Origin of the sequence: Stutzerimonas stutzeri (assembly GCF_000935215.1) — a bacterium.
Taxonomy (GTDB): domain Bacteria; phylum Pseudomonadota; class Gammaproteobacteria; order Pseudomonadales; family Pseudomonadaceae; genus Stutzerimonas.
This window is the reverse complement of the sequence record NZ_JXXD01000052.1, coordinates 1-55,466: the sequence shown is the minus strand read 5'-3', so window position 1 is coordinate 55,466 and position 55,466 is coordinate 1. Positions and strand designations below refer to the sequence as shown.

58 protein-coding genes, 4 tRNA genes and 1 pseudogene (1 of these 63 running past the window's edge) are annotated in these 55,466 nt (G+C 60.4%); 23 read left to right on the top strand and 40 right to left on the bottom strand.

Translation table 11 applies throughout. The features are described 5' to 3' along the window. A protein-coding gene (locus LO50_RS07435; protein ID WP_044314584.1) for a M18 family aminopeptidase crosses the window boundary here: on the top strand, window positions 1-451 show its 3' end. The gene continues 839 nt to the left of window position 1, outside the view; 451 of the gene's 1,290 nt are visible here — the last part of the coding sequence; the start codon falls outside the window, past its left edge; the stop codon is at window positions 449-451. A 91-nt stretch (window positions 452-542) separates the two neighbouring features. Here the strand turns inward: LO50_RS07435 and LO50_RS07430 are convergent, their stop codons facing one another. Continuing rightward, the gene (locus LO50_RS07430) at window positions 543-1,505 is read right to left on the bottom strand and encodes an NAD(P)H-quinone oxidoreductase (protein ID WP_044314583.1); all 963 of its coding nucleotides are present in this window, start codon (window positions 1,503-1,505) and stop codon (window positions 543-545) included. A 174-nt stretch (window positions 1,506-1,679) separates the two neighbouring features. Between LO50_RS07430 and LO50_RS07425 the strand changes: the two genes are divergently transcribed. Beyond that, the gene (locus LO50_RS07425) at window positions 1,680-3,764 is read left to right on the top strand and encodes a carboxy terminal-processing peptidase (protein WP_044314582.1); all 2,085 of its coding nucleotides are present in this window, start codon (window positions 1,680-1,682) and stop codon (window positions 3,762-3,764) included. A 99-nt stretch (window positions 3,765-3,863) separates the two neighbouring features. Further along, window positions 3,864-5,660 (top strand): bifunctional diguanylate cyclase/phosphodiesterase, encoded by a 1,797-nt coding sequence (locus tag LO50_RS07420; RefSeq protein ID WP_044314581.1) that lies wholly within the window; start codon window positions 3,864-3,866, stop codon window positions 5,658-5,660. Here LO50_RS07420 and LO50_RS07415 read toward each other — a convergent pair. From LO50_RS07415 to LO50_RS07330, 18 genes are all read right to left on the bottom strand, one after another. Beyond that, window positions 5,627-6,094: an SEL1-like repeat protein gene (locus tag LO50_RS07415; RefSeq protein ID WP_003301275.1), complete on the bottom strand. Its 468-nt coding sequence runs from the start codon at window positions 6,092-6,094 to the stop codon at window positions 5,627-5,629. The genes LO50_RS07420 and LO50_RS07415 overlap by 34 nt on opposite strands. Continuing rightward, window positions 6,094-6,462 (bottom strand): hypothetical protein, encoded by a 369-nt coding sequence (locus tag LO50_RS07410; RefSeq protein ID WP_003301276.1) that lies wholly within the window; start codon window positions 6,460-6,462, stop codon window positions 6,094-6,096. Before LO50_RS07410 ends, LO50_RS07415 begins: the two co-directional genes overlap by 1 nt. After that, window positions 6,459-6,788, bottom strand: coding sequence for a helix-turn-helix domain-containing protein (locus LO50_RS07405; RefSeq protein ID WP_044314580.1), 330 nt, complete (start codon window positions 6,786-6,788; stop codon window positions 6,459-6,461). Before LO50_RS07405 ends, LO50_RS07410 begins: the two co-directional genes overlap by 4 nt. Before the next feature lie 158 nt (window positions 6,789-6,946). Then, window positions 6,947-7,396 (bottom strand): YkvA family protein, encoded by a 450-nt coding sequence (locus tag LO50_RS07400; protein ID WP_044314579.1) that lies wholly within the window; start codon window positions 7,394-7,396, stop codon window positions 6,947-6,949. A 388-nt stretch (window positions 7,397-7,784) separates the two neighbouring features. Beyond that, on the bottom strand, window positions 7,785-8,096 hold the full coding sequence (locus tag LO50_RS07395) for a ComEA family DNA-binding protein (protein WP_044314591.1): 312 nt from the start codon (window positions 8,094-8,096) through the stop codon (window positions 7,785-7,787). Between the two features lie 122 nt (window positions 8,097-8,218). Next, entirely contained in the window at window positions 8,219-9,526 is a 1,308-nt protein-coding gene (gene flgL / locus LO50_RS07390; protein WP_044314578.1) for a flagellar hook-associated protein FlgL, read from the bottom strand. Between the two features lie 11 nt (window positions 9,527-9,537). Beyond that, window positions 9,538-11,580 carry a flagellar hook-associated protein FlgK gene (flgK, locus tag LO50_RS07385; protein WP_003301285.1) on the bottom strand — a complete coding sequence of 681 codons (2,043 nt, stop codon included), beginning with the start codon at window positions 11,578-11,580 and terminating at the stop codon, window positions 9,538-9,540. 3 nt (window positions 11,581-11,583) lie between these two features. Beyond that, a complete protein-coding gene (gene flgJ / locus LO50_RS07380) occupies window positions 11,584-12,756 on the bottom strand; it encodes a flagellar assembly peptidoglycan hydrolase FlgJ (RefSeq protein WP_044314577.1) in 1,173 nt (390 codons plus the stop codon). 10 nt (window positions 12,757-12,766) lie between these two features. Then, complete coding sequence (locus LO50_RS07375) at window positions 12,767-13,867, bottom strand: flagellar basal body P-ring protein FlgI (RefSeq protein WP_003301287.1); 1,101 nt, start codon at window positions 13,865-13,867, stop codon at window positions 12,767-12,769. 14 nt (window positions 13,868-13,881) lie between these two features. After that, on the bottom strand, window positions 13,882-14,577 hold the full coding sequence (gene flgH, locus LO50_RS07370; protein ID WP_044314576.1) for a flagellar basal body L-ring protein FlgH: 696 nt from the start codon (window positions 14,575-14,577) through the stop codon (window positions 13,882-13,884). A gap of 81 nt (window positions 14,578-14,658) precedes the next feature. Continuing rightward, on the bottom strand, window positions 14,659-15,444 hold the full coding sequence (gene flgG / locus LO50_RS07365) for a flagellar basal-body rod protein FlgG (protein ID WP_044314575.1): 786 nt from the start codon (window positions 15,442-15,444) through the stop codon (window positions 14,659-14,661). A gap of 42 nt (window positions 15,445-15,486) precedes the next feature. Further along, entirely contained in the window at window positions 15,487-16,227 is a 741-nt protein-coding gene (gene flgF, locus LO50_RS07360) for a flagellar basal-body rod protein FlgF (protein ID WP_044314574.1), read from the bottom strand. 197 nt (window positions 16,228-16,424) lie between these two features. After that, a complete protein-coding gene (locus LO50_RS07355) occupies window positions 16,425-18,029 on the bottom strand; it encodes a flagellar hook protein FlgE (RefSeq protein ID WP_044314573.1) in 1,605 nt (534 codons plus the stop codon). A gap of 42 nt (window positions 18,030-18,071) precedes the next feature. Then, window positions 18,072-18,749, bottom strand: a complete 678-nt coding sequence (gene flgD, locus LO50_RS07350) for a flagellar hook assembly protein FlgD (RefSeq protein WP_044314572.1) — start codon at window positions 18,747-18,749, stop codon at window positions 18,072-18,074. 19 nt (window positions 18,750-18,768) lie between these two features. Next, a complete protein-coding gene (gene flgC, locus LO50_RS07345) occupies window positions 18,769-19,212 on the bottom strand; it encodes a flagellar basal body rod protein FlgC (RefSeq protein WP_044314571.1) in 444 nt (147 codons plus the stop codon). Between the two features lie 11 nt (window positions 19,213-19,223). Continuing rightward, complete coding sequence (gene flgB, locus LO50_RS07340) at window positions 19,224-19,628, bottom strand: flagellar basal body rod protein FlgB (RefSeq protein WP_014819770.1); 405 nt, start codon at window positions 19,626-19,628, stop codon at window positions 19,224-19,226. A gap of 197 nt (window positions 19,629-19,825) precedes the next feature. Beyond that, on the bottom strand, window positions 19,826-20,653 hold the full coding sequence (gene cheR, locus LO50_RS07335; protein ID WP_014819769.1) for a protein-glutamate O-methyltransferase CheR: 828 nt from the start codon (window positions 20,651-20,653) through the stop codon (window positions 19,826-19,828). Between the two features lie 34 nt (window positions 20,654-20,687). After that, on the bottom strand, window positions 20,688-21,620 hold the full coding sequence (locus LO50_RS07330) for a chemotaxis protein CheV (protein WP_014819768.1): 933 nt from the start codon (window positions 21,618-21,620) through the stop codon (window positions 20,688-20,690). Between the two features lie 82 nt (window positions 21,621-21,702). Between LO50_RS07330 and flgA the strand changes: the two genes are divergently transcribed. From flgA to LO50_RS07290, 7 genes are all read left to right on the top strand, one after another. Continuing rightward, the gene (gene flgA, locus LO50_RS07325) at window positions 21,703-22,440 is read left to right on the top strand and encodes a flagellar basal body P-ring formation chaperone FlgA (RefSeq protein WP_044314570.1); all 738 of its coding nucleotides are present in this window, start codon (window positions 21,703-21,705) and stop codon (window positions 22,438-22,440) included. A 111-nt stretch (window positions 22,441-22,551) separates the two neighbouring features. Next, window positions 22,552-22,881 carry a flagellar biosynthesis anti-sigma factor FlgM gene (flgM, locus tag LO50_RS07320; protein WP_014819766.1) on the top strand — a complete coding sequence of 110 codons (330 nt, stop codon included), beginning with the start codon at window positions 22,552-22,554 and terminating at the stop codon, window positions 22,879-22,881. A 42-nt stretch (window positions 22,882-22,923) separates the two neighbouring features. Continuing rightward, window positions 22,924-23,394, top strand: coding sequence for a flagella synthesis protein FlgN (locus LO50_RS07315; protein WP_044314569.1), 471 nt, complete (start codon window positions 22,924-22,926; stop codon window positions 23,392-23,394). A 63-nt stretch (window positions 23,395-23,457) separates the two neighbouring features. Next, complete coding sequence (locus tag LO50_RS07310; protein WP_044314568.1) at window positions 23,458-24,204, top strand: flagellar brake protein; 747 nt, start codon at window positions 23,458-23,460, stop codon at window positions 24,202-24,204. A 314-nt stretch (window positions 24,205-24,518) separates the two neighbouring features. After that, complete coding sequence (locus LO50_RS07305) at window positions 24,519-25,928, top strand: tyrosine-type recombinase/integrase (RefSeq protein ID WP_044314567.1); 1,410 nt, start codon at window positions 24,519-24,521, stop codon at window positions 25,926-25,928. Between the two features lie 313 nt (window positions 25,929-26,241). After that, window positions 26,242-26,430, top strand: a complete 189-nt coding sequence (locus LO50_RS07300) for a helix-turn-helix transcriptional regulator (protein ID WP_044314566.1) — start codon at window positions 26,242-26,244, stop codon at window positions 26,428-26,430. Window positions 26,431-26,768: 338 nt separating this feature from the next. Then, window positions 26,769-29,072, top strand: coding sequence for a VapE domain-containing protein (locus LO50_RS07290; RefSeq protein ID WP_044314590.1), 2,304 nt, complete (start codon window positions 26,769-26,771; stop codon window positions 29,070-29,072). Window positions 29,073-29,403: 331 nt separating this feature from the next. Here LO50_RS07290 and LO50_RS07285 read toward each other — a convergent pair whose 3' ends face one another. After that, the gene (locus tag LO50_RS07285) at window positions 29,404-29,754 is read right to left on the bottom strand and encodes a DUF2513 domain-containing protein (protein WP_044314564.1); all 351 of its coding nucleotides are present in this window, start codon (window positions 29,752-29,754) and stop codon (window positions 29,404-29,406) included. A 351-nt stretch (window positions 29,755-30,105) separates the two neighbouring features. On the opposite strand from LO50_RS07285, the gene LO50_RS07280 reads away from it, so the two are divergent. The 7 genes from LO50_RS07280 (at window position 30,106) to LO50_RS07250 (ending at window position 33,124) form a co-directional block, all read left to right on the top strand. Continuing rightward, entirely contained in the window at window positions 30,106-31,041 is a 936-nt protein-coding gene (locus tag LO50_RS07280; protein ID WP_052816808.1) for a hypothetical protein, read from the top strand. 1 nt (window position 31,042) lies between these two features. Beyond that, entirely contained in the window at window positions 31,043-31,369 is a 327-nt protein-coding gene (locus LO50_RS07275) for a hypothetical protein (RefSeq protein WP_052816807.1), read from the top strand. Between the two features lie 6 nt (window positions 31,370-31,375). Beyond that, window positions 31,376-31,552: a hypothetical protein gene (locus LO50_RS24895; protein ID WP_161794480.1), complete on the top strand. Its 177-nt coding sequence runs from the start codon at window positions 31,376-31,378 to the stop codon at window positions 31,550-31,552. 147 nt (window positions 31,553-31,699) lie between these two features. Then, on the top strand, window positions 31,700-32,053 hold the full coding sequence (locus LO50_RS07270) for a hypothetical protein (protein ID WP_044314563.1): 354 nt from the start codon (window positions 31,700-31,702) through the stop codon (window positions 32,051-32,053). Window positions 32,054-32,243: 190 nt separating this feature from the next. Further along, on the top strand, window positions 32,244-32,726 hold the full coding sequence (locus LO50_RS07260) for a terminase small subunit (protein ID WP_052816806.1): 483 nt from the start codon (window positions 32,244-32,246) through the stop codon (window positions 32,724-32,726). Then, on the top strand, window positions 32,716-32,928 hold the full coding sequence (locus tag LO50_RS07255) for a hypothetical protein (RefSeq protein ID WP_044314561.1): 213 nt from the start codon (window positions 32,716-32,718) through the stop codon (window positions 32,926-32,928). The genes LO50_RS07260 and LO50_RS07255 overlap by 11 nt, the downstream gene beginning before the upstream one ends. After that, window positions 32,918-33,124: a hypothetical protein gene (locus tag LO50_RS07250; RefSeq protein ID WP_044314560.1), complete on the top strand. Its 207-nt coding sequence runs from the start codon at window positions 32,918-32,920 to the stop codon at window positions 33,122-33,124. Before LO50_RS07255 ends, LO50_RS07250 begins: the two co-directional genes overlap by 11 nt. 85 nt (window positions 33,125-33,209) lie before the next feature. Here the strand turns inward: LO50_RS07250 and LO50_RS07245 are convergent. Then, window positions 33,210-33,286, bottom strand: a tRNA-Arg gene (locus LO50_RS07245). Between the two features lie 269 nt (window positions 33,287-33,555). Between LO50_RS07245 and LO50_RS07240 the strand changes: the two genes are divergently transcribed. From LO50_RS07240 to LO50_RS07230, 3 genes are all read left to right on the top strand, one after another. Then, on the top strand, window positions 33,556-33,768 hold the full coding sequence (locus LO50_RS07240; RefSeq protein WP_044314559.1) for a hypothetical protein: 213 nt from the start codon (window positions 33,556-33,558) through the stop codon (window positions 33,766-33,768). Window positions 33,769-33,811: 43 nt separating this feature from the next. Continuing rightward, on the top strand, window positions 33,812-33,997 hold the full coding sequence (locus LO50_RS25640; protein WP_014819749.1) for a PA3371 family protein: 186 nt from the start codon (window positions 33,812-33,814) through the stop codon (window positions 33,995-33,997). A 214-nt stretch (window positions 33,998-34,211) separates the two neighbouring features. Continuing rightward, the gene (locus LO50_RS07230) at window positions 34,212-34,535 is read left to right on the top strand and encodes an Arc family DNA-binding protein (protein ID WP_003301308.1); all 324 of its coding nucleotides are present in this window, start codon (window positions 34,212-34,214) and stop codon (window positions 34,533-34,535) included. 274 nt (window positions 34,536-34,809) lie between these two features. Here LO50_RS07230 and LO50_RS07225 read toward each other — a convergent pair whose 3' ends face one another. From LO50_RS07225 to mgtE, 4 genes are all read right to left on the bottom strand, one after another. After that, window positions 34,810-35,946, bottom strand: a complete 1,137-nt coding sequence (locus LO50_RS07225) for a sodium ion-translocating decarboxylase subunit beta (RefSeq protein WP_014819748.1) — start codon at window positions 35,944-35,946, stop codon at window positions 34,810-34,812. A gap of 10 nt (window positions 35,947-35,956) precedes the next feature. Further along, window positions 35,957-37,741 carry a sodium-extruding oxaloacetate decarboxylase subunit alpha gene (oadA, locus tag LO50_RS07220; RefSeq protein WP_044314558.1) on the bottom strand — a complete coding sequence of 595 codons (1,785 nt, stop codon included), beginning with the start codon at window positions 37,739-37,741 and terminating at the stop codon, window positions 35,957-35,959. Between the two features lie 22 nt (window positions 37,742-37,763). Continuing rightward, entirely contained in the window at window positions 37,764-38,006 is a 243-nt protein-coding gene (locus LO50_RS07215; RefSeq protein ID WP_041013465.1) for an OadG family protein, read from the bottom strand. Between the two features lie 140 nt (window positions 38,007-38,146). After that, window positions 38,147-39,580, bottom strand: coding sequence for a magnesium transporter (mgtE, locus tag LO50_RS07210; protein WP_014819745.1), 1,434 nt, complete (start codon window positions 39,578-39,580; stop codon window positions 38,147-38,149). 334 nt (window positions 39,581-39,914) lie between these two features. On the opposite strand from mgtE, the gene LO50_RS07205 reads away from it, so the two are divergent. After that, on the top strand, window positions 39,915-40,397 hold the full coding sequence (locus LO50_RS07205; RefSeq protein WP_041013463.1) for a DUF4124 domain-containing protein: 483 nt from the start codon (window positions 39,915-39,917) through the stop codon (window positions 40,395-40,397). Window positions 40,398-40,446: 49 nt separating this feature from the next. Here LO50_RS07205 and LO50_RS07200 read toward each other — a convergent pair. The 12 genes and pseudogenes from LO50_RS07200 to rnd all read right to left on the bottom strand — a co-directional run bounded on the left by LO50_RS07200 (window position 40,447) and on the right by rnd (window position 50,301). Beyond that, a tRNA-Arg gene (locus LO50_RS07200) sits at window positions 40,447-40,523 on the bottom strand. A 71-nt stretch (window positions 40,524-40,594) separates the two neighbouring features. Then, window positions 40,595-40,671, bottom strand: a tRNA-Arg gene (locus tag LO50_RS07195). 111 nt (window positions 40,672-40,782) lie between these two features. Continuing rightward, a tRNA-Ser gene (locus LO50_RS07190) sits at window positions 40,783-40,873 on the bottom strand. Window positions 40,874-40,935: 62 nt separating this feature from the next. Then, on the bottom strand, window positions 40,936-41,121 hold the full coding sequence (csrA, locus tag LO50_RS07185; RefSeq protein ID WP_003283978.1) for a carbon storage regulator CsrA: 186 nt from the start codon (window positions 41,119-41,121) through the stop codon (window positions 40,936-40,938). A gap of 179 nt (window positions 41,122-41,300) precedes the next feature. Next, window positions 41,301-42,539 carry an aspartate kinase gene (locus LO50_RS07180; protein WP_044314557.1) on the bottom strand — a complete coding sequence of 413 codons (1,239 nt, stop codon included), beginning with the start codon at window positions 42,537-42,539 and terminating at the stop codon, window positions 41,301-41,303. Window positions 42,540-42,660: 121 nt separating this feature from the next. After that, window positions 42,661-45,286, bottom strand: a pseudogene (alaS, locus tag LO50_RS07175) (alanine--tRNA ligase). A gap of 161 nt (window positions 45,287-45,447) precedes the next feature. Beyond that, on the bottom strand, window positions 45,448-46,473 hold the full coding sequence (ltaE, locus tag LO50_RS07170) for a low-specificity L-threonine aldolase (protein ID WP_044314556.1): 1,026 nt from the start codon (window positions 46,471-46,473) through the stop codon (window positions 45,448-45,450). A gap of 81 nt (window positions 46,474-46,554) precedes the next feature. Beyond that, the gene (locus tag LO50_RS07165; protein WP_044314555.1) at window positions 46,555-47,775 is read right to left on the bottom strand and encodes a hypothetical protein; all 1,221 of its coding nucleotides are present in this window, start codon (window positions 47,773-47,775) and stop codon (window positions 46,555-46,557) included. 67 nt (window positions 47,776-47,842) lie between these two features. Next, a complete protein-coding gene (locus LO50_RS07160; RefSeq protein WP_044314554.1) occupies window positions 47,843-48,292 on the bottom strand; it encodes a YcgN family cysteine cluster protein in 450 nt (149 codons plus the stop codon). A 105-nt stretch (window positions 48,293-48,397) separates the two neighbouring features. Beyond that, a complete protein-coding gene (locus LO50_RS07155) occupies window positions 48,398-48,799 on the bottom strand; it encodes a hypothetical protein (protein WP_014819738.1) in 402 nt (133 codons plus the stop codon). 87 nt (window positions 48,800-48,886) lie between these two features. After that, window positions 48,887-49,180 (bottom strand): YcgL domain-containing protein, encoded by a 294-nt coding sequence (locus LO50_RS07150; RefSeq protein ID WP_014819737.1) that lies wholly within the window; start codon window positions 49,178-49,180, stop codon window positions 48,887-48,889. Beyond that, window positions 49,177-50,301, bottom strand: a complete 1,125-nt coding sequence (gene rnd, locus LO50_RS07145; protein ID WP_044314553.1) for a ribonuclease D — start codon at window positions 50,299-50,301, stop codon at window positions 49,177-49,179. Before rnd ends, LO50_RS07150 begins: the two co-directional genes overlap by 4 nt. A gap of 141 nt (window positions 50,302-50,442) precedes the next feature. On the opposite strand from rnd, the gene LO50_RS07140 reads away from it, so the two are divergent. Both LO50_RS07140 and LO50_RS07135 read left to right on the top strand, forming a co-directional pair. Next, window positions 50,443-51,288 (top strand): sulfurtransferase, encoded by an 846-nt coding sequence (locus tag LO50_RS07140; RefSeq protein WP_044314552.1) that lies wholly within the window; start codon window positions 50,443-50,445, stop codon window positions 51,286-51,288. A gap of 197 nt (window positions 51,289-51,485) precedes the next feature. Continuing rightward, window positions 51,486-52,808 (top strand): OmpP1/FadL family transporter, encoded by a 1,323-nt coding sequence (locus tag LO50_RS07135; RefSeq protein WP_044314551.1) that lies wholly within the window; start codon window positions 51,486-51,488, stop codon window positions 52,806-52,808. 225 nt (window positions 52,809-53,033) lie between these two features. Here LO50_RS07135 and LO50_RS07130 read toward each other — a convergent pair whose 3' ends face one another. From LO50_RS07130 to LO50_RS07120, 3 genes are all read right to left on the bottom strand, one after another. Further along, window positions 53,034-53,576, bottom strand: coding sequence for a flavodoxin (locus LO50_RS07130; RefSeq protein ID WP_037041220.1), 543 nt, complete (start codon window positions 53,574-53,576; stop codon window positions 53,034-53,036). Window positions 53,577-53,776: 200 nt separating this feature from the next. Then, the gene (gene clpX, locus LO50_RS07125) at window positions 53,777-55,093 is read right to left on the bottom strand and encodes an ATP-dependent Clp protease ATP-binding subunit ClpX (RefSeq protein ID WP_042921146.1); all 1,317 of its coding nucleotides are present in this window, start codon (window positions 55,091-55,093) and stop codon (window positions 53,777-53,779) included. Next, window positions 55,090-55,466, bottom strand: a 377-nt coding sequence (locus LO50_RS07120; RefSeq protein WP_044314550.1) for a peptidylprolyl isomerase, incomplete at its 5' end; no start/stop codon positions are given. The genes LO50_RS07120 and clpX, both read right to left, overlap by 4 nt.

Below are 55,466 nucleotides of genomic sequence, written 5' to 3'. Positions count from 1 at the left end.
GGAGCAGGTCTTGCGTCGCGTGCTGCCGGATGAGGACGACTTCCAGCGCGCCATCAGCCATTCCCTGCTGATTTCCGCCGACAATGCCCACGCGGTGCACCCGAACTATGCCGACAAGCACGACGGCAATCACGGGCCGAAGCTCAACGCCGGCCCGGTGATCAAGGTGAACAACAACCAGCGCTACGCCACCAGCAGCGAAACTGCCGGCTTTTTCCGCCATCTCTGCCTGGAAAACGAAGTGCCGGTGCAGAGTTTCGTCACCCGCAGCGACATGGGTTGCGGCTCCACGATCGGCCCGATCACGGCCAGTCAGCTAGGTGTGCGTACCGTCGACATCGGCCTGCCGACCTTCGCCATGCACTCGATCCGCGAGCTTGCGGGTAGCCAGGACCTGGCGCATCTGGTCAAGGTACTGACCGCGTTCTACGCCAGCAGCCAGTTGCCTTGAACCGCACCGGGCAGGTCTGCAGCACTGCAAACCTGCTCGATCCATCAAGGCAAAGCGAAATCTGGCTCCGTCCACATCAGGCCGATGCGGATCAGGAAAGCGCGCTATCGATCACCAGGGCCACCTTGCCGGACACGGTGTTGCTGGCCAGCGTTTCGAATGCAGCCTCCACATCACCGATGGCAAAGGTTCGCTCCAGACGCGGCGAAAGCTTGCCCTGGGCGAACAGCGGCCAGACCTTCTCTTCCATTTCCGCCAGCAGCCCGGCCTTGTAATCGGCGTCGCGGCTGCGCAGGGTCGAGCCGATCAACTGGATGCGCTTGGCCAGCAAACCAGCCAGATCCATCTCGGCCTTGCGTCCCCCCATCAAGCCGATCATCACCCAACGCCCATCCATCGCCAGCAGCTGCATATTCAATGCGGCGTACTTGGCACCGACCGGGTCGAGGATCATGTCGAACGGACCAAAATCGCGTAGCGCTTCGAGCGAGTCACCACGCAGCACACCCCCCTGAGCACCGAGCGACTCACAGTAGGCCAGCCGCTCGGCCGAGCCGACACTGACCCAGCAGGGATTGCCGAAAGCCTTGCACAACTGGATCGCCGCCGAGCCGACACCACTGGCGCCAGCGTGCAGCAGCACCTTGTCGCCGGCCAGCAAAGCGCCCAGGCGATAGAGATTGAGCCAGGCCGTGGCATATACCTCCGGGATCACCGCAGCTTCATGCAGCGACATGCCCTCGGGAACCGGCAGCGCATGACGGGCATCGACCACCACCTCCTCGGCCATGCCACCACCAGCCAGCAGCGTGCACACGCGATCACCCACCTTCCAGCGGCTACGCCCACTGACCTCGGCGACCACCCCTGCGCATTCCAGCCCCAGGATGTCGGTGACACCTGCCGGCGGCGGATAGTGTCCGCCTCGCTGCAGCAGGTCCGCACGGTTCAGCCCGGCAGCAGCCACACGGATACGGATTTCGCCATCGCCGCACGCCGGAGCCGGTCGCTCGGCCCACTCCAGATGCCCCTCGATACCTTGCAATGCCTTCATGCTGCCTCCATAGTGGTTCCTATCTATGCCCACCCAACTGATCGCTCGCTGGCCTTCTTTGACCACCTCAACCATCGGGCTTGTGCTTTCCACCGCCGGACGGAAAACCGAACCGGCGCCTACTTTAGATGGCCTAATATGCGTTATTCCCTAGCCTTACGTCGCCCCCAAGCCATGAAACGTACGCTGACCTGCACCGTTCTCGCCGTTCTGTTCGGCCTTCACGCTTCCCTGGCGATGGCCAAAGCCGTCAGCACGCCTGAGAACTGGGACTACCTGCAACCCGATCGTGAACAGGTCATCGCCAGCCTGAACGTCGTCGAACTGCTCAAGCGCCATCACTACAACAAGCCGCCGCTGAACGACGCGCGTTCGGCAAAGATTTTCGACAGCTACATCCAGATGCTCGATCCCTCGCGCAGCTATTTCCTGGCATCTGATCTCGAAGAGTTCGGCAAGTGGCGCAACCAGTTCGATGACTTCCTCAAGGGCGGCAATCTCGAGCCCGGCTTCATCATCTACACCCGTCATCTCGAGCGCCTGCAGAACCGGTTGAACTACGCCTTGAGCCTGCTCGACAAGGGCGTCGACAGCTTCGACTTCAGCGTCGACGAGGAGCTGCTGGTCGACCGTGAGAAGGCCGCCTGGGCCAAGGACACCGCAGAGCTGGATGACCTGTGGCGCAAACGGGTAAAGGACGAGGTATTGCGTCTGAAGATCGCCGGCAAGGAGCCGAAGGCCATTGAGGAACTGCTGACCAAACGCTACAAGAACCAGCTATCGCGCCTGAACCAGACCCGTGGCGAGGACGTTTTCCAGACCTACATCAACGCCTTCGCGCAGACCTACGATCCGCACACCCAATACCTGTCGCCGGACAGCGCGGAGAATTTCGACATCAACATGAGCCTGTCGCTCGAGGGCATCGGCGCGGTGCTGCAGAGTGACAACGAGCACGTGAAGATCGTACGCCTGGTGCCGGCCGGCCCGGCGGAGAAGAGCAAGCAGCTGGCGCCAGCGGACAAGATTGTCGGCGTCGGCCAGGCCAACGATGAGATGGTCGACGTCATCGGCTGGCGTCTGGATGAGGTGGTCAAGCTCATCCGCGGCCCGAAGGGTTCCGTCGTGCGTCTGGAAGTCATCCCGGCGAGCAACGCGCCGAATGACCAGAGCAGCAAGGTCGTCGCCATTACCCGCGAAGCAGTGAAGCTCGAGGAGCAGGCAGCGAAGAAGTCGGTGCTGAACCTGGAACACCAGGGGCAGAACTTCAAGCTCGGCGTGATCGAAATTCCGGCGTTCTACCTCGACTTCAAGGCACTGCGCGCCGGGGACCAGAACTACAAGAGCACCACGCGTGACGTTAAAAAGCTGCTCTCCGAACTGGAAGCAGAGAAAGTGGACGGCGTGGTCATCGACCTGCGCAACAACGGCGGCGGCTCACTGCAAGAGGCCACCGAGCTCACCGGCCTATTCATCGATCAGGGTCCGACTGTGCTGGTACGCAACAGCGATGGCCGCGTAGACGTGCTTGCCGATGAACAGACCGGCGCGCTGTACAAGGGGCCGCTGGCCGTCCTCGTCAACCGTCTTTCGGCATCGGCCTCGGAGATCTTCGCCGGCGCGATGCAGGACTACCACCGGGCCTTAATCCTCGGTGGCCAGACCTTCGGCAAGGGCACCGTGCAGACGATCCAGCCTCTCAACCATGGTGAGCTGAAACTGACCCTGGCCAAGTTTTACCGCGTATCCGGGCAGAGCACTCAGCATCAGGGTGTGATTCCCGACATCAGCTACCCTGCCGATGTCGACACCAAGGAAATCGGTGAGAGTGCGCTGCCGGAAGCGCTGCCTTGGGACAGCATCCGCGCGGCGATCAATCCGCACATGAACCCGTTCAAGCCGTTCCTCGCCGAGCTGAAGGCACGCCATGAAGCACGCACCGGCGAAAACCCGGACTTCGTCTTCACCCGCGATCGCCTGGCGCTTGCCCAGGAGCTGATGCACGAAACCACCGTCAGCCTCAATGAAGAAAAGCGGCGTGCACAGCAGGCCGATATCGAGAAGCGTCAGCTGGCCTTGGAGAATGCATTGCGCCTGGCCAAAGGTGAGGAACCACTGGCAAAGCTGGAGAAGGAAGACGAAAACACGCCTCACGCGGAAGCGGACAAACCAAAGCCGGAGGATGATGCCTACCTCTCCGAGAGCGGACGCATTCTGCTCGATTACCTCGGTCTCAGCTCGGCGATGGCCAAGCACTGAATCGAGTGGAGCGCTGCGATGTCATCAAATTGACATCACGATATCGTGAAATGAAAGGGCCGCGCTGCGGCCCTTTTCTTTTCACGCCCAGAGACCTCCATGACAGTCACCGAGCAGTTGAGCACGCTGGGACATATCCTTGCTCACGGCGACATCACCACCCTGTTCCAACCCATCGTCTCGCTTTCGGAGCGACGCATTCTCGGTTATGAAGCACTCAGCCGTGGACCATCCAACGGCCCGCTGCACTCCCCGATCAATTTGCTCGCCACAGCACGCCACGCCGGCCGGCTCAACGAACTGGAGATGACCTGCCGCGAAACAGCGTGCCGGCGTTACAGCCAGGGGGCGCTAAGCGGCAAGCTCTTTCTCAACGCCTCACCGGAAACGCTACTTGACGCGACCCACAAGCCCGGGCGCACGCTCGAGCTGCTGCACACCTATGGCATTTCCGCGGACAACGTGGTCATCGAGCTGACCGAGCAGGCACCGGCCGACGATCTCGAGCTGCTGGACAAGGCGCTTCATCACTATCGCTCGATGGGCTTCAGCATAGCGCTCGACGACCTTGGTGCCGGATATTCGAGTTTGCGCCTGTGGTCCGAGCTGCGACCGGACTATGTGAAGATCGACCGCTATTTCATCGACGGCATCCATCTCGACCCCGTGAAGCGCGAGTTCGTCGAATCCATCCTGAAGATCGCCCGCGCATCGCGTGCCCACGTCATCGCCGAAGGTATCGAACTGCGCGAGGAACTGGCGGTGCTGGCCGGCATGGGTATCGATCTGGTGCAGGGCTATCTGCTCGGACGTCCGCTGGAGTTGCCTGCCCAGGACATCGACGAGGTCCTGCCACCCCCGGAGGCCCAGCAGGCGGTCCTGGGCGAGGAGTCCGGCAACCTGTCCGGACTGCTTATCCGACAACCCGCCATGGCCGCAGAACGTCCGGTCGCTGAAATGCTCGAGGCGTTTCGACTACAGCCGGCCCTGAACTCGATCGCAGTTTTGGACGTTGACGCCAGGCCGGTCGGCATACTTCACCGCAATCTCATTTCCGACGCGCTGCTCAAGCCCTACGCCACCGATCTGCTGGCACGCAAACCGCTTAGCCGCCTGATGAGCACGGATTTCCTCGCCGTCGAGCTCGACCAGTCGTTGCAACAGGTCAGCCGCTTGCTCACCAGCCGGGCGCGCCAAAGAATCGAGGAAGACTTCGTCATCACACAGGCAGGTCGATACCTCGGTCTGGGCCGCGTCATCGATGTTCTGAGGTTGATAACCGAACTGAAGATTCAGCAGGCGCGCCACGCCAATCCCCTGACACTGTTGCCGGGCAATGTACCTATCCAGCAGTGCCTGACCCGCATGCTGCTACAGCGACGTAGGGCGATGGTCTGCTACGTCGACATCGACAACTTCAAACCTTTCAACGATCTGTATGGCTACGCCAAAGGCGATGAAGTGCTGCTGTGCCTGGCCCAATGTCTGAACGACCGGGTCGACCCACAGATGGATTTCGTCGGCCATATTGGCGGGGATGATTTCATGCTGGTGCTAAGCGGTCACGACTGGGAGCAGCGCATTGCCGACTTGCACAGCGCCTTCGCGCTTCGCAGCAGCGCCTTCTACCAGCCAGAACACCTCGCAGCCGGCTGCTTTATTTCCACCAGCCGTGACGGGCGTAAACAGCGCTATGCCCTGCTGTCACTCTCGATCGGGATCGTCAGCGTGCACCCGGAGCACACTGACCGCCTGGATGCAGGCAGGCTCGCCGCCCTTGCTTCGGAGGCCAAGCGCTTTGCCAAACAGGTGAACGGCCCGAGCTTCCACCTGATCGATGCAGGGCAGCCAACGCAGGATGCCTACAACCCCAGCTGCTCCGCCTTCGCCTTGTAACGATCTGCCTGCTGGGGGTCTGCGGCCAGGCCGTGGCCGCCGGCACGATACAGTTGCTCGAGGCGAACCGCCGCCAGTGGATGCCCTGCCTCGGCCGCTTGGGACCACCAGCGCGCCGCCTCACTGCCATCCGGGCCGTGGGAGGCATCTTCGCTGAGGCTGATGACGCCCATCTGATATGCCGCTTTCACATCTCCCGCCTTGGCCGCCAGCCTTAGAAGGCGAACGCCTTCCAGCTTGGCACCATAGCCGCGGCCGCGGAAATACAGGATATGACCGTAGAAACTCTGCGCCGACACGTCGCCCAGTGCCGCCATCCGCGCGAATTGCCCTTCCATCCAACGCCAGATCTTCGGTTGCTGAACCGCGTAGTGCGACGTCATCAATTTGCGGGCAGTTAAATAACCGAGCCTTGCACGCAGCCTGCCCAGCATCAGAGCTCCTCCGAATAAACGAACTCGAAAACGCGCGCCACCTCTCCCGCATGCCAGGATGCAGCGGCGGCACCGTCCGCCGGCCCCGAGAAGCGTCCCAACCGCGCAGCACACTCGAAAAAGCCCGTGCGGGGCAAACGACTAGCACCCTGACTGATGACCAGTGCGCTGCGCAACGGGCGCTCCGAGCGGGCATCCAGCGCAGCGAGGTGCTCCAGCGCGGCGGTAAGGGTTCGCATGGCGGGTGTGGGCAACTGGAGCCGCTCGACCAGCGCACGGTAGGTCACCAGATGTCTCTGCCTGCGAGCGGCATCCAGTTCGGCAAGCAGCGCCTGCCAGTGGTGCCGGCTGATGGATACTGACGTCAAGCGTCGCCCTCCCAGCCGGCAATTTCCAACGCACGTGCCAGTGCTCGACGAATCGCAGCATCGGGTTCGCGCTCTCCCGCCTCGATCAGCCCCAGGTAGGCTGGACTGATCCCCACAGCGCGCGCCAACGCTTCTTGAGAAAGCCCCTTGGCCTCACGCAGAGCACTCAGCTCGACCAGGGACGGGGGTGATTGAGTGCCATTGGATGGGACGTCAATGGTAACGGACGATTTGACACCGACCGCATTCAGAAGCGCCTGGTACTCGTCCCACGGCAGTACGGCGTATTCCGGCGAGCCGTCACGCATGATGACCTGTACATTCATCCGTATTTCCCCAGGCTTCTTCGATCAGAAGCGGGATCTTAACAGCCCTTGCCGTTCCTTGAAGCTACCAACCTGCCGCATGCGTTAGTGAATCGGGACCGAGACCGCAATTGCTCATCAGGCACCGACAAACGGCGACGCCGCGTGCCGCTGTACTATCAGCTCTGCTGGCCGCCGGCTTTCGGTTCGTCCAGCGCAGGCAAGCGTTGCAGTGATGCCTGCCGATCCGCAGTCTGGGCCTGCTTCCAGATCTTGAACGCCTCCAACTCACCAGACCACTTGCGCATTACCCAGCCGAGCACAGCCAGATCGTCAACGAATCCGAGACCGGGCAGCCAATCCGGGATGGCGTCGATAGGCGACAGAAAGTAGAGCAAGCCTGCCACTACGGCTATCAATGCGTTAGGGCTGATAGCCCGATACTCGCCGCGCCACCAGGCTACGCAAAGCGCCTGTAAAAGCGCCAGGTCTTCTCGCAATCCCTTGAGCAACCCTCTTTTCGATGAGGACTTGCGAGCAACAGCAAGGAGCAACGCAGGGATCTTTCCGCGTTTGATCAGACGCTGAGCGAGCGGAAAATATCGGATGAAATTCCAGGGAGCCTTCATCTAGATTGCCTCCAGCCTGCGTCATCCCTGACCTTGAGAAGGTTATCCACCGAAGCTGTGGATAACCTTGTGAACAGTTTATGGATGGTTGCCGCTAAAGCCCTGTTTACGGGGCTGCCGAACAGATCGGTGCTTTTTTATCCAGCCGATCTATCCCTTAATAATCAATAGGTTACAGTGACACTGAAATTGTACTGAAACATGCTCGACGAGCACGCCGCAATCTATTCCGAATGTGCATAACCGGTGAATGTCAATGCCTTTGCAAGCACTTTGACTGACGAAGACACCGGACGTTCGGACTATAGGGGGCTAGTCGTGGCAGGGAGGAAGGCGTTGATGAAGAGCTGAAAAAAGAGGTCGATCATTGCAATCGACCTCCCTTCACTTACTGAACGCTGAGCTGCCCGCGAATCTTGTCGAGGGTCGCCGAGCCGATGCCTTTTACCTCGAGCAGCTCATCTACCGAGCTGAACGGACCATGCTCCTCCCGATAATCGATGATTGCTTTTGCCTTGGTTTCACCAATGCCTCTCAGCTCACGGGTAAGCGTCTCAGCATCCGCAGAATTGAGGTTCACTGGGGCCGGGGCGACAGCCACAGCTGTTGGGGCAGGTTGTGCCTGAGTGGCCGCATAGCCACCGAAAGAAAAGCCGGAAAGTACGGCGAACGCCGCAGCGGCAAGAATAGCTTTACGCATGATCATGTCCTTATGAAAACCAGAGTATTCGTTCGCGGGACTTCCTGCTCCGCGTCAGCCAATCTAGTCGCCTGCCAGCTGATGTCAAAAACGAGGTTGCATATTTGCGAACCTCGTCAAGCTCAGCGCATGGCGTTGAACAGATTCAGGCCGCTGATCTTTACGTAGCTCTGCTGCGCAGCCTCGAGGATGACTGTCTGGAATGACAGCCGGGACAGCGCCTCGGCATAATCCAGTTCGCGCAAGTCGGCCTGCACCGATTTGTTCACCAGCGCCACGTCTTCGTTGTCGGTCAGGGTGGTTTCGATCACGTTCCGCCGTGCGCCGATATTGCCCCGGGCGGCATCGACGCTGACCATGCCGTGGTCGAGGTTGGTCAGGCTCACCGCCACCGAGTCGCGAATATCGGCGTTGCTGGAGGACGGGTCTTCCAGGGTCTTGCGCAGGTTGGCGATGGTATCCAGAATCCCTTGTTTGTTCTGCACAGGCTCAGCCGACGCATCCCCAGTCACCGGATCTATGGTGATTCCTGCGCCGGGCATGACAACGATTCGTTCGCCGCCCACAGGCGTACCATCGAACTGCAAAGTGACCCCCCGAAACACCAGAGAGTCGCTACGCTCTGCATCGTCGTCCATCTTGAAGTTTTGTCCATCGGGAAGAGCAGTATCCCCAGCGGTACGTGGCAGGCCATAGATGGAATAACTCCCATCGTCCTCGAATAAGATTTCCACTCCCTCTGCAGGGAAGGCTGGCGAGCCGGAGAAGGCAACTTCATCACCAACCAGCGGCTTAGATACGGCTAGAGTGGAAACGTCGCCAGGCGTTATGCCAGAGGTGTCCAGAGCGCTCGCTAGCCGCCCAGCATTAGTAACGTTCTCGAAGATCGACTTGCCGCTGTCACTGATTGGGATATTCAGCGAACTGGCGATCTGCAGTTTGCGTTGCCCTTCGTCGCCCTGATAGCTGTAGCTGCCATCGGCAGCACGCACGAAGGGCTGGGTCTTGCCCTGAAAACCCGAGAAGAGATATTCGCCTCGCGCGTTGCGAGTATTCATTAGAGACAGCAATTCATCCTCACGCTCACGCAGTTCGGCAGCGATGGATTTGCGATCTTCCGCGTCGAGAGAGCCGTTGCCGGCGCGCAAGGCCAACTCGCGCACGCGCAGCAGCACGGTGTTCACCGAGTTGAGCGTCGACTCTTCCTGGACCAGGCTGCTGTCCGCCGCGGTCAGGTTGGCGTTGTACTGACTCAACACGTTCTGCTGCTGGTCCAGTTGGAGCAGACGCACCGACGCAACAGGGTCGTCGGCTGGCGTGAGAATGCGATTGCCGGTACTGATCTGCTCCTGAGTGCGGGTCGCATTGGCGTAGTTGCGCTGCAGTCCGGCGACGCCGTTATTGAATGCTTGCAGGGTGGAAATGCGCATAAGGCGACCTATTACCTGAAGGAGCTGATCAATGTATCGAACAAGGAGCGGGCAACTTGAATGATCTGGGCCGAAGCGTTGTAGTACTGCTCGAACTTGATCAGGTTGGCGGCTTCCTCGTCCAGGTTCACAGCCGAGAGTGAATCGCGGTTGTCCGTGGCCTGTTTGAGAATCGAGCCTGTCGCTTCGCTATCCATCCGTGCCTGTGCCGTCAACGTGCCGACTCGCTCGACCAGTTCGCCGTAGCCATCGGTGAAGCTGAAGCCAGAACCAGCGACATTGGCGCTCACACCAACAGTTTGCTTGGTTTGCAGGTCGACTAGTTTCAAGGCATTGCGGTTGTCAGAAACGCCGCTCTGGTTGAACGCCATCGCGAACCTGTCGTTATCCTTCGGCGTACCGCTCAGAGAAAACTCGAACTGGTAATTGGCATCCCCCACCACCAGTGAATTGCTTTGCCCTGGCTGGATGGTTGCGGTCGACGAGTAACTGACCGTCGGCGGCGTAGTACTGTCGTCCACAGTCCGAAATTGCGCAGTACCACCCGTAATCGTTACTGTGCCCGGCTCGGTAAAAGTAAGCGTCGCTCCATTGCTGCCGAACAACCCCTGCAGCGCCGAAATGCTGATCGGCGAAGGCCCGGAAGTCATGTCGGGCTGGCCAATCGCACCGGTGCCAGCGTTCTGCAAATTGCTTTCCGCGCGCACCGGGGCAGCAAAGGCCAGTTGATCGGCCTGATCCAGAGTCGCCTTGATATCAGCCGCGCCTCGACGAGTCGGCTGCAGACTGAACTTGTCGCCTACAGCGGGGGCTGGGTTACCGAGAACGACCTGGAAGCCCTGATCGACTCCGTTCTTGTCGGTGATCGTGAGCACACCGGTCGGCGGCGTGGTGTCCGTTACGGTCATCAGCTGGTTGTCGCTCAGGCGACGAACTTTGGGGCCGCTCGCGTCATACTCCATCAGGTAATCGCTGGTGGTGAGCACGCTGGTGTCGGTGATGTTCAGCACTGGTTGCGCGTTGCTGTTCCCGGCAAACGCATTGACGCGCAACTTGGCTAGCGCCGGATCGTTGTAGTTACCGAAAAGTGCCGAACCGACCTGTCCTTTCAGATCCAGCCCCTGTCCCAGCTGAGTATTGACCTGATCACTGACCGCCAGCGAAAGGCGCCCCAGCGAATTCATGGTCGAATCCAGCACTTCCTCGCGATAGCGAATCAGCCCGCCGAGTTCGCCACCGGTAATCTGCGAGGTGATGCCCTGCCGCGAGCCACCGCTGATGAATTGCACTTCATGGCGGTTGGGGTCGCCCTGCCCCGGCACCACCTCCAGCTTGGCGACCGCGCTGCCCACGACCAACGGCTGGCCGCTGCCGATAAAGATATTGAAGCTGCTATCGTCCTGCGGCACCACGGTCACGCCGATGTAACCCGACAACTGCCGAACGGCCTCGTCACGGGCATCGAGCAGATCATTCGGCTGTTTGCCGTTGGCCGCGGCGACGGCGATCGCCTCGTTGAGGCTACCGATGCTGCCTGCCAGCCGGTTCACCTGATCGGTGACCGCGGACATCTGCTTGTTGGTGAAGTTGTTCTGCTCGGAGAGACGGTCATAGACGGTGTTGAAACGCCGTGCCAAACCCTCGGCCTCGGCCAATACCAGCTGGCGCGCCGGAATATTTGCCGGGTCTTCGGCCGCCGTCTGCAGCGCCGAAAAGAACTTCTGCAATGAGGGCGTGATGCCGGTGGTGGTGCCAGCCAACAATGAGTCGAGCTGATCGATCTGACTCTTGTAAGCCTCTACATCGCTGTTCAGCGAGGTGCTGCTGCGTAGCTGGCTGGTGAGAAATTCGCTGTATGAGCGACGTACGTCTACCAGCGAGGTGCCCGACCCGATGTAACCCGCGCCACTGAACTGCGGCGAGCGTGTCGCCTGGGTCGCATCCTGACGAGTGTAGCCAGGCGTGTTGACGTTGGTGATGTTGTGGCCAGTGATGGAAAGCTGGGTTTTGCTGGCAGCCAGGCCGGAAAGGCCAATGCTCAATAGGTCAGCCATGATTTAGCCTCTGGTCCGCATGGCGGGCACCGAATTCGCGTCGGCAACGGTCTGATAAGTCTGCATCTTGCGGGCGATCTGGCTGATCTTGCGCGCGTACTGCGGGTCGGTGGCGTAGCCGGCCTTCTGCAGCTCCTTGACGAAGCGCTCCGAATCGCCGGTATTGCTCGCCACCTGAATGGCGGTCCGATAACGGTCGTTGTTTTCCAGCAGGCTGACGAAATCGTCGAAGCTCTGCTCGAACGAATCGTAGGCGCGGAAGCCCGCTCTCTCGCGGGTTGCCGTACCGTTGACGTACTCGGTGGTCATCACGGTGGCCGACGCCCCTTTCCAGCCGGTGGCCTTGATGCCGAACAGGTTGTGGCTGTTGCTGCCGTCCTTTTGACGGATCATGGATTTACCCCAGCCGGTCTCCAGGGCAGCTTGTGCGACCAGGAAACGCGGTTCGATACCCAGTCGTTCGGCCGCCTTTTCTGCCATGGGCAGCATGGTGGCGATGAACTCCTCGGACGAATTGAATCGCGTCTTGCTCGGCGCGTTGGGCGCACTTTTCTCGACACCGTTGACGACCAACGGCTTGTCCTTGGGGGGAACGAACGCCGTGGCAGGCTTCCAATCGAGGTCGACCAAAGGCTGGACGCCTTCTGCGGCAGGTTTCTGCGCAGTCGCCGACACATCTGCCACTTGCCGCTCGATCGCCCGGCCTGGCAACGCCAGGCGACGCTGATTGAGCAATCGGGAATCATCTCGTGCGGACTCGACAGCCGCGGCCGGTTTACTCGGCCAGGCGGCGCCTTCGGTCTGCGCAACCTGGGCAAAGGGATTGTTGCGTGTCGCGGTTTCGGTCTGCTTGCTCAACTGGCGCACCAGTACGTCTGCCAGGCCGATGCCACCGCCCTCCTTCGAAAGGCTGACAGACAGCTGCTGGTCATACATATCCTGGTACTGCTTGCTGGCCTGACTGTTCAGCGGATTGTCCTTGGCCAGCACCTCGGTTGCCGAACGCATCGACTTGAGCATTTCGTTGAGAAACAACGACTCGAACTCCTGCGCAACCTTGCGCACGTTCTCCTCACCGTCCCGATCCTTGCCAACCTTGAGCTGGCTGAGGCGATTGAGGTCGGTGTAGCTGCCACTGTCGAGGCCGCGCGCTCCGCTTCCGAGACGATTTTCCATATCCCTGCCCTTAGATCACGATCAGGTCGGCTTGCAGTGCGCCAGCCTGCTTCAGTGCTTCGAGAATGGCCATCAGGTCGCTGGGCGCAGCGCCCACCTGATTCACCGCCCGGACGATCTCATCCAGCGTGGTACCCGGGCCGAACTTGAACATCGGCTTGGCTTCCTGCTCGGCTTTCACCTTGCTGTTGGGCACGACGACGGTCTGACCATCCGAGAAGGGTTCCGGCTGGCTCACCTGTGGATCTTCGGTAATGGTGACGGTCAGGCTGCCGTGGGTAACAGCTGCAGGCTGTACCCGCACGTTCTGGCCGATCACGATCGTGCCGGTACGCGAGTTGATGATGACCTTGGCCACGGCCTGGCCAACCTCTACGTCGAGATTTTCCAGAATCGACAGGTAGTCCACGCGCTGACTCGGATCCAGCGGCGCGGTCACGCTGATCGAACCGCCATCCAGCGCCTGCGCTACACCCGGGCCGAGCAGGTCGTTGATCTGGTCGACGATGTTCTTGGCCGTGGTGAAGTCCGGACGATTGAGATTCAGCGTCAGTGTATTGCCCTGATTGAAGCCGCTCGGCACCGGCCGTTCGACCGTCGCGCCACCCGGGATCCGGCCAGCCGACGGCGAATTGACGGTGATCCGCGAGCCATCGGCGCCACCGGCATCGAAGCCTCCTACCACTAGGTTGCCCTGGGCGATGGCGTAGACGTTGCCGTCGATACCCTTCAGCGGCGCCATCAACAGGCTGCCGCCACGCAGGCTCTTGGCGTTACCGATAGACGAGACGGTGATGTCGATGGTCTGTCCCGGCTTGGCAAAGGGTGGCAGTTCGGCATGAATCGACACCGCCGCGACGTTCTTCAGCTGAATGTTGCCACCGGCCGGCACCTTGATGCCGAACTGGGCCAGCATGTTGTTGAAGGTCTGCACGGTGAACGGCGTCTGGGTGGTCTGGTCACCGCTACCGTTCAAGCCGACAACCAGGCCGTAGCCGATCAGCTGGTTACTACGAACACCATGGATGGTCGCGACATCCTTCAGACGCTCGGCCTGTGCGCCAGCACAGAGCGTGAGCAAACCCGCGAGCAGAAGCAGTTTTTTCCACATGACATCAGCTCCGGTCAGAAGGGCCACATCGGGCTCATGAAGAATCGGTCTAGCCAGCCAGGCTGGCTCGCATCGGCAAAGGCGCCGGTGCCCGAATAGGTAATGCGTGCATCGGCAATACGGGTAGACGGGACCGTGTTGTCGGTAGAGATATCGTCTGCGCGAACCAGACCCGCAATGCGCACCAGTTCGTCGCCGGTATTGAGCGTCATCCACTTCTCGCCACGCACGGCGAGGATGCCGTTGGGCAGCACTTCGGAGACGGTCACGGTGATCGAACCGGACAGGCTGTTGCTCTGTCCGGCCTGTCCGGAACCGGAAGTATCTCGTGACGCGTCGTACTCGGCGCCCAGACTCATCGAGTTGCCGGTCAACGGATTGGCCATCGAGACGGCTCCGCCGAACAGCGAGCCAAGCCCGATGTTGGCGCTGCTGTCCTTGGAAATGCTGGAACTGGCGTTCTTGCTGGCCTGGGTGCGCTCGGCGAGGGTAATGGTGATGATGTCGCCGACCCGGTAGGCCTTGCGGTCGTCGTAGAGATAGTTCTCGAAACCTGCCTGATAGATCGCGCCGTTGTTCTGCGCAGCCGGCAGCGGCGTACGCGGCAGCACCGGCGCGTAGTACGGATCGTTCGGCTTCGGCGCGGGAGCGACGCACCCGGCCAGCACGAAGGCGGACGACAGCGAGACAACAATCAACAAGCGGCTCATAGACACCTCAAGCTCTGACAGGCCATCGAAACGACTGCGGGCGCGGCTCATGCCTGCCCGTATACAGCGGCGAACGCCCGATCAGAGCTGCTGCGTGACGAACGACAGCATCTGGTCGGCGGTGGAAATGACCTTGGAATTCATCTCGTAGGCGCGCTGGGTGGTGATCATGTTCACCAGTTCCTCGACGACGCTGACGTTGGAGTTTTCCAGGGTGTTCTGCAATACGGTGCCCAGGCCGTTCAGGCCCGGGGTGCTGACCTGCGGCGCGCCGCTGGCAGCGGTTTCCAGGAACAGGTTGCTGCCCATGGCCTGCAGGCCGGCCGGGTTGATGAAGTCGGCGGTCTGGATATTGCCGATGATCTGCGGCTGGGCATTGCCCAGGGTGGTGACCGACACGGTGCCGTCTTCGCCGACGGTGAAGGTCTGGGTTTCCGGCGGTACGACGATGGCCGGCTCCAGCGCATAGCCATTGGAGGTGACTAGCTGGCCGTCGGAATCCAGGTGGAAGCTGCCGTCACGGGTATAGGACACCGTGCCATCGGGCAGCAGCACCTGGAAGAAGCCGCGACCGTTGATGGCCATGTCCAGGGGCTGCTCGGTGGTCTGCAGGCTGCCGGCGGTGAAGATCTTCTGGGTGCCGGTCACGCGCACACCGGTACCCAGCTGCAGGCCGGACGGCAGTTCGCTGTCCTGGCTGGACTGGCCGCCGGGCTGGCGGCGGATCTGGTACAGCAGATCCTGGAACTCGGCGCGATCGCGCTTGAAACCGGTGGTGGATACGTTGGCCAGGTTGTTGGAAATGGTCGTCAGGTTCATGTCCTGGGCGGACAAACCGGTCTTGCTGACCCAAAGTGCTGGAAGCATGTGCGTTCTCCTCGTGCGCCGGCCGGGCGCTACGCGCGGGTGTTAGCTGAGTTGCAGTACGCGAGCCATGGCAGCCGCGTCGTCTTCGGCGGTGCGCATCATCTTCACGTGCAGTTCGAACTGGCGGGACAGCGCCAGCATGGACGTCATCTCGGCAACGGCATTGACGTTGCTCGCCTCGAGAAACCCGGAGGTGACCCGTACGTTGGCATCCGCCTCGAGTGGCTGCCCATCCTTCATGCGGATCAGGCCGTCGATGCCTTTCTCCAGCTGCTGCGGATCGGGATTGACCAGCTTGAGCCGGTCCACGGTGACCACGATGTTCGGGTCTTCGCCCAGGGCACGGATGCTGATGGTGCCGTCCTGGCCGATGTCCACCTTTTCCTCCGGCGGAATGGCGATCGGCCCACCGTTGCCGAGCACCGGCATGCCATCTGCCGTGCGTAGCATGCCCAGCGCGTCGATGTTCAGGCTGCCGGTGCGCACGTAAGCCTCGCTGCCGTCCGGAGCCTGCACGGCGATCCAGCCCTGGCCTTCGATGGCGACATCCAGATCACGGCCGGTTTCCTGCAGCGCGCCAGCGGTGAAATCGGTACCCGGGCGCTCCGACATGGCGTAGACGCGGGCCGGATAGCTGTCGCCGAACACCTGCATCGAACGCGCCTGCTCGAAGTCCCGGCGAAAGCCGGTGGTGGAAATGTTCGCCAGATTGTTGGCGTGCGCCTGCTGGGCCCGCGCGTTCTGGCTGGCACCGGTCATGGCGACGTAGAGCATCTTGTCCATCGAAATCTCCGAGACGCGAGATTGACGCTTGCGATTGTGTTGATGACGAAAATGCAAGGCGCGTGCCACAGACCCAGCCGGAGTCCAAGGCACTGAAATGAAACGGTTTCCTGGAAAAGAAGAAGGCCCTGACGGGCCTTCTTTCAAGAGAGCGGCGGAATACTGCCGTCAGCGGCAACGCGCATTGCCGCTCATGCTCAGCGCAGGTTGATGATGGTCTGGGTGATCGCGCTTTCGGTTTCGATGGTCTTGGCGTTGGCCTGATAGTTGCGTTGGGCGACGATCAGGTTGACCAGTTGGTCCGACAGTTCGACGTTGGAATCCTCCAGCGCTCCAGCCTGCAGCGCGCCCAGGGTGCCGGAACCCGGCGTGCCGACCACCGGCTCGCCCGACTCGAACGACTGCACCCACTGCGTCTTGCCTACCGGCGTCAGCCCCTGCACGTTGGCGAAGTTGGCGAGGATGATCTGCCCCTGCACCTTGGACTGACCGTTGGTGTAACGCGCAAAGACCACACCGCTATCGTCGATTTCCAGGCTCGCCAGCTCGCCGGTGGTGTAGCCGTCCTGGGCCACGCTGTTGACCGCGAAGGAACTGGCGAACTGGGATGATTTGGAGAAATCGAACACAATCCCGTCCGGGTTGGCCAGTGCGCCATTGGGCGACCATGTCGCGGGCGTACCGCCATCGGAGATCGCCGGCACCCATCCGTTCGGATTGGTCGCACTGGCGCTGTTCAGGGTCACCTTGAGATCAGGCCCGACGCTGAAGGGACCAGATTCCGGATTCGCGATACCAGTCAGGACTCCGGACGTGTTGAAAGACAGCCCCATCACGTAGGGCTGCGGTGGCTCCTGCGCGGGATCGGCAGGATTGCGTCCATCGATCAGCACCTTCATGTCCCAGGAGTTGGCACCAGTCTTGACGAAATACTGCGTCAGGACGTGGGCGTTACCCTGCGAGTCGTAGATGTTCAGCGAGGTGGAACTGTTGTAGGTGGTCGGGTCGGCCGGATTGAAGGTGGCGTTGGCCGCCGCACGCGCGGCGCTCAGCACCGCCGCATCGCTGGCGGCCAGATCCCCGGCGGCGGAGGCGGCGGCCTCGGCAAGCGGGGTCGCGAAGGCGGTTGCCGCTGCAATCTCTTCGGCGGTCGGGTTGGCAGGATCGGCAACGCCATTGGCCGGGTCTGCGTAATAGGCAACCTTCTGCGTAGCGAGAGTGCTGTTATACGCAGGTGTGTAGGCCGACTGGTAGGCATCGTCGACGATGGCATCATAGGCCGACTGCCAGGTAACCGGCGACTTCAGTGTCGAGTTCAGGGTGAATGCCGTATTGATCGTGCTGGTCGCCTTCGGCTCCTGGTTGGTGGTCTGGATTTGCAGATTGCCCACCACGCCGTTCTGCAGGTTGCCGTTGCCGTCCACCGGAAAGCCCTGCAGCTTGTAGCTGAAGTTATCGACCAGGAAGCCTTCGCGGTCGGTGCCGAAGTAACCGGCGCGGGTATAGCTCACGGCACCGTTGTTGCTGACCTGGAAGAAACCGTTGCCGTTGATCGCCAGGTCCAGCGCATTCTGCGTGTAGTTGATGTTGCCCTGGTTGAACTGCTGGGAAATGTTGGACATCAGCACGCCGCTGCCCTGCGGGTTCTTGCCGGTCCCCAGCACGGACGCCGCGTAGACGTCGGAAAACTCTGCCCGCGACTGCTTGAAGCCTACGGTGCCGGCGTTGGCGATGTTGTTGCCGGTTACGTTGAGATCCTTGCTCGCGGCGCGCAGGCCGCTGAGACCGATATTGAACGACATGAATGCTCCTTCGCCGGAACTGCCGGCAGTTGCGGCTGATGGTTACTGGCCGATGACCTGAACACTGGAAAGCGGAACGCTGCCGAGCCCGGCAAGATTGAGCAGCAGCTCGCTGCCGCCCAGGGTCACGCTGTCGACGTTCGCCGGCAGCAGGGTGTAGAGGCCCTTGGTTTCGCTGTCGTAGGTGGCCTGCGCCTCGAACTTGTAGGTTCCAGGCGGCAAGGTATTGCCGCTGGAATCCTTGCCATCCCACATGAAGGAGATGTTGCCGGCTTCCTGCTGGCCCAGGTTGACCCGGCTGACCACCGCCCCGGTGTCGTCGTAGACGTTGACGTAGACGTTGTTGCTGCTCACCGGCAGTACCAGGCTGGCCTTGAAGGTCTCGCTGGTATCCACTACCGCCTTGTCGGTCGGCACGACCACCTTGCGCCCGACCAGCGAGGAGGCCTGCAGCGCCTGCGAGGACTGGTAGCCGGAGAGAATGGTTTCCATGCTGGTGTTCAGCTTCTCGACGCCTTCCACCGTGCTGAACTGGGCCAGCTGGGCGATGAATTCGCCGTTTTCCTGCGGTTCCAGCGGATTCTGGTTGTTCAACTGGGCTACCAGCAGCTCGAGGAACTCGTTCTTGCCAAGATCGTTGCCCTTGACCTCGCGCTTCTCGCCGAACTGATATTGATCGAGTATCGAGCTGGTGCCGCCGACGCCGCTTGTAGTGCTCATGCGTATGCTCTCGTAGGAATTACTGACCCAGCGTCAGGACTTTCTGCAACATGGTCTTGGCCGTGTTCATCAGCTCGGCGTTGGTCTGGAACGCGCGGCTGGCGGAGATCATGTCGGCCATCTCCTCCACCACGTTGACGTTCGGGTAGTAGACGTAACCCTTCTCGTCGGCAGCGGGATGATTGGGCTCGTAACGCGCCTGCAGCTCGCTCTGGTCCTCGACCACCCCGAGCACCTGCACGCCCGCGCCGGCCTGGTCCTGCTCGGCGAACAGCGACTCGTTGGGCTGGCCGCCGGCCTGCTGGAACACGGTAGCGAACACCGGATGCCGAGCGCGGTAAGTCTGATCGACGCTAGATGAAACGGTTTCGGCGTTCGCGATGTTGCTGGATATAGTGTTCAGACGGGTGCTCTGGGCACTCATGCCACTACCGGCAATGTTAAAGACGCTGCTTAGAGACATGGGAAACTCCTTTACTCGCCGCGCAGGGCACTGATCAGCCCTTTGAACTTGCTATTGAGCAGGGTGAAGCTCGCCTGAAAGTCAACGGCGTTCTTCGCGTAGTTGGATTGCTCGATCTGCAGATCGACAGTGTTCTGATCAAGCGAGGGATGCGCGGGAGTGCGGAAGCGCAAGGAGGCATCGGCAATCTCCAACCCCTCGGCGGCAATATGCTTGTCACTGGTCCGCGTTACCCCGAACCCACCCTGGCTGCGAGCGGACTGCTCGGCAAGCACGCTGCTGAAGTCCAGATCGCGGGCCTTGTAGTTAGGCGTGTCGGCGTTGGCGATATTGTTCGCCAGCACTTCGGCGCGCTGCGAGCGAAAACCGAGTGCCTTCTCGTGTAAACCCAGTGCCTTATCGAAACTGATGCTCATGATCTGGCCCTCTGCCGGATACAAGTCTGCTTACGCAAACACCAGCAAAGCTCATGCCACTGAACGCAAATCATTGATTTTATTAGACTAACCAGAGAACACTCGGTTAGAAGGCGTCAAAAGCGGCAAGGCTTTACCGCTTTTTTGCTGCACCCGCCATGCTGCATGACAGTTTTCTGCCGCCGGCGTCATGCCGGCTATTTCGCCTTGTAGATGATTCCCGGACTGCACTGGACCATCTGATACAGCTCAGGCAGGCCGTTGAGCGCTTCGGAGGCGCCAAGAAACAGATAGCCGCCTGGGCGCAACGTCGCATGAATGCGCTTGAGAATGTCCTTCTTCACATCGGCGGAAAAGTAGATCAGCACGTTACGGCAGAACACGATGTCGAACTTGCCCAGCGCGGCATAGCTGTCGAGCAGATTCTGCACCCTGAACTCGACCCGCGAACGGATCGCGGGCTTTACCGCCCACCGCCCTGGTGCCTTGACATCGAAGTAGCGCTGCAGGCGGTCACTGGACAGGCCGCGAGCAATTGCCAGACTGTCGTATTCTGCCGCCTTGCACGCCGCAAGCATCGCGCCGGACAGCTCGGTAGCCACGATCTGCACCCCGGTTTTCGCCTGACTGGGATTGCTGCGCTCGTACTCATCGATGGACATCGACAGAGAGTACGGCTCCTGCCCGGACGAGCATGCCGCCGACCAGATCCGCAGACGCTGCCCCGCACCAGTCTTGAGCATCTCTGGCAGCACACGACTCTTGAGCACTTCGAACGGGTAGGTGTCACGAAACCAGAGCGTTTCGTTGGTCGTCATAGCATCGACGACTAATTCCCGAAGCCCGCTACGTGGCTGTGCCTGAATCTTCCGGACCAGATCGCCCAGCGTCTTGATGCCTTGTTGTTCCATCAGCTTGTTCAGCCGACTGGACACCAGATACTGCTTGTTACTGCCCAGCAGAATGCCGCACGTCTTTTCAAGAAACACCCGGAACTGCTCAAAATCCAGATCGACTGACACCAATCAAAGCCTCACCATCATGAGAGAGGAACTAGCCTCAGTTTGCATCCGCCTGCCTGATCCGCTCAGCCACTCGGGCAGCGAGATCATCAGGCTGGAACTTGGCGAGGAAGTCATCCGCCCCCGCCCGTTTCACCATGTTCTGGTTGAACACGCCGGAAAGGGAAGTATGCAGGAGTATATGCATACCTTGCATGCGCGGATCGTGCCGCACCTCGGTAGTCAGGGTATAGCCATCCATTTCCGGCATTTCAATATCGGAAATCATCATCAGAAATTCTTCAGCCGGTTTCTTGCCCTCGTCAGCCATTCGCTTCAGATAATTGAGAGCCTCCCGTCCATCATTCAGCTTGACGACCTCGATACCGATATTTTCCAGGCAACGAGCAATCTGCTTACGCGCCACAGACGAGTCGTCGACGATGAGCACGCGACACGAAAGCGCCCTGGCACGGGTATCGTCATCGACCACATCAGCTGACACCTCTTCGGAGGTCGGCGCAACTTCTGCCAGCACCTTTTCCACATCGATGATCTCCACCAGCTTGTTGTCGATGTGAGTTACGGCCGTCAGGTAATGATCGCGTCCTGCACCCTTTGGCGGAGGCAGGATCGCTTCCCAGTTCAGATTGACGATCCTTTCAACCGAGCTCACCAGGAAACCCAGCGTTCTGTTGTTGTACTCGGTGATGACAGCGAAAGAATTCTGCAAATCCATCAGCGCCGACTTGCCCGTGGCGAGCGACAGATCGAGGATAGGCAGGGTGCTGCCGCGAATGCTCGCAACGCCCCGTACCACCCGGCCGCATTTGGGCATCACGGTCAGGCGCGGGCACTGCAACACTTCGCGCACCTTGAACACGTTGATGCCATATAGCTGCTCGCCTTCGAGACGAAAAAGCAGCAGCTCCAAACGGTTTTGCCCCACCAACTGGGTACGCTGGTTAACCGAATCCAATACACCGGCCATGCCAGTCTTCCTCTCTGCTTGCAGATTATTGGGGCCGAGGACGCGGCACGCCCCTTGCTTTGGTTGGGATATGAACGTCCAAATGACCATTTTCCGGCGCGGCCGGCTACCGTACAGAAACGTGCTGCTATCAATGCTGTGCGTGTTTTCTCAGTTCACCCATGCGTCAACCTTGTCACATCCTCAGCAGCTTATCGACGTGACCGAGCAGTTTCTTGAGCAGACAGTAAGCGAGTATTTAAGCCGCAGCGCTATCGATGCACGCTACGAGGTCGAAGTAGCCAGGCTGGACCCTCGTTTGCGCTTGAATCAATGCGATCAAACTCTCACGACCAGCCTTGGCAGCACCGCTATCCCTGTAGGACGTGTGAGCGTACGGGTAAGTTGCGAAGGCAGCAGCCCATGGTCGGTATTCATCCCTAGCCACGTCCGCCTTTATCGTCAGGTCCTTGTCGCCAGCAGATCACTTCTGCGCGGCACAGTATTGACCGATGCCGACGTGAGCCTTGCCGAGCGGGACGTGTCCATCCTTACTCAGGGATACCTGACAAGACACGACGAGGCGCTGGGTAACAAGCTGACGCGGCCGGCTCAGCCAGATCAGGTCATCACGCCTAATCAGCTGGAAATGGCGAAGGTAGTACGCAAAGGTGACCAGGTGGTCATCACGGCCAGGTCGGGCTCGATAAGCGTACGCATGCCCGGCGAGGCGATGGCCGATGGCGTTACGGGCAAACAGATCCCGGTCAAGAACCAACGTTCCGGCCGCACTATCAAGGCCCGAGTGACTGGCCCAGGCCAGGTTGAAGTGGCAATGTAGCATGTCCGCATGCCGCAGTTTCCCAGTGTGTTCGCTGGAAAAAAAGGCTAAAGTTTCCTCCATTGTTGCCGAACACATGGCAAGCGTCCTGATTCCTTCGAGGTTTGCATCATGGTCATCGACTTCAATCGGCCCAACAGTCCACTGAACGCCCCTAACGGGCGCAGCGGCGTACAAGGCAACGAGCGTACTGCCGGCACCCAGCAAGGGCCTGCTAGCGAAGCGCCTAAAACCGACAGCGTCAACTCCAACACTAGCGACACCGTTCAACTGAGCCCTGAAGCCCAGCGCCTGCAGCACGCGGCTGACAAATTGAACGAGCAGCCCGCAGTGGACCAGGAGCGCGTTGAGAAGCTGAAACAGGCGATCGCTGATGGCTCCTACCAGGTTGATAGCCAACGCGTCGCATCCAAGCTGCTCGCGTTCGAGACCCAGCGCTGAACCTGAGCCGACACATACACGCGAGCAAGCCCAGAGCACGAAATGCAAGATACAGCCCTGCTTGAGCAGCTAACCGATGATATCGGCATCGCACGCCAGCTCCTTGAACTCATCGATCAAGAGTTCACCGCACTGGGTGAACGCAATCTGGCGGAGCTAGAGGCGATATTAGCGAAGAAGCAGCCGTTACTGGCACTGCTTGGACAGCATGGCACTCAGCGCAGCCAGTGGCTTGCGGGATTACAGCTGACGCCTGATCGCGCCGGACTTGAAGCGGCCGCAAATAGATCGAAGGACGGTGCGCTTATCCTTGAGCGAGCGCTATTGCTGGAGACAGAGCTTGAGCGCTGCCGTAGCGCCAATGAAAGAAATGGCCGTCTCATCCGAGCCAATCAAAGCGCCCTCGGCGGAATGCTGCACATTCTCCAAGGCAAGGACGATACACCCGGCCTGTATGACAATCGTGGCGGTTCCGCCAAGAACAAGCCGCAACGGCCTCTGAGCCAAGCCTGAACGATAGACCGCCACAAGGACGCAACGCGATGGTGACTACAATGCGCCGGAGAGCATCGACCCGTGTCTAGCTTATTCCTCGGCGATGAAGGCCCGCAGCCTCCCAAGGAACTGACGGCGCCACTCGAGATTTACGCCAATCTGCGTCCCCTTCTGGACAACAACACCCCCCTCACGCTTCGCTTCCATGAGCGCAACCAGCGCTACCAGAGTTTTCTGGTTGAAATGAACCGTGAAACCGGCTGGATAGCGCTCGACGAATTGATCCCCAATGACGGCGAGAGACTGCTATTGCAAGGCGAGCCGATTCATATCGAAGGATTCTACGAAGGCGCACGACTCTCCTGGACGAGCAACCAACAGGTTCATACCGGCGAAATTGATGGCGCTCGCTGCTATTGGATCCCAACCCCGACAACGCTCACTTACCATCAGCGCCGCAATGCTTATCGCGCACAGCTGAAAGAGATCGCCGTCGCTGCGCAGCTCGGCGGCTCAACAGTAAGAAAAGCCCTGGAAGGCAGGCTGCTCGATATATCGGCTACTGGCTGCAAGCTGAGCGTAAAGGGCGACCAACAGGCCATCCTTCAAACGGGACAGGTCTACGAGATGATCGCGAAGCTGCCAATTGGCGCGATCCAGACGGAAGTCGAGCTTCGTCACGTGACCATTGATGAAAAGTCTGGAACTTCGATCTGCGGGCTGCGCTTTCATCGCCTTAGCGGACTGACGCAACGTCAGATTGAAAAGCTCGTGTACCAGCTTCAACGCGACGCACGCCGCGACAATTCCGCCTCACCGTTCGGCTAACGCGCCGCGCAGCGCGCCTTGCCAGACCACCGCTCAGCTCAAGGCTTGTCGCGGAAAAGCGGCACAGCCGAGTCACAAGCCTTGCTATCTGAACGTGATCGCTGTGCGAAATCTTATGGCGTCCCAGGCGAGGTTCGAACTCACAACCTTCCCCTTAGGAGCGGGAAGTTACGTTGTTTCATGGAATTTCTGCCAATCATCATCGATAACCCAAATAACTGATTTATAAGTGATTTTTTTCGAAAATTGCTTAAGCTCGTTTCATGCCATACCCTAACTTCCCGTGCGAAACGGGGAAGGAACGGGGAAAAGATATGGCTAAACGACTCACGGCGATGGAAGCACACGCCGTTAAAACCCGCCTATCGGAACCAGTAGGGTCTAAGGGCATGGGGTCGCTGTTGCTGGAGCGCAAGGCTTCAGGCGCGATAATGGCTTTTTATCGTGAGCGCACCCCATCAACGGACAGGCGCCTTCAAATCGGCATTCTTTCCAAGCAGCCGGCGCCAGGCTCTGCCGAAATGACCTTGCAGGATATCCGCGCGGAAGCATTGCGAATCGCAACCGAGGCGGCGAGCGTCGGCGGCCTTGCGGCATACCTACAGAGGCAGGCTGAAGACGCCGCACAGGCTGAAATTGATCGCGCCAAGAAGAAACGCGAGCAGGAAGAGGCAGCGAAACGCGGTACTTTTGGCGAAATGCTAGCGAGCTATTGCGACCACCTTGAAGCAGCCGGTAAGGCCAGCGCAAAAAAGGTTCGTTCGCTGTTCAAAGTGAACGTGCTGGAGTTTCGGCCGGACTTGGCGGCCCGCTATGCAGATGAAATAACGCCCGAAGATATCGCAGACCTGCTCAACGCCGTATTGCTGAGGCGCCCTAAGGGTCGAGGCATAGGAAACAAAGCCGCCGCCCCCTCGACCAACATGCGCAGCACGACAGATGAGCTGCGCCGCTACATCCGAACCGCCTTCAAATATGCTGCGGCTGCACACTTGGCAGTCGGCCGTACCGGCTCTGACAAACGTTTCCGCATTACGACGAACCCCGCTGCCATCATTGCACCGATTGAAGACGCGAGCGGAGGTAATACCGAATCGATGCAGCCTGCAGAATTAGGCAGCCTGCTCCGCTACCTAGATACTCTGCATGCGCGAGACGCAAGAAAGGCAGCAATCGCCAAGGCTCTAATTTACCTCGGCGGGCAGCGAATCAGGCAGCTACTAGCCGTTGGCTGGGAACATATGACGGACCATACGCTGACGCTTCTTGACCTGAAAGGCCGAAAGGTTGAAGCCTGGGAACACTTGCTTCCGATAACACCGCAAATTAAGGCGATCCTGGCGCCGCTTACTGCAGACCGCATTGGACCTGGCCCTTTTTGCCTGAAAGAGGGAGTAACCGCTAATCGGGATACGATCGCCCGAGTCTTCACCGACGCAAGCAAAGCACTAGTTAAGACCGGCGAAACAACACCGTTTAGTTGGCAGCGCGTGCGGGCAACATGCGAGACCCTACTAGCAGCAAACGGTGTTTCCAGCGAAACACGAGCCTGGCTGCTGTCACACGGCCGGAGTGGAGTTCAAGCAAAGCACTACGACAGGAACAGCTATCTACCGGAGAAAACCGAGGCACTGCTGCTGTGGGGAAATTACCTGGACACCCTCAAGGGGAACGATGCGCACGAGGCCATCACGATTCGCAAACGTAGGAAAATCGAACGTTAGAAATGTAAAGATTACGTAAAGATTCGATAACTACGGATAACCGCTAATAACTGTGAATAACGTGGAGCAACGTTAGTTAATTTCGTTAAAAATCAGCTAGTTGCCGTCATTTTCGGTGCTGGATACAGTGAAACAACAAAGCCCGCACAGGGCGGGCTTTGAAGTGGTGCGGAAGGCGTTGGCGCGCTCTCCGCTCCGTATCTGAACAGCGCCGAGGCGACGTCAGAGCGTTGGGACGCCTGATAATGCTGCGCGATTGCCCGTCATGGTGCAAGTGCTATGCAGCCCCTCGGTCTCGAATGAGACCATCCAAATGCAAAACCGAATCCTCTCTGAAAAAACCGTTTGCCAGCAGCTTGGCGTTAGCCGCGTCACCCTTTGGCGCTGGGAGAATGCCGGTCACATGCCGCGTCGCCGCCAGATCGGTCCGCGCCGCGTTGGCTGGCTCGAATCTGAACTTGAAGCCTGGCTGACCTCTCGCCCTGTTACCGGCGAGGGCTGAATCATGTCTGCCCATTCGAACCGGCGCATCGCCGGTCGCGGGAGACGTGCGCCCGCGAGACTACAACCGATGCTGCAGCGTTACGCCGACTTAGTAATCGCACCACTGCAGACACGCTGGCTGCAGCCTGGCCAGCAGCTAGACGCACAACGACTTGCGGCAGCTCAAGAAGTCATTTGCGCAGCCGTTGCGATGGGACGTCCAGCGTTCGCGCTCAACCTGGCGCGGATGGCTGGCAGCGCACCTCAAGAACTGCCATTCGTATTCACTGAGTTGGACGCCTGGCGGCTGGCAGTAGACGCGCAGCATTGCGCCGCGAAAAACCGATGGGTGGCGGCATGACCCCTAGCAAATTTGCGCTTTGGGTCGCCAATCGCTTCCCGAGTCCAGCTGATGCGCTAGCCGAATATTTCGACGACGCGGTGATGGCGGCAGCTAGCGTCGGTGCGCAGCTGGAATATCTACCCATCTTGGATAACACGTGGCATTACTTGCCTAACCTAAAAGGCTCGGACCAGCAGAAGCACTCCTATCGTGGCGAGTATGTTACCGATGCCGATGGAACAACCTGGCCTGCCGTAACGTTTACCGGCTTAGGCAAGGATTCGGTTTTCTGGAAAGCGCGCGATTTGGCGTATCAGCAATGGCAGGCAGATCGCGCCGAGACTCCCCATAGCCCCGACCGCACCGCCGAATATCAAGCCCGAGCCGCTGAGCTGAGGGCAGCCAGCGAGGCCGGTAAGATATTGGCGGAAGCGCAACGCAAAGCCGGTCACGAGGCAGCCGCTGAGGCTGTGGCAACAGCCTGGGCCGATGCCGAGCCATGCTCGGAACATCCATACCTGACCAGCAAGCGCGTACAAGCACACGGATTGCGCAAGGCCCGCGCTGACATGCGGGCACACCTTTGGAACAACGAAAAGCGCGAATGGCAGAACGTCTTTGCTGTTCGGAAAGGTGATCTGCTAGTGCCGATGGTGGATAGCGCCGGCAAGCTATGGAACGTCCAGCGTATCGACGCCGACGGCAGAAAGCGCTTCGTTATGGGTGGTCGCAAGAAAGGCACCTTCCACCGCATCGAGGGCACGGCACAGGCCTGGATTGCAGAGGGTTACGCTACGGCAGCCACCGTTCATGCAGCGACCGGCGCTTCCGTTGTCGTGGCATTCGATGCAGGCAACTTGGCCGAGGTAGCGCGACAGCTGCCCGATCAGGTCAGCGCAGTTGCTGCCGACAACGATGCAAACGGCGCCGGTCGCAAGGGGGCCGAAGCTACCGGCCTGCCATGTGCCATGCCGCCGACCGTCGGCGACGACTGGAACGACTATGCGGCGCGTCGCAGTGTGGATGAAGTTGGCCAGCTGCTAAGCACAGCCCTAGCGCCAGTTCCGGCAAGCCACAATGCGCCGTCACTGTTCGATCAAGTAAGCGATGTTCACCAGCTGCCGCCTGTCCCCCTGATGACCTGGCCGCACACGTCAAGCAACGGCCAACCACTAAATACCATTCCTAACTTGGAACACCTACTGGCGAACTATGGGTTCACCGTTCGTTACGACGTGATCCGAAAGGACCTGGTTATTCGCTATCCAGGGCAATGCGGCACAGTGGACAACCAGCGCAGCAAGGCTGTTGACACCGTTCTGAGCCTGGCTGCTCTTAACCGCCTCCCTAAGTCGGACACTCCGTCGTTTCTGCTCAGCATCGGGGATGACAACGCCTTCAATCCGGTTATGGACTTTATCCAATCCAAGCCATGGGACGGCCAATCCCGCTTTGCTGAGCTACTGGACACCATCCAAACGCGCCCTGGTTATGACCGCGACCTGCTAGCGATCCTGCTACGCCGCTGGCTGGTCTCCGCAGTTGCAGCAGCTGCCAAGCCGTTTGGCTTCTGGTCTAAAGGCGTACTGGTTTTTCAGGGAGACCAATCAATCGGTAAAACCGCCTGGATTCGCGCCTTGGTGCCTGACGAGCTGCGCGACCTGGTGAAAATCGACGCCACTATCAATCCTGACAACAAAGACAGCATCATCAGCGCCGTTTCGCATTGGCTGGTGGAGCTGGGCGAGCTGGACGGCACTCTACGCAAAGCGGACATTGCCCGCCTGAAAGGCTTTATCAGCCAGGACGTGGACCAGTTCCGTCGCCCCTACGGACGCACCGAAGAAAAATTCCAACGGCGAACCGTATTTTTCGCCAGTGTGAACCCTGAGCAGTTCTTAGCCGACGACACAGGGAATGTGCGGTGGTGGACTGTTCCGGTGGTGAGCGTCAACTACCAGCACGGCATCGACATGCAGCAGCTGTGGGCTGAAGTCTTTTCCTGGTATCAGGCCGGTGAACGCTGGTGGCTGGATCGAGGCGAGGAAGCTCAATTGGAAGGAGTCAACGCCGAGCACCAGCAGACTGACCCGGTCCAGGAATTGATTCAATCCCGATACGGCTCCGCGCCGGCTGATGCTATCCGACGCCCAATGACCGCGACCGATATTCTGCTGGAAATTGGTTTCGACCGACCAACCCAGCGGCAGAAGAACGATGCTGGCCAAGCCCTTCGCCAATTGTTCGGGACACCGAGACGCACTAAATCGGGCCTTTTCTTCGACGTGCCTGTATTGGTCGCAGGCAGACCCTGTTGAATAGCTGGGACCCGCACCCCAAACCCCGCAACGCGGGGTTTTTTATGTCTAAAAAGGTGAACGAGCAGAGACGTTCACCAGACGTTCACCTAGACGTTCACCCACCTGTAAACCGCATGGTTACTGGATTTGAGGGCAAAAAGGTGAACGAGTGAACGTCTTTTCCCTTAAAAGAAGAAAGGGGGCGTCTATCAGCCCAAATAGACGCCTACCTATTTATATGCAAAAAAGACGTTCATCGTTCACCCCGAAACTGCTCAAAGCCACGCGGCACTAGGGCTGCAGATGGGTGAACGACTTGGTGAACGTCATTGCTAGTCGTTCACCCAACCTAGTTGCTGATGATCCATTCAAGCGCGTATTTCCCAAGCGCTTTGACTGAGTCGAACGTTAGCTCTATCCCTTTATCCCGAGCCGTCGTCTTGATTCGCTCCCACACCGCCTGACTTCGAATCGTCTCAAGCAAATCGTGGCCTTCCCACGTAAGCGCTTGAGCGATTATCGAATCTCCGTCCAAGCTCGAAGCATCAACACCTTGAATGAAGTCAGCCCGCCAGAGAAGCATTGCATGAGCGGCTTTTGTCGGGTCTTCGTCGTCGTACTGGATGGCCTCATAAGTTCCAGGCGTCAATGCTTCAACTTCTATCAGCACTTCACGAATCACATCCCAGTCGCGCTTCATAGCTACATCCTTGATTGATAAAGACCCACGCAGCGTATGGCGCACTCACAAGCTGAGCAATAGTGCCTTGGTTGAGCGGGGCGCGACTGTCGGAACAACTGACTGTCTTGGGGGATGCGTGGCGCACATTATCGCCCCTGATTAGCCTGGGAAACTTCGTGGGTCCTTCCTGGCGGGTGTCCCATGCGGGGGCAGCAGCACCGCGATAACGCATATCTCCGAGGCATCAAAAATTACCTACCAAACTTCCTAGCACGCCACTGACGTGCCTTGGAAAAACTCCGGGAGGAACCAAATTTAGCGACTGCTCAGAATGGTGCCACTTGCTACCAATACTGAGGCTTCTCCCCAATGAACCAACTTCGCCAGCTAATCGAATCCGCCAAGCATCAACTCGGCTATCACGAAATTTACGACGGCAACGGCGCAACCCGCGCCGCCATCCCGAAGGCAGCCGCCAGCGTCGCCCGCGTCTCGCTGCGTGATCTGACCATGCCTTCCCTGGTCGGCACTGCCGGCAATGCGATTGCCAGGCTGCCTGGTACTACCCAGGCCGGCGCAAAAACCACCTTCAGCGGCGCAGTGATCGAGCAAAGCCGCATCGCTCAGGCCGGCGCTACAGTCTTCGTCGTTCCAGCCGCACCGGAGCCGATCCAAGGTGGCGGCCTGTCGGGTGACATCGCGTTGCGCAGCCGCCTGGCCAGCTTCACCACGGTCGAGGCCGCAAAGTTCGCCATCCTGGCCGACGGTGCCGACGTGCCGAATAGCGCGGTGCCCGTCTACCGCTCCGTGGCTGAGTTCGAGCCGGAAACGGCGCCCACCTACTCGTTCAGCTGCACTCTGTCGCGCCGCGAGTTGAAAGACTTCGAAGGCACCGGCCAGCTTCCTGAAGCCGTCCTGGCCGCCATGGGGCTCGGTTTGGCGCGTGCTGCCGATGTTTGCCTGCTGGCTGCCATCGTCGCCACCACTCCAGCAACCTTCACCCTGGCGGCTGCTGCTGCCCGTGGCCTGAAGTTCGGCGAGCTGGCCGCCCTGGTGGGCACTGATGCCGATGGTGCGGCTGTCGGCGCCGATGGCGTTCTGCGCGTCGCTGGCGTGCCCGCCGAGCTGACCGACACCACCGCCGCCACCATTGTGGGCGCCTTCAACCGCGCTGCCGTTGCAGTTGGCGAGGAAATCAGCCTGGTAGCCAAGCGGACCAATCTCGACGGCTCCATGGAGCTGACCGCCCATGCCAATCTGATTGCGTTGCTGCCCGACGACAGCGCGTTTTTCTCGGTGGCTTGAAGTGATTTTCAAGCGAGAGCAGGACGGCGAGGCGGTTAGTTCCGCCCTGCCATCTGAAGTTCTGGCAGCCCTGGACGGCGCGGCAATCTACGCCCGCCAGCCCGGCGAGGATGGCGCACCGCGTGTCATCGTTCAGCCTGTGGGCTTCGGCGGTTTCATCTACGACCGCACCGCCGCTGCTGACTTCGTTGCAGCGGCCTTCCCCGAACTGAACGATGCTCAAGCCAGCCGCGCTACGCGCTATATCGGAAGCCTGGTCGGCGGCTATTTGCGCCAGGCTGAACACGACATGGCAGAGCCCCGCCGCAATTGGGCGACCAACTGGTGAAAGACAATGAAAGAAGCGAAGAACGACTCCCAACGAAAAATCTGTATACGCGCCACCCCTGCAATCATCGCTGCTATTGCGGCTGAACGCGCCCGAGCTGAGAAAGTTGGTGGTTATGCACCCAGCGCGACCAGAGTTGCGCAGCGGGCAATAGAAAAGGGTCTTGGCGTAGACCACGACTGACTGAACACACCGGCCTGGCGCGGCGCTTCCTCGACGAGGCGTCAGGCTGGCAGCACCGGGTTTGACCGCGCCCCCGGCTGTGGAAATGCGCGGCCCTATTTCTCGGAGCCGGCGCCTGTACGGGCCGGCCTTTTTAGAGCCGACAATATGAACACCGACGAAACCCTGGCCGAGCTACTGGAACTGCAAACCCAGCTTGAGAACGAAGCCAATCGCCTGCTTCACGCAGCGCACGGCACCAAGCAGATTATCAAGCGTCAGCCCCTGGACGCGGCATTGCCTGAGCTGCTGCGCAACGCTCGCCGCACCGCCGACGAAGCCAAGACCACCGCCACACGCTTGGCCAGTGCCCTGACGCGCCATGCCGACGCGGAGCACGCCCGCGAAATGGCCAGCCGGCCGCGCTGGCGCCCATCCAAGCACTGCAGCCCTGGCGAACGTGCGCGTGCTCGCATGGCCAAGCGCGGCTGCCTGATTGGCACGATGGACGGCGGCTTATGAACATGTACGGGCAGCTGGCCAACACCATCGCACTGGCAAGGCGCATCGAAGACGATTGGCGCCTACCGACCAGGGCGCGCGACCGTGGAAAGTCGATCCGCATTATGTGCGAAGCGCTCAAGTCTGCGGCGTTCGCGTTGCGTGATTACGACCTGGCCCCCCTGGAGCCAACCCCTCAGAGGCCAAGCGAATGACCGCTGAGCTTACGAGCCTCGAAGTGACTGATGCCGAGTTGGGCGCCCTGGCTGGCGTGTCGGCTCGCCGCATCCGGCAACTGGCCGAACAAGGCACGCTAACGCGCTGCCGGCCTGGCCGCTTCCTGCTGGGCGAAGCCTTCGCGGCGCTGATCGAGGAAGCCAGCGGGCAAGGTTCCGAACTTAACCGGCAGCGCACTCGGAAGACCCGAGCCGATGCCGACCGTGCCGAACTTGAGCTAGCCAAGGCACGCGGAGAAGTCGCGCCAATCGCAGAAATGGAATCTGTCTGGCAGCAAGCCTGTGGCGTAATTCGCGCAAACATGCTGCAGGTGCCGCGTCGCGTTGTTTCCAGCCTCATCGGCGAAACCGACGAAGCAAGGTTTAAACAGGTCCTAACCGACGAAATTACCCTAGCCCTGGCCACTGCTGCCGAGGCTGATTTTACGCCTGAGGATGATCCCACCGATGAAGACTGACCGCTTAACGCAAGCAACCGAGAATGCGGCCGTTTTCCTGCTGCCGCCCTACGAATCGGAGACCGAACGCGGCGATGCTTTGGACGGCGCTGTCGAGCTGATGCGGCAGGCCATTGAACATGCGGTGCGCGCCGGCCGCGATGATCTGGCTTTCAAGCTGCTGGACCTGGTGCACGAAGTGGAACGCCGCGATGGCCGCTAAGGGCATGGTAGGCCGACGTGTGGAAGTGTCCGAGCTGACGGAGGAAGAAAGCTGGGACCATTGCGTAGCCTACCTGATCGGCCCGAAGCTGGTTGGCGTTGATTCTGGCACTCGGAAGCGGAACGCCATGGAGCTGGCTGCCGCTGCGTTGCGTGCCGCTGGTGAACACGACCTGGCCACGGAATTATTGGCCTGAAGGGGAAACGGGGAAGGAACGGGGAAAATATCAGTAAACCGAGAGAGCAAGAGATATGCAAAGTCTTGCAAGGTACTGATTTTACTGGCGTCCCAGGCGAGGTTCGAACTCACAACCTTCCCCTTAGGAGGGGGATGCTCTATCCAATTGAGCTACTGGGACATCACGCGGCGGGCATGGTAACGAGCCAAGCATGATTTGTCATGCGCATCGTAGACCTGACGCCATGCAGCCTCCTACAGCCGAATACGCCTCTCACACTCAGCAATGCAAATTGCATGACCACTATCAGTCATCCGTGCAAAGCGCAAGCAATACTCGCCCCAACACAAAGCCAACTTATTGATCTATAAGAGTTTTTATCCAGATAAACTTTGGCACAGCTACTGCAATAGCTAGGCAAAGTTAACGTGACGCGAAGGATAACGCTCATGATCAAGTCGGCTTTTCTTCTTGCTACAGGCTTTACATTTGCCGCCCTGACAGCCTCGCAGCTGCCATCCGCCGAACCGCAGCAACAGCGATACGAGCCCTCTTCCCAGTTCTCCATTCAGCGCACGAGCAATTTGGAACACGCACAGATCACCACCCTCAACTCAGGCGAGGCGAGCGTGCTCACTCAACCGCAACGCTGGGTGTTCTAAGGGATTCAGTTGAGCGCGGATGGTTCCGCAAAAGGAGTTACTCATGTCCAGATTTGCATTGACTTGCTTGCTTCTTACCGCAGCGTGCGGCTACGGTGCCTTCCTGGCCCCCCAAAGCCTGGCGACCTTGGATACCTTGTGCAAGGCAGGACTTGGCATATTCGGAAGCTTATCCCTGATCGCACTCATGATCGGACGGAGGATCAAGTTCGATCCAGTGCTGCGCTAAGACCCCATAGCCGGACGATAATCAGACTGGTTCACAGTAAAGGCATTTTGATAGCACGAGCACTTTACTAATCAGAATATCGACGTACAATTGGCGTCATGAAGCCGTCTCCTAATTTTTAACCTGGCTGACGGAACAGCGAGTACTGGTGGTTGTCAGACCGGTGACTACCCCGGCAATACGCCAGCACGCCCACCTGACTAACCGGTTAATTATGCGCCCTATGAAACAGGCAGTTTATTCCAGCCGTACGGCTGACAAATTCGTTGTTCGGCTTCCCGACGGCATGCGTGAACGCATCGCCGAGGTAGCGCGGAATCATCACCGCAGCATGAACTCAGAAATCATCGCCAGATTGGAGCAGAGCCTGCTGCAGGAAGGCGCACTGGATGAAGATCTGAGCATGCGGCTCGACAGCCCAGAGCTGTCTCTTCACGAGCGAGAGCTTCTGCAGCGCTTTCGCCAGCTCGCTCACCGCCAGCAGAACGCGCTCATTGCATTGATCGCTCAGGACACCGAGCTCGCCAAAGAAGATTGACCCCGGACCAGCCACCAGCTGGAGACAGGTGACTGGCTCCAGCTGACGCTGTCTCTGATTACCCCCTGCTTCCGGCTGCCACTCTCAGGCGGTCAACAAGTCAGCCAGCCGCATCAGTTCCCCCTTCATCATCGTCCTAGCCATCAAGACAGGCACGAATGTGCTTCGGACACACGGGTTGCGCCGAATCTATGGTCGACCCGAGATCCGCGCTCGATAAGAAGTTAGAACTTGGATGCAGCAAGGCGCCCCCGTTGCAGAGGCGCCTATACAACTAGCCTACAAAGTTGAGCAGCACCCCGGCCGCAACCGCAGAGCCGATGACACCTGCCACGTTGGGCCCCATGGCATGCATCAGCAGGAAGTTCTGAGGATTGGCCTCCAGCCCCACCTTGTTCGATACACGCGCAGCCATCGGCACAGCAGAGACTCCTGCGGAACCGATCAACGGATTGATCTTGTTCTCACTGAAACGGTTCATCACTTTGGCCATGAAAATACCCGCTGCGGTACCACCGCAAAAGGCAACCATACCCAGCACGAGAATCCCCAAGGTTTTCATCTGCAGGAAGGCTTCGGCCGATAGCTTCGAACCGACTGTCAGACCAAGAGCAATGGTGACGATGTTGATCAGGGCATTTCGTGAAGTATCCGCCAGGCGGTCCACCACACCACATTCGCGCAACAGATTACCGAAAGCGAACATACCCACCAGCGGTGCGGCATCCGGCAGTAGCAAGCCGACCAGCAAACAGAGCACCAGCGGGAATACTATCTTCTCGACCTGCCCGACATGACGCAGTTGCGTCATGACGATTGCACGCTCCTCTTTTGTGGTCATCGCACGCATGATCGGCGGCTGAATCAGCGGCACGAGGGCCATGTAGGAATACGCGGCAACCGCAATCGGACCGAGCAGCTCTGGGGCAAGCTTGGATGTCACGAAGATCGACGTTGGACCGTCTGCGCCCCCAATGATAGCGATCGACGCTGCCTCGCGCAGCGTGAACTCCATACCCGGAATCCCGGCAGCGGTCAGAGCAAGAGCGCCTAGCAGGGTCGCAAAGATTCCGAACTGCGCCGCTGCACCAAGCAGCAGGGTCTTTGGGTTGGCAAGCATGGGGCCAAAGTCGGTCATCGCGCCAACGCCCATGAAGATCAACAGAGGAAAGACGCTGGTCGGTAACCCTACCTCATAAAACAGATGCAGAATTCCGGCACCCTCGCCCATGTTGGCAACCGGGATGTTTGCCAGAATGCCACCGAACCCTATAGGGATCAGCAACAAAGGTTCGAATCCCTTCCGGATCGCTAGATAGATCAGCCCCAGACAGACGAAGATCATCAGCGCCTGCCCTGGCTCCAGATGGTACAGGCCGGTTCCGTGCCACAGCTTGAGCAACTTTTCCATGGGACTCCCCTTAGCCGATGCTCAGCAGACTGTCACCGACCGAAACCGCGTCGCCCACCTTGACGCTGACGGAGGCGACGGTACCGGCCTTGAACGCACGGATCTCGGTCTCCATTTTCATGGCTTCGAGAATCATCACCAGATCGCCCTCTTGGACCAACTGTCCGGGCTGCACCAGCACTTTGAATATGTTGCCCGCCAGCGGCGCCGCCTGGGTTTCACCACTGGCAGGCACGGAGGCAGAACCAGCAACCGCGCTGGTAACGCCGCCACCAGCGCCGAGAGGCTTGATGCCCTCGATATCGCCGCCATCGCTCACTTGTACGACGAAAGATTTGCCGTTGACTTCAACGGTGTAGACCTCCGGCTTGCCCGCCTCTCGCGGTGGTAGATCGCCCCCGGTTGGCGCCGGCTCGAACGCGGATGGGTTTCCACGGTTCTCCAAAAACTTCAATCCGATCTGGGGGAATAGCGCATAGGTCAGCACGTCATCGATCGAATCCGTAGCGAGCTTGATGCCTTTCTCTTTTGCGATCCCTTTCAGTTCGGCAGTAAGTCGATCCATTTCCGGCTGCAGCAGGTCTGCGGGACGACAGGTGATCACCTCGGCCCCCTCCAGCACACGAGCCTGCAGCTCGGAATTGAAAGGCGCAGGGGCCGCACCGTATTCACCTTTGAGCACGCCTGCCGTCTCTTTGGTGATCGACTTGTAGCGCTCTCCCATCAGCACATTGATCACCGCCTGGGTACCGACGATTTGCGACGTGGGCGTCACCAGCGGGATGAAGCCGAGGTCTTCACGAACGCGAGGGATTTCAGCAAGCACGTCGTCGAACTTGTCCAGAGCGCCCTGCTCTTTCAGCTGACCTTCCATATTGGTCAACATGCCGCCGGGCACCTGAGCCACGAGGATTCGCGAGTCGACACCGCGCAGGGTGCCCTCGAATTTCGCGTACTTCTTGCGGACCTCGCGGAAGTACGCCGCGATTTCCTCGAGCAGCTCCAGGTTCAAGCCGGTATCGCGCTCCGTGCCCTGGAAAATAGCCACCACCGATTCCGTCGGAGAATGTCCGTAGGTCATCGATAGCGACGAAATGGCTGTATCGACATTGTCGATACCCGCTTCTACTGCCTTGAGGATGGCGGCCGTCGACAGGCCGGCTGTAGCGTGGCACTGCATATGGATCGGAATCGCAAGGCTGGACTTCAAGCGCGACACCAGCTCGAACGCCATGTACGGCGTAAGGATGCCTGCCATATCCTTGATCGCCACCGAGTCGGCGCCCATATCCTCGATCTGCTTTGCCAGATCGACCCACATCTCCAGCGTATGCACCGGACTGGTGGTGTAGGAAATGGTGCCTTGTGCATGCTTACCCTGTTGTTTGACGGCACGCAGGGCAGTTTCGAGATTGCGCGGATCGTTCATAGCGTCGAATACGCGAAAGACATCGACGCCATTTACAGCGGCGCGCTCGACGAATTTTTCCACGACATCATCGGCGTAGTGCCGATAGCCCAGCAGGTTCTGGCCTCGCAGCAGCATCTGCTGGCGCGTGTTGGGCATGGCCTTCTTGAGTTCGCGAATGCGCTCCCAAGGGTCTTCTCCCAAGTAGCGGATACAGGCATCGAAGGTCGCGCCGCCCCAACTTTCCACCGACCAGAAGCCAACCTGATCGAGCTTGGCAGCGATCGGCAACATGTCTTCCAAGCGAACACGGGTGGCTAGAATGGATTGGTGCGCATCACGCAGCACCACATCGGTTATGCCGAGCGGCTGTTTAGCAATGGTCATGGAAGGAACTCCCTTTCCAGAGTCAACCGCGTCGCGCGCGGTGTTGATGAATCGCGGCCTGGATGGCTGCAAGAATATCCGCATCTGTTTCAGCGCTCGCAACCTGAGCGGCCGCTACTCGAGGCGCCGGCTCAGTGACGAAGCGGCCGGCGAGGTACGACATCAAGCGAATGCAGAGGATCAACAGAACGAGAAAGGCGAAGACGAAACCGATGCCGAACAGCATGAGTTCGACGCCTTCGAGCAGGAGTTGGCTGGGGGTCATCGGGAGTTCCCTTGTCAGCAGCTCAAGCTGCTTGTTATTCGCTGCGTGGGTTCGGACACGTTTCGCGACACACGAAACGGCCGAACCTTAGCCCGAAACAGCGAAATAAGGCAAACCCCAATAAAGCGCGAAAAGTACCGCTACAGCAGAAAAATGGTCGCCAATCCAAGGAAAATGAAGAACCCACCGCTGTCTGTCATGGCAGTGATCATGACGCTTGCCCCCATTGCTGGATCGCGCCCCAGGCGCGCCAGCGTCATAGGAATCAGCACCCCCATAAGCGCAGCGAGCAGCAGGTTCAGTGTCATAGCCGCCGTCATGACTACCCCCAGAGACCAGCTGCCATACAGCCACCAGGCCACCGCACCGATCACACCACCCCAGACCAGCCCGTTGACTAGGCCAACCCCGACCTCCTTGCGCAACAGTCGGGTCGTATTACCGGTACCCACCTGATCCAACGCCATTGCGCGCACGATCATGGTGATTGTCTGATTACCCGAATTTCCGCCAATGCCTGCGACAATTGGCATCAGGGCCGCGAGGGCCACCAGCTTCTCGATCGAGCCATCGAACAGGCCGATTACCCGGGAGGCGATAAATGCAGTGACCAGGTTGACCGCGAGCCAGGCCCAACGGTTACGGACGGATTTCCAGACGGAGGCGAAGATGTCTTCCTCCTCGCGCAGACCGGCCATGTTGAGAACTTCGCTTTCACTCTCCTCACGGATCAGGTCGACCATCTCATCGATGGTCAGACGCCCGATCAGCTTGCCACCCTTGTCGACGACCGGCGTCGATACCAAGTCATAACGTTCGAAGGCCTGCGCCGCGTCATAGGCGTCTTCATCCGGGTGAAAGGTGACGGGGTCGCTGGCCATCACCTCCGCGACCTGCTTGTCCGGATCGTTAACCAGTAAACGCTTGATCGGGAGCACGCCCTTGAGCACGCCGTCGTAGTCGACCACGAACAGCTTGTCGGTGTGGCCCGGCAACTCCTTGAGGCGGCGCAGATAACGCAACACCACCTCGAGACTGACATCCTCACGGATGGTCACCATCTCGAAGTCCATCAGTGCCCCGACCTGATCCTCTTCGTAGGACAGCGCTGATCGCACGCGCTCGCGCTGTTGCGCATCGAGGCTTTCCATCAACTCATGAACGACGTCGCGCGGCAACTCCGGCGCTAGGTCTGCCAGCTCGTCGGCGTCCATTTCCTTCGCCGCGGCAAGCAGTTCGTGATCGTCCATATCGGCGATCAGCGTTTCCCGAACTGCGTCGGACACCTCGAGCAGGATATCGCCGTCTCGCTCGGCCTTGACCAGTTGCCAGACTGTCAGTCGCTCTTCGAGCGGTAGCGCTTCGAGAATGTGAGCGACGTCAGCAGGATGCAATTCGTCGAGCTTGCGTTGCAGCTCGGCGAGAATCTGACTCTCGTCGTAGATCTCACCCTGCTCGCCGTCCTGCCGGTACTCCCCGTCCTCACCGAGGCGACGGCGCTGCAGCAGATCGACCACCTGCGCCAGGCGATCTTGCAGGGTCTCTTGGGGCTTTTTTGCTTCTACTTCTGTCATGGCGCACTCCACCCTGGCCGGGAGCACGCCAGGGAAAATCAATCAATCAGTACGTGATTGGCAAATTGGAAACGTGAACGACTACTGGGTAAGTCCATAAAGAAAGGTTGTTCCACAAACCCTGAGGGGCAGATGCGGGCATCATAACATCGCAATCAGCGGCCCGACGCGCTCAAACACGGCCATCACAAGGGCTGCGTCAAAGATGTAGAAAAGCTTGCGACGGAGAAGCCGACATTCTGTCGACGCCTTCACGCTGCGAAGAGACACGAATGTACGAGCAGCTTTTATTGAGTAGCCTGAATGGACAGTTGTTCAGTCATGGAGGACGAGAATGAGAGCACTGTCCATAGGTGTGAGCCTGTTATTGCTATCCACCCCCGCATTTTCAGCAAGCGTATTTCGCTGCATCGACGAATCCGGGCATGTCACCTTCAGCCAGCAAGGTTGCCCGGAAAACCAAAGACAGCAACGGCAGCGCGCAACCAATCCAACACCCAGTTCAGGGAAAGCCGTGCCAATGGCGACCCTCAAGACCAGGAAAAGCCCCGCCGGCAGTGAAGGCGAAAGCCTGGCGATAGTCGCCGAACGAGATGACGGTTGCGGCAACAGAGTAACCGGCAGCGAACGGCGCAGCGCAATCATCAACAAACAGATCCGCACCGGCATGACTCGCAGTGACGTCGAAAGCGCATTCGGACGACCGGAGAGCATCACAAGTAGCAACGGGCGGGAACGCCTGCGCTTTCGCAGCAGCAGCGGCCAGGTACGCACCGTCAGCTTCGACGAGTTCGGCTGCGTTCTTGGTAGACGCTAACGCTCGAAAACGAAAAAGGGCCTGCATCGCTGCAGGCCCTTCTCTTGGTTGGCGCACTCAGGAGGATTCGAACCTCCGACCGCTCGGTTCGTAGCCGAGTACTCTATCCAGCTGAGCTATGAGTGCGTAAGTGCTTGTTAGACCAGATCACCGCTGGTGGCTTGAGTGATCCGCATTTCTGCCGATCATTCGAAGTGTGGCGCACTCAGGAGGATTCGAACCTCCGACCGCTCGGTTCGTAGCCGAGTACTCTATCCAGCTGAGCTATGAGTGCGCTGAGCGTGCGCATTATAGGGAGTAAACATTGACGGTCAAGCACTTTGCCGTGGCGCTTTCTTATATGAAAGCAGGCTGCCGCGAGAACCCTGAACCCTAGAATGCAAAATGGCGGAGAAGGGGGGATTCGAACCCCCGACACCCTTTTGAGGTGTACTCCCTTAGCAGGGGAGCGCCTTCGGCCACTCGGCCACCTCTCCGCAACACGGGGCGCATAATACCCATCTTTGCCCCGTTTGCAAAGCCGAAAATTACAGAAAAATTAGTGGCTTGGTTCCTGATCCTTCTCTTTCTGGATCCGTTGGTAAATCTCCTCGCGATGCACCGCCACCTCCTTGGGCGCATTGACGCCGATACGTACTTGGTTTCCTTTCACACCCAACACGGTGACAGTCACATCGTCACCCACCATCAGGGTTTCTCCAACCCGGCGAGTCAGAATCAGCATTCCTTTCTCCTTAAACGGATTCAGTTCAGTAAACAGTCTGCAAAGATAAATACGGAAAATGTCCGTAAAACATGAAGCTAGAGCCTTTCAACAGGTATTGACCCGCGCGCAGGAGCCTAAAGTTCCTTTTCGCATGACCCAATACGACAGAAGGCGCGGACTAGCGCGCCTTCTGCGAATCATTCCGCAGTATTGCCGGCGGGCGCATCAAGTTCGAACGCAGTATGCAAAGCACGCACGGCAAGCTCGAGATACTTCTCCTCGATCACTACCGACACTTTGATTTCCGACGTCGAAATCATCTGAATGTTGATATTTTCCTTCGCCAAGGCCTCAAACATGCGGCTGGCTACGCCGGCATGCGAACGCATGCCTACGCCGACGATCGACACCTTGGCGATATCCGTATCGCCGATGACCTCACGAGCGCCCATTTCGGATGCAATGCCCTGCAATACCTGCAACGCATTGTTGTAGTCGTTGCGATGCACAGTGAACGTGAAGTCGGTGGTGTTATCGTGCGCGACGTTCTGCACGATCATATCCACTTCAACGTTCGCGGCGCTGATCGGACCGAGGATCTTGAACGCCACACCGGGCGTATCCGGGACCCCACGGATGGTCAGCTTGGCCTCGTCGCGGTTAAAGGCGATGCCGGAAATGATGGGCTGTTCCATGGATTCCTCTTCATCAAGGGTAATGAGGGTACCCGGACCCTCCTGAAAACTGTGCAGTACGCGCAGCGGGACGCTGTACTTACCGGCGAACTCAACCGCCCGAATCTGTAGCACCTTGGAGCCGAGGCTGGCCATTTCCAGCATCTCCTCGAAGGTGATCTTGTCCAGTCGCTGAGCCTTGGCCACGACCCTAGGATCGGTGGTATAGACGCCATCCACATCGGTATAGATCTGGCATTCGTCGGCCTTCAGCGCAGCGGCCAGCGCCACGCCTGTGGTATCCGAGCCGCCACGACCCAAGGTAGTGATATTGCCCTTCTCGTCCACGCCCTGGAAGCCAGCCACCACAACAACGCGCCCAGCCTTGATGTCGCGCTGGATCCGCTGGCCATCGATCTGCAGGATGCGTGCCTTGGTATGGGCGCTGTCGGTGAGGATACGAACCTGATTGCCAGTGTAGGACACCGCCGGTACGCCGCGCTTGATAAGCGCCATCGCCAACAGGGCAATGGTCACCTGCTCACCGGTGGAAACCATCACATCCAATTCTCGGGCGACCGGCTGATCACTGACCTGCTTGGCGAGATCGATCAGGCGGTTGGTTTCGCCACTCATTGCCGAGACGACCACGACGATATCGTCTCCACCGTCGCGGAACTTCTTGACCTTCTCGGCCACCTGCTCGATCCGCTCGACAGTGCCGACCGAGGTGCCTCCAAACTTCTGTACGATCAAAGCCATTGTTAGCCGCCTAGAGCCCCTGAAGGGCGATCATTAAACAAACAACCCCGAAACCTGCCAAGCACCGACTCAGCCCAGACCCGCTCGACGGCAGCCGACGGACCGCGACTCGGTACCTGTATCAAAGCCCCTGCTCGGCGAACGGCACAGCCAGTGCCAGCGCATCGTCCAGCTTGGCCGGTTCGCTGCCGCCGCCTTGCGCCATATCCGGACGACCGCCCCCCTTGCCGCCAACCGCTGTCGCGGCCTGCTTCATCAGGTCGCCGGCCTTCAAACGACCAGTCAGGTCCTGGGTTACGCCCGCGACCAGCACCACTTTATCGTCCTGAACACCACCCAGGAGGATGACGGCGCTACCCAGCTTGTTCTTCAGCTGGTCGACCAGCGCCAGCAACGCCTTGCCGTCCAGCCCGTCCTGGCGCGCAGCAAGCACGCGCACGCCCTTCACGTCCAAGGCGGAGGTCGCCAGGTCGTTGCCTGCTGCGCTGGCCGCCTTCGCCTTGAGCTGCTCGAGTTCCTTCTCCAGCTGACGGTTGCGCTCGAGGATGCCGCCGAGCTTGTCGAGCAGATTGTCACGGCTGCCCCTGACCAGGTTCGCCGCCTCTTTCAGCTGTTCCTCGGCTGCATTGAGATAGGCCAATGCAGGTGCACCAGTGACCGCCTCGATCCGCCGAACACCAGCCGCCACGCCGCCTTCGCTGGTGATCTTGAACAGCCCGATGTCGCCAGTGCGGTTTACGTGAGTACCGCCGCACAACTCGACCGAGAAGCCACCGCCCATGGTCAGCACCCGCACGGAGTCACCGTACTTTTCACCGAACAACGCCATAGCGCCCTTGGCCTTGGCGGTATCGATATCGGTTTCCTCGATCTCCACCGCGGAGTTGCGGCGAATCTCGGCGTTGACCCGATCCTCCAGCGCGCGCAGCTGCTCTGGTTTGATCGCCTCGAAGTGGCTGAAGTCGAAGCGCAGGCGCTGGCTGTCCACCAGCGAGCCCTTCTGGCTGACGTGCTCGCCAAGAATTTCGCGCAGCGCGGCATGCAGCAGGTGGGTTGCCGAATGGTTGAGCGCAGTGGCCTGGCGCACGGACGCATCCACAGTCGCCTCGACATCCGCACCTACGTGCAGCGTGCCGCTGTCGACGATGCCGTGATGCAGGAATGCGCTGCCGGCCTTGCTGGTATCGCGGACATCGAAAACGCAAGCCCTCTGCCGCCAGATAGCCACAGTCACCAATCTGGCCACCGGACTCTGCATAGAACGGCGTCTGATCGAGCACCACGACGCCTTCCTCGCCAGCGCTCAGGCTGTCGACCACCATGCCTTCCTTGAACAACGCAAGCACCTTACCGGCACCGGATGTGCCCTGGTAACCGAGGAAGCGCGTTTCGCCTTCCACTTTTACCAAGCTGTTGTAGTCCATGCCGAAGGCACTGGCCGAACGCGCACGCTCACGCTGCGCCTGCATTTCTCGTTCGAAACCGTCTTCGTCGAGGGTCAGATTGCGCTCGCGGGCGATGTCGCCGGTCAGGTCGACCGGGAAGCCGTAGGTGTCGTACAGCTTGAACACCACATCGCCGGGTATGACGCTGCCGGTCAGGCCAGCCAGATCCTGCTCGAGGATTTTCAGGCCCTGCTCCAGGGTTTTGGCGAACTGTTCTTCCTCGTTCTTCAGCACACGCTCGATATGCGCCTGCTGCTGCTTGAGCTCAGGGAACGCATCGCCCATTTCCGCAACGAGTGCGGCGACGATACGGTGGAAGAAGCTGCCTTTGGCGCCCAGCTTGTTGCCGTGACGGCAGGCACGGCGAACGATGCGGCGCAGGACGTAACCGCGGCCTTCGTTGGACGGGGTCACGCCGTCGGCGATGAGGAAGCCGCAGGAGCGGATATGGTCGGCGACGACCTTCAACGAGGCTTGGCCGTCGTTGCGGCAGCCGATGGCTTCGGCCGCGGCGCTCAGCAGGTTCTGGAACAGGTCGATCTCGTAGTTCGAGTTGACGTGCTGCAGCACCGCGCTGATGCGCTCCAGGCCCATGCCGGTGTCCACGCTCGGGGCCGGCAGCGGGTGCAGGACGCCGTCGGCAGTCCTGTTGAACTGCATGAACACGTTGTTCCAGATCTCGATGTAGCGGTCGCCGTCCTCTTCCGGGCTGCCGGGCGGGCCGCCCCAGATGTGCTCGCCGTGGTCGAAGAAGATCTCGGTGCAGGGTCCGCAGGGGCCGGTATCGCCCATCGCCCAGAAGTTGTCCGAGGCGTAGGGCGCGCCCTTGTTGTCGCCGATGCGCACCATGCGCTCGGCCGGCACGCCGACTTCCCGGGTCCAGATGTCGTAGGCCTCGTCATCGCTGGCATAGACCGTGACCCAGAGCTTTTCCCTGGGCAGGTTCAACCACTTGTCGCTGGTGAGGAATTCCCAGGCGTAGGTGATGGCATCGCGCTTGAAGTAGTCGCCGAAGCTGAAGTTGCCGAGCATCTCGAAGAAGGTATGGTGCCGCGCGGTGTAGCCGACGTTTTCCAGGTCGTTGTGCTTGCCGCCGGCGCGTACGCATTTCTGGCTGGTGGTGGCACGGGTGTAGGCGCGCTTTTCCAGGCCGAGGAAGCAGTCCTTGAACTGGTTCATGCCGGCGTTGGTGAACAGCAGGGTCGGGTCGTTCGCCGGGATCAGCGAACTGGAGGCCACGCGGGTGTGGCCCTTCTCTTCGAAGAAGCGGAGGAAGGCTTCACGGATTTCTGCGCTTTTCATAGATTTCTTCCAGAGGACTGCGGCCGAACGGCTGCAAAACGACACGGCGAGGCGGGACCACCGAAAGCCGGTTCGCAACTACCCAAACGGATAGCCGGCAAAGGGCCGCATTATATCGGGCCTGCGCGCCGGGTATAGGGGATAACGTCGATTGAATCAAGCTATTCGACGGCACCCGCCCGATCAGCCTGGGCGAACGCGGCGAAGCTGTCGAGGATCGGCTGGACATGCTCGGGGCGCAGGTCCAGGTGCGTCACCAGGCGCAGCCGCGGCGCCGGCGTCAGGCGAATGTCGCGCTGTGCGCAGAACGCCGCCAGCGCCGACGCCCGATCGCCGATGTCCAGGTAGACCATGTTGGTCTGCACCGGCTCGACGGCATAGCCGAGCGCCGCCAGCCCGGAACCGATCGCCTGCGCCAGTTGGTGGTCCGCGGCCAGCCGCTCGACGTGGTGCTCCAGCGCATACAGCCCCGCGGCGGCGAGAATGCCGGCCTGGCGCATGCCGCCGCCGACCATCTTGCGCAGGCGCCGCGCCCTGGCGATGAAGGCGTCGCTGCCGCAGAGCACCGAGCCGACCGGCGTTCCCAGGCCCTTCGACAGACAGACCGACACCGAATCGAAATGGCGAGTGATCGCCTGTGCGTCGCAGCCGAGCTTCACCGCCGCGTTGAACAGCCGCGCGCCATCCAGGTGCAGCTGCAGCCCCCGCTCGCGGGTGAAGGCACGCGCGGCGGCCAGATAGCCCAGCGGCAGCACCTTGCCCTGCATGGTGTTTTCCAGCGCCAGCAGGCGGGTGCGGGCGAAGTGGAAATTGTCCGGCTTGATCGCCGCCTCGACGCGCGCCAGGTCCAGCGAACCGTCGGCTTCCATTTCGATGGGCTGCGGCTGGATCGAGCCCAGCACCGCCGCGCCGCCGCCCTCGTACTTGTAGGTATGCGCCTGCTGCCCGACGATGTACTCGTCGCCACGCTCGCAATGCGCCATCAGCCCCAGCAGGTTGCTCATGGTGCCGGACGGCACGAACAGCCCGGCGGAAAAGCCCAGGCGCCCGGCCAGTTCGCGTTCCAGCCGGTTGACCGTGGGGTCCTCGCCATAGACGTCGTCGCCGGTCGCGGCACGCAGCATGGCCTCGCGCATCGGCGCGGTCGGCTGGGTGACGGTGTCGCTGCGCAGATCGATGATGCTCATGGAAGCTCCGGTTCCTCGTCGAAACAAGCCTGTCACCCTAAATGATTTCAGCGGCGCGGCGATCGTTAACGAACAGCGGGCTCAGCGCAGCAGGCGTGTGTCGAGCACCTTCGAGCCGCCGCCCAGCAATGTTTCAGTGATGTCGATGAAGTCCTGGGTACTGACCTTGTCCAGCCGCATCAGCCCGCGGCTCACGTCGTCGAGCGAATAACGGCTCTTGCTGCGCTGGCGGATCTCCTTGTCCAGCTCCTGCAGCAGCAGCACCGCCCGCGCGGTCACCGGACCGGTGGAACGCGCGGTGCGCAGGCTGTCGACCTTGCGGCTCCAGTCGCTCAGTTCCTCGCGCACGGCCTGGTAGCGGTCCTCGCTCATGCCGCCGGCGCGCCGCACCAGTTCGATGGCGTAGTACTCGGCCAAGCCCTCGCTGATCCAGTCGCTGCGGTCGGTGTCCTGGATCCGGCTGAAGACATGCACCAGTTCGTGGACCAGCGAACTGGTACCGTTCTCGCTGACCAGCGGACGGTCGGCATGCATGTAGAACGAATTGGGAGCGGACAGGCCACCACGCCACATCGGATCGCCCGCGCCGACGATCAAGAGTTTCTCCGGATCGCGTGGGAATACGTGCTGGATCTCCGGCCAGACGAAGGTCAGCATCGTCAGAATATCCATCCGCCGGACGCCCTCGCCAACCGGCGCCGCGATGGTGACGTCCGTTTCGCCGAGCTTGGCGCGACGGGTACCGAGCTTGCCGGCGAGCATCCAGCCGGTCGGCCGGTCGAACAGCCGCTCACGGTTATCCACGCGGAAGCGATTCTTGCCGACACGCGGCCAGCCGGTTTCGATACTCTTCCAACCCTCGGGCAGCTCGAAGGTGATGCGCGAAACCAGTTTCACACCGTCGACCTGATCGAGCCGGGCCGGCGGCACCAGATCATCGCCACGGAACAGCGCCCAGTCACTGGTCATCCGTGCGTCGTAGCGTCCGTTGTCGCGCGGATGGCTGATACGCACGCGGTAGCTGAGACGCGCCTTGCCTTCGGCGGGTCGCCAGGCACCACGCTCCGGCGACGCCTGCAACCACTCGCCATCCGCTACGAAATCGCTGTAGTAGCCGTCATCGCCCAGATTGAACTCCAGGCTACGAACCGCTTCGCCTTTCTCCAGGATCAGTTGCACCTCGGCCTCATCCTCGTCGGGCAGAAAACGCACGTGATAGTCCAGGTCGACCCGCTTGGCCGCGTGGGCCTCGGCGCTGACGAAAAGAACAAGAGCGAACAGCGACAGCAGTCGAACAAGCATCGAAGAGAACTCCATCGGAAACGCGCGGGGTGTGCTGATCTTGAGACGATGCAAACGAGGCTTAGATTCAACCGGCACGGAAAATCAGGTGGTCTTCCCAGTGCTCCTCGGCAACGCTGCCTTCGGCGAGCATCCGGCCCGACTGGGAAATCCGCTCGACGTGCACCGCTTCAGGGTCGCCACAGACCAGGTGATGCCAGAGCGGCAGGTCCTTGCGCTCGGCCACCAGGCGGTAGGCGCAGGTGGGCGGTAGCCATTTGAACTGAGCAGCATCGGCAGCGTTCAGCTGTATGCAGTCCGGCACACTGGCGCGCCGGTTGGGATAATCGCTGCAGCGACAGGTCTTCAGGTCGAGCAGCTTGCAGGCGATACGTGTGTAGTAAACGGCGCCGTCTTCCTCGTCCTCGAGCTTCTGCAGGCAGCAGAGGCCGCATCCGTCGCACAGCGACTCCCATTCCGCCGCATCGAGTTCGGCAAGGGTTTTGCGCATCCAGAAGGGTTCGACCTTGGCCGCCATGACTGTCACTACCGGTAAAAACCGGCAAGTCTAGCCACTGTCGGATATCCGGCCAAGAGCCGCCAGGCGGATGCCGCCGGTAGGAGCCGGCGGCTACATCGAGCGCTACTGTTTGTCGAGCATCTGCCGGTGACTACGCATCTGCTCGAGCATCTGCTCCATGTGCTGGATACGCATGTCGAGCATCTCCTTGGACGGCGCGCCCATCATGCCGCCACCCATGGCGCCCTGCATCGGCTTGCCACCCTGCTTGCCCATTCCGCCGCCGGGCCCGCCCATCGGGCACCCGGCCATGCCACCCATACCGGACTGCATGCTCTGCCAATGCTCTTCGCGAAGTTTCTGTCGCTCCTGCGGGGTCTTCGCAGACTGCCAGGCCTGCCGGTACTCCTGCATCTTCTGCCAATGCTGCTGCCAAGCTTCGTTATCGCTGGAGGGCGTCTGCGCGCCGGCCGACATCGCCAGAGCCGCCATTACCGAACCGATCACCAAAGAACGCGTTTTCATCGTCGTCTCCTTATGCATGTACGGTCAGAAGAGCGTAGTTCCGATCCGGCCGACGTATCTTGTCCAGCGTCAGGATCGAGCAGGTGTTTACATCGGATCATTCATGCGCAGCAGCTCTTCGGGTAGATGCTCGATGTAATCGTCCTCGGCGGGCGGCATCTGCAGGTGATAACCCTGTGCCTGGAGATTGGCGAGCACCTTGGTGATGTCTTCGCGTGCCAGTTGGCGCTCGGGCGTCAGCACCATTTCGAAGGCCAGCTGCGGCGGCCCGAACGCCGCGATCAGGCCTTCGGGGACACGCTTGAGCGCATCGCGCTTTTCGACATAAAGGTACATTCCGTCCTTGCGTGGGCTTTTGTAGATGGAACAGATGACTTTCATGGTCGTTTTTCCAGAGCATCGAGCAGGGCTTGCCCCATCCGCTCACGGCGCCAGCCGCGCAGCGATTCGGGCAGTTCGTAGGGTCCATCGGGGTAGCCGCTCTTGAGCAGCGCCTCGAGCGTTTTCTTGCGCAACATCAGCTCCGGTGCGATATCCAGCGCCTGCGCTTCGCGCTGGCCGACCGCGCGCAGCTTTTTCAGTACGGACGACACCTCCAGCGGCAATGGTTCCGGTAGCGGTGCCGGCCAATCCTGTTCGGGCGTCGCCGCGGCCTCACGGATCATCTCCAGCAGCAATTCACCATCCTGGCGCACGGTACGCGGATGCATGTCCTCGATCCGGGCCAGCGTCACCAGATCGCGCGGCTGGGTGCGCGCCAGCGGCCAGAGACTGGCTTCGCGCAGCACGCGATTGCGCGGTTGGTTGCGCGCACGGGCCTGACGCTCGCGCCAGGCCGTCAGCACTTTGAGCACGGCGAGCTGCTGCGGCTTGAGCCGCCAGGCCTGCTTCACATCACGGTAGGCTTCATCGGGATCGGATTCGCGCTGCAGGTTGGCGACCAGCTCGGCACCATCCTCCAGTACCCAGGCACGCTTGTCCTCGGACAGCCTGGGCAGCAGTGCTTCGTACAACTCGGCCAGATGCTGGGCATCCTCGGCGGCATATCGCACCTGCATGTCACTCAGAGGCCGCTGCAACCAGTCCGAGCGCGTTTCGCCCTTGGGCAACTCGATGCCGAGTACCGCCTGGACCAGCCGCGAGTAGCCCATGGAGAAACCGATATTCAGGTAACCGGCCGCCAGCTGGGTGTCGAACAGCGGCTGCGGCAGGCTACCGGTCAGACGCAGCAGTACTTCGAGGTCTTCGCTGCAGGCGTGCAGCACTTTCACCACCGCCGGGTCTTGCAGCAACGCGGCAAACGCGGACCAGTCACGTACGCTCAGCGGGTCGATCAGATAGGCACGCCGCCCGTCACCGACCTGTATCAGCCCGGCGATGGGGTAGAAGGTATCGACCCTCATGAATTCGGTATCCACTGCCACATAGGGCAGCTGGCGCCATTCGGCGCACAGGCGGGTCAGATGTTCATCATCCAGAACCCATTGAGTTTCGATGGCCACACGGCCCTCCTTTTCGGCTGACGACCGGCGCACGGCCGAACGAGGCGCGCAGTATATATCGAGCATCCGAGCGGCCGGGGCATTCATGACCGCCACGCGCGCTGGTAGTGTTGACCGATCAATCCGCCTGGAGCCGCACCGATGCCACTGGCCCAACTCATTACCGCCGCTGAGCTTGCCCAGCGCCTGCACACCCCCGACCTGCTGATTCTGGATTGCCGGTTCGCCCTGGAAGATCCGGCCTATGGCGAGCGTAGTTACAGGGAGGCGCATATTCCCGGCGCGCAGTTCGCCGATCTGGAAAAAGACCTGTCCGGCCCGGTGATCCCCGGCACCACCGGGCGCCACCCACTGCCGGATCCTGAGCAGTTGCTGACTCGCCTGCGCCAATGGGGCCTCGGTGACGGCAGCGAAGTGGTGCTTTATGACGACGGCCCCGGCGCGTTTGCCGCTCGGGCGTGGTGGCTGTTGCTGTGGCTGGGCAAGCGTGAGGGCGTCTACCTGCTGGACGGGGGCGTAAACGCTTGGCGAGAAGCGGGGTTGCCCATGGAAAGCACCACGCCCGCGGTGCAGCCGGGCCATTTCGACGGCAACGCAGACGACAGCATGGTCGTCAATGCAGCGCGACTGCAAGAACGCCTGCATAGCCCCGAGCTGGCACTGCTCGACGCACGCGCCCTGCCGCGTTTCCTCGGCGAGGTCGAGCCCATAGACCCGATCGGCGGGCATATTCCCGGTGCCGTTTGCGTGCCCTTCAGCGAGAACCTGGACAGTGATGGTCGCTTTCTCGATGCCGAGCAGCTACGCGGCCGATTCGATCAGCTGCTAGACGGCAAGTCACCGCGAACCGCGGTGGTCTATTGCGGCTCTGGTGTCACCGCCTGTCACAACCTGTTCGCGCTCTGTCTGGCAGGCTACCCGTTGGCGACGCTGTACCCAGGTTCATGGAGCGAATGGATCACCGACCCAAGCCGGCCACGCGCCTGATACCGACGAGACCCGCTGCGCCCAACGCGCAGCGTGGCTCGCCAGTCAGAATACGTCCACGGGGTTTTCACCGAAGTTACATTTGTTTTCACGACCGTTAGTCGTCATCTTTACGAAAAATTGCAATTCATTGTCTTGCTACCTGTCGGAGAAAGTTGCTAGGTTCCGACCCGCTTTCATCCCGGAGTAGTAGAACAATGAAAACAACATGGTTGAAGACCGCGCTCGCGGTAGCCGTAGGCGCCTTGTCCACCCAGGCCATGGCCGCCGGTTTTGCCCTCAACGAACAAAGCATCAGCGGCATGGGCACCTCGTTTGCAGGTCGCTCCTCTTCCGCCGACGACGCCACCACCCTGTTCGGCAACCCTGCCGGCATGTCCCGCCTGAAGCGTGAGGAAGTCAGCTTCGGCATGGCGGCGATTCATGCGAAGACGGATATCAAGAATAATTCGGGATCGTTCTCCGGCCCTGCCTTGGGCGGCGCCAATCTGCCCTACGACGGTAGCAACGACGGCGACATGGTCCCGTTCACGGCCGTCCCGATGGGCTATTACGTCAAGCCGATCGACGATAAGTGGGCTGTTGGTGTGGGCGTGTATGTCCCGTTCGGCCTGGTCTCCGATTATGAAAGCGGCTACCAGGGACGCTATTTCGGCGACTACAGCGAAGTCAGCGTGATCACTGTGCAACCAACCATCAGCTACCGTTTCAACGACAAGCTGTCGGTAGGTTTCGGGCCGACTATCAACCGTATCGAAGGTGAACTGCAAAGCACTTCGCCAAACCCTGCCGGCCCACTGGGCTCCAACGACGGGCGTGTGAAAGTTACCGGTAACGACACGGCGCTGGGCTTCAACGCCGGTGTCCTTTACGAGTTCACTCCGCAAACCCGTGCTGGTGTCACCTACCATTCCAAGGTCGCCTACAAGCTGGAGGGTGACACCAAGCTCTCCGGCGGCAGCTTCGATCTGACCGGAGCGGCCGGCAAATACGACGCATCCCTTGATCTGGACACACCAGAATCGGTAGATATCTCGCTGACCCACGAGCTCAACGATCAGTGGACCCTGTACGGTGGTGCGATGTGGACCCGCTGGAGCCGCTTCGAAGCGATCATCATCGAAAACGATGGAATTCCAGGCCCGCTGCAAGGCAACCTCGCGCCCATCGTCGAAGAGCAGGACTGGCATGACACCTGGTCCTATGCCATCGGCGCCGCCTACAAGCTGAATCGTGAGTGGACCCTGCGTACTGGCCTGGCTTTCGACCAGAGCCCGACCAACAACGTACATCGCTCTCCGCGCATCCCGACCGGCGACCGCACGGCTATCAGCTTCGGCCTGGCCTGGAATCCGACTGACGACGTCACCGTCGACCTCGCTTATTCCTATCTGCGAGAGGAAGAAGTGGACATCAACCGCAGCCGCACCTACCAGGGCGGTGCGCTCGAGGCCAACTATGACGCGACGTTCAAGAACCGCGCCCACGGCTTTGGCGCTGCCCTGAGCTACCGCTTCTGATGCAAGAAAACCCCGGCCTCGCCGTAATGCTGTTCACTTGACGACTCAAGCTGGATGTTGGATCTGTAGGAGCGGGCCACGCCCGCGATTCGCGCGCATGGCGCGCCCCTACAAAGAACTCTCCGTGCTTATCTGAACAGCATTACGGTCTCGCCGGGGCTGTTCGTATCGGCGTCGCACCGTTTTTCGCCGCGCGACGCCCACCGAACGAAGCTCAACGACCGTTCACAACGGCAAGTCGAAGGCCGGGGCGATCTGTCGCAGCCAGCCGTCCAACCGCTCCTCGGTCAGGTTGCTCTGATTGTCCAGATCCAGCGCCAGCCCGACGAACTTGCCCTCCACCACCGCCTCGGAGTGGGTGAACTCGTAGCCCGTGGTCGGCCACTCGCCTACCAGGGTGGCGCCGCGCTCGCTGAAGAATTCGTACAGCTCGCCCATGGCGTCGAGGAACTCGTCGGCATAGCCGACCTGGTCGCCGAGGCCGAAGAGGGCCACGGTCTTGCCGGTGAAATCCAGCCCCTCGATCTGCGGCAGGAATTCCTCCCAGCTCTCGTTCTCGCAATCGGCGCTCAACCCCGGCAACAGCCCCTCGCCCAGGGTCGGCGTGCCGAGGATCAGGTGCGAATAGGCGGCGAAATCCTCCGCGCTCGTACGGTTGACGTTGAGCGGATCAGCCAGGGTGTCGTCGTCGAAGCGCTTCTTGATCATCTTGGCGACCTTGCGCGTCTTGCCCGTGTTGCTGCCGAAGAAAAGTCCGATCCTGGCCATCACGCCACCTCATTGCTGTTGGATGAATGAAACACCGCGCAGGGTCCGCACCCGCTCGGCAAAAGACTTCTAGCAGGAAGCACGCCAGCCGATAAATTCTTATAAGTCATTGGAAACAAACAACTTTAAGTGCAGCCCAGCTGTAGCAAAGCGCACAGCCGGCAGCCGCCAGCCGCGCGCCGCTGTCGGTATTGCGACATTCAACCATCCACCCTCAGCAGCGCGCGTGCCCCCGCGGATACGGCCGGCCGAGCGGCATCGGACTGCGCGTCCAGGTGCTCGTCGAACTGCCTGAGCACCACCAGTTCGCCACCTTCCCCGTCGAGGTCGAGCAGGCAACTGCGCAGCTGCGGCTGCGCCGGCATCTCGAACATGGTGCGCTGCAGCGCGCCCTCCATGACCGCGCGCAATCCGCGCGCGCCGGTGCGGCGCAGCAGCGCCTGGTCGGCGATATGGCTGAGCGCCGCCGGGCTGAACTCCAGCTTCACGCCCTGGTAGGCGAACAGTTGCTGGTACTGCTTGACCAGCGCGTTGCGCGGCTCGCTGAGGATGCGCAGCAACGTCGCGTGGTCCAGCTCGCGGAGGAAGGTGATGATCGGGAAGCGGCCGATGAACTCCGGAATCAGCCCGAACTCATGGAGATCGTCCGGCAACAGCGCCGCCAGCAGCTCGTTGAGCGACGGCGTCTGTTGCTGCGGCCGCGCATGGAAGCCGATCGCGCTGCCGCGTGGATGCACGCGGCTGCCGACCAGGGTTTCCAGGCCCGGGAAGGCGCCGCCGGCGATGAACAGGATATTGCGCGTATCCACCACCTGCTCCTCGCCGTGTTCGCCACGCCGGCCCCCCTTGCCGATGCGCACCTCGCTGCCCTCGACCAGCTTGAGCAACGCCTGCTGCACGCCTTCGCCGGAGATGTCGCGCACCGCCGTGCCGCCCCCGCCACGCCGCGCCAGCTTGTCCACCTCGTCGATATAGACGATGCCCCATTGCGCCTTCTGCACATCGCCACCGGCGGCTTCCAGCAGGCGGGCGATGATGCTGTCGACGTCGTCGCCGACGTAGCCGGCCTGGGTCAGGGTGGTGGCATCAGCCGAGGCGAAGGGCACGCCGAGGATGCGCGCCAGGGTGCGCACCAGCAGCGTCTTGCCGGTACCCGAAGGGCCGGCCATGAGGATGTTGGACTTCTCCAGCTCGACCGTGCCGCCCAGTTGGCAGACCGGCTCGCGGGTGCAGTTGAGCAGGCGCAGGTAGTGGTTGTAGACCGCCACCGCCAGGGTTTCCTTGGCCTCGTCCTGGCCGATCACCGACTCGTCCAGGTGCTGCATGTAGGCCGCCGGTGTGAGCAGTTGCGGCGCCAGCTGTTGGGCCTGGCGCCGCTGCCCCCAGCTGGTCACCACCTGGTGGGCCAGCTTGACGCAGGCCTCGCAGATCCGACCTTCGTTACCCGCGATCAAGGGCACCGTCGGCGATTTTTCCGCGCCGCAGAACGAACAGCAGGGCTTGTCGGTATCAGTCATGGCAGCGACTCCGGTGAGGTTGGGGCGGACTGCAGCAAACCGGCCAGCCATGCGCGCTGGTGCCGCGCGTGTTGACGGGCGCGGAGCTTCTCGCGCAGGTGCGGCAAGACCTCCTGCAGCGACAGCTGGCCCGCCGGATGGATCGCCTCGCAGAACAGCAGGTGAAAGCCCAGCGGCGTCTCCACCACCGGGCCGATCTCGCCTGCGCGCAGGGCGAACAGGCAGGCCTCCAGCTGCGGGTAGAGCACGCCGGGGCGTACCAGGCCGAGGCTCCCGCCCTCCATCGCCGAAGGGCATTCGGAATGCTTGAGCGCCTGCTCGGCGAAGCGCTGCGGCTTGCGCAGCAGGCGCTCGGCGATCAGGTTGATACGGC

What these genes read in the sequence shown, in the direction of transcription:
- LO50_RS07255 (WP_044314561.1), top strand. Translation starts at nt 32,716, where the DNA reads ATGAAGACTGACCGCTTAACGCAAGCAACCGAGAATGCGGCCGTTTTC.
- LO50_RS07355 (WP_044314573.1), bottom strand. Translation starts at nt 18,029, where the DNA reads ATGTCGTTCAATATCGGTCTCAGCGGCCTGCGCGCCGCGAGCAAGGAT.
- flgF (WP_044314574.1), bottom strand. Translation starts at nt 16,227, where the DNA reads ATGGACAAGATGCTCTACGTCGCCATGACCGGTGCCAGCCAGAACGCG.
- flgH (WP_044314576.1), bottom strand. Translation starts at nt 14,577, where the DNA reads ATGAGCCGCTTGTTGATTGTTGTCTCGCTGTCGTCCGCCTTCGTGCTG.
- flgL (WP_044314578.1), bottom strand. Translation starts at nt 9,526, where the DNA reads ATGCGCATTTCCACCCTGCAAGCATTCAATAACGGCGTCGCCGGACTG.
- csrA (WP_003283978.1), bottom strand. Translation starts at nt 41,121, where the DNA reads ATGCTGATTCTGACTCGCCGGGTTGGAGAAACCCTGATGGTGGGTGAC.
- flgK (WP_003301285.1), bottom strand. Translation starts at nt 11,580, where the DNA reads ATGGCTGACCTATTGAGCATTGGCCTTTCCGGCCTGGCTGCCAGCAAA.
- flgJ (WP_044314577.1), bottom strand. Translation starts at nt 12,756, where the DNA reads ATGGAAAATCGTCTCGGAAGCGGAGCGCGCGGCCTCGACAGTGGCAGC.
- LO50_RS07130 (WP_037041220.1), bottom strand. Translation starts at nt 53,576, where the DNA reads ATGGCCAGGATCGGACTTTTCTTCGGCAGCAACACGGGCAAGACGCGC.
- LO50_RS07430 (WP_044314583.1), bottom strand. Translation starts at nt 1,505, where the DNA reads ATGAAGGCATTGCAAGGTATCGAGGGGCATCTGGAGTGGGCCGAGCGA.
- LO50_RS07160 (WP_044314554.1), bottom strand. Translation starts at nt 48,292, where the DNA reads ATGGCGGCCAAGGTCGAACCCTTCTGGATGCGCAAAACCCTTGCCGAA.
- LO50_RS07230 (WP_003301308.1), top strand. Translation starts at nt 34,212, where the DNA reads ATGCGCCCTATGAAACAGGCAGTTTATTCCAGCCGTACGGCTGACAAA.
- LO50_RS07260 (WP_052816806.1), top strand. Translation starts at nt 32,244, where the DNA reads ATGACCGCTGAGCTTACGAGCCTCGAAGTGACTGATGCCGAGTTGGGC.
- LO50_RS07330 (WP_014819768.1), bottom strand. Translation starts at nt 21,620, where the DNA reads ATGGCCGGTGTATTGGATTCGGTTAACCAGCGTACCCAGTTGGTGGGG.
- flgB (WP_014819770.1), bottom strand. Translation starts at nt 19,628, where the DNA reads ATGAGCATCAGTTTCGATAAGGCACTGGGTTTACACGAGAAGGCACTC.
- LO50_RS07285 (WP_044314564.1), bottom strand. Translation starts at nt 29,754, where the DNA reads ATGAAGCGCGACTGGGATGTGATTCGTGAAGTGCTGATAGAAGTTGAA.
- LO50_RS07290 (WP_044314590.1), top strand. Translation starts at nt 26,769, where the DNA reads ATGACCCCTAGCAAATTTGCGCTTTGGGTCGCCAATCGCTTCCCGAGT.
- LO50_RS07240 (WP_044314559.1), top strand. Translation starts at nt 33,556, where the DNA reads ATGATCAAGTCGGCTTTTCTTCTTGCTACAGGCTTTACATTTGCCGCC.
- flgM (WP_014819766.1), top strand. Translation starts at nt 22,552, where the DNA reads ATGGTCATCGACTTCAATCGGCCCAACAGTCCACTGAACGCCCCTAAC.
- LO50_RS07180 (WP_044314557.1), bottom strand. Translation starts at nt 42,539, where the DNA reads ATGGCTTTGATCGTACAGAAGTTTGGAGGCACCTCGGTCGGCACTGTC.
- LO50_RS07280 (WP_052816808.1), top strand. Translation starts at nt 30,106, where the DNA reads ATGAACCAACTTCGCCAGCTAATCGAATCCGCCAAGCATCAACTCGGC.
- flgG (WP_044314575.1), bottom strand. Translation starts at nt 15,444, where the DNA reads ATGCTTCCAGCACTTTGGGTCAGCAAGACCGGTTTGTCCGCCCAGGAC.
- LO50_RS07400 (WP_044314579.1), bottom strand. Translation starts at nt 7,396, where the DNA reads ATGAAGGCTCCCTGGAATTTCATCCGATATTTTCCGCTCGCTCAGCGT.
- LO50_RS07375 (WP_003301287.1), bottom strand. Translation starts at nt 13,867, where the DNA reads ATGTGGAAAAAACTGCTTCTGCTCGCGGGTTTGCTCACGCTCTGTGCT.
- flgD (WP_044314572.1), bottom strand. Translation starts at nt 18,749, where the DNA reads ATGAGCACTACAAGCGGCGTCGGCGGCACCAGCTCGATACTCGATCAA.
- LO50_RS07395 (WP_044314591.1), bottom strand. Translation starts at nt 8,096, where the DNA reads ATGCGTAAAGCTATTCTTGCCGCTGCGGCGTTCGCCGTACTTTCCGGC.
- ltaE (WP_044314556.1), bottom strand. Translation starts at nt 46,473, where the DNA reads ATGAGCATCATCGATCTGCGCAGCGACACCGTCACCCAGCCGACCGCG.
- oadA (WP_044314558.1), bottom strand. Translation starts at nt 37,741, where the DNA reads ATGACCATTGCTAAACAGCCGCTCGGCATAACCGATGTGGTGCTGCGT.
- LO50_RS07225 (WP_014819748.1), bottom strand. Translation starts at nt 35,946, where the DNA reads ATGGAAAAGTTGCTCAAGCTGTGGCACGGAACCGGCCTGTACCATCTG.
- LO50_RS07315 (WP_044314569.1), top strand. Translation starts at nt 22,924, where the DNA reads ATGCAAGATACAGCCCTGCTTGAGCAGCTAACCGATGATATCGGCATC.
- LO50_RS07135 (WP_044314551.1), top strand. Translation starts at nt 51,486, where the DNA reads ATGAAAACAACATGGTTGAAGACCGCGCTCGCGGTAGCCGTAGGCGCC.
- LO50_RS07405 (WP_044314580.1), bottom strand. Translation starts at nt 6,788, where the DNA reads ATGAATGTACAGGTCATCATGCGTGACGGCTCGCCGGAATACGCCGTA.
- LO50_RS07140 (WP_044314552.1), top strand. Translation starts at nt 50,443, where the DNA reads ATGCCACTGGCCCAACTCATTACCGCCGCTGAGCTTGCCCAGCGCCTG.
- LO50_RS07270 (WP_044314563.1), top strand. Translation starts at nt 31,700, where the DNA reads ATGAACACCGACGAAACCCTGGCCGAGCTACTGGAACTGCAAACCCAG.
- LO50_RS07155 (WP_014819738.1), bottom strand. Translation starts at nt 48,799, where the DNA reads ATGAAAACGCGTTCTTTGGTGATCGGTTCGGTAATGGCGGCTCTGGCG.
- LO50_RS07415 (WP_003301275.1), bottom strand. Translation starts at nt 6,094, where the DNA reads ATGCTGGGCAGGCTGCGTGCAAGGCTCGGTTATTTAACTGCCCGCAAA.
- LO50_RS07165 (WP_044314555.1), bottom strand. Translation starts at nt 47,775, where the DNA reads ATGCTTGTTCGACTGCTGTCGCTGTTCGCTCTTGTTCTTTTCGTCAGC.
- flgC (WP_044314571.1), bottom strand. Translation starts at nt 19,212, where the DNA reads ATGTCTCTAAGCAGCGTCTTTAACATTGCCGGTAGTGGCATGAGTGCC.
- LO50_RS07150 (WP_014819737.1), bottom strand. Translation starts at nt 49,180, where the DNA reads ATGAAAGTCATCTGTTCCATCTACAAAAGCCCACGCAAGGACGGAATG.
- LO50_RS07205 (WP_041013463.1), top strand. Translation starts at nt 39,915, where the DNA reads ATGAGAGCACTGTCCATAGGTGTGAGCCTGTTATTGCTATCCACCCCC.
- LO50_RS25640 (WP_014819749.1), top strand. Translation starts at nt 33,812, where the DNA reads ATGTCCAGATTTGCATTGACTTGCTTGCTTCTTACCGCAGCGTGCGGC.
- flgA (WP_044314570.1), top strand. Translation starts at nt 21,703, where the DNA reads ATGACCATTTTCCGGCGCGGCCGGCTACCGTACAGAAACGTGCTGCTA.
- mgtE (WP_014819745.1), bottom strand. Translation starts at nt 39,580, where the DNA reads ATGACAGAAGTAGAAGCAAAAAAGCCCCAAGAGACCCTGCAAGATCGC.
- LO50_RS07305 (WP_044314567.1), top strand. Translation starts at nt 24,519, where the DNA reads ATGGCTAAACGACTCACGGCGATGGAAGCACACGCCGTTAAAACCCGC.
- LO50_RS07215 (WP_041013465.1), bottom strand. Translation starts at nt 38,006, where the DNA reads ATGACCCCCAGCCAACTCCTGCTCGAAGGCGTCGAACTCATGCTGTTC.
- LO50_RS24895 (WP_161794480.1), top strand. Translation starts at nt 31,376, where the DNA reads ATGAAAGAAGCGAAGAACGACTCCCAACGAAAAATCTGTATACGCGCC.
- LO50_RS07420 (WP_044314581.1), top strand. Translation starts at nt 3,864, where the DNA reads ATGACAGTCACCGAGCAGTTGAGCACGCTGGGACATATCCTTGCTCAC.
- LO50_RS07300 (WP_044314566.1), top strand. Translation starts at nt 26,242, where the DNA reads ATGCAAAACCGAATCCTCTCTGAAAAAACCGTTTGCCAGCAGCTTGGC.
- clpX (WP_042921146.1), bottom strand. Translation starts at nt 55,093, where the DNA reads ATGACTGATACCGACAAGCCCTGCTGTTCGTTCTGCGGCGCGGAAAAA.
- LO50_RS07250 (WP_044314560.1), top strand. Translation starts at nt 32,918, where the DNA reads ATGGCCGCTAAGGGCATGGTAGGCCGACGTGTGGAAGTGTCCGAGCTG.
- LO50_RS07425 (WP_044314582.1), top strand. Translation starts at nt 1,680, where the DNA reads ATGAAACGTACGCTGACCTGCACCGTTCTCGCCGTTCTGTTCGGCCTT.